Here is a 55,390-nt window from a genome sequence, read left to right as displayed (position 1 = left end):
GTCGCGGCCGCGGCGTGCGCCCACTCCAGGACGTTCAGCAGCTGAACAGGGCTCTCCACGAAGGCGAGCGTGGAGGGGGCGGATGCGTCGGCGGCTCGGTCGGCTCGGCCGGCTCGGGGGCTCATCGTCGTTGCGTCCGTGTCCGGTAACCCGTGGGCGCTCAGACCGCGACCCGCTCGGACCCGGCGTCCGCCGAACCCGACTCCGACTCCGACTCGGCGACGACGCCCGCGACGCGGCGGAGCTTCTTCATCGGGCCGAGCTCCGACTCGTAGACCTTCTTGACGCCGTCACCGAGGGAGGCCTCGATGGTGCGGATGTCGCGGACCAGGCGGGTCAGGCCCTGCGGCTCGACGGAGGCGGCCTGGTCGGAGCCCCACATGGCGCGGTCCAGAGTGATGTGGCGCTCGACGAAGGTGGCGCCGAGGGCGACCGCCGCGAGGGTGGTCTGGAGGCCGGTCTCGTGGCCGGAGTAGCCGATCGGGACGTTCGGGTACTCCTGCTGGAGGGTGTTGATGACGCGCAGGTTCAGCTCCTCGGCCTGCGCCGGGTACGTCGACGTGGCGTGGCACATCAGGATGTTGTCGCTGCCGAGGACCTCGACGGCGTGGCGGATCTGCTTCGGCGTCGACATGCCGGTGGACAGGATGATGGTGCGGCCGGTGGCGCGCAGGGCACGCAGCAGCTCGTCGTCCGTGAGGGAGGCGGAGGCGACCTTGTGGGCGGGCAGATCGAACTTCTCCAGGAAGGCGACGGCCTCGGTGTCCCACGGGGAGGCGAACCAGTCGATGTTCTTCGTCTTGCAGTACTCGTCGATCTGGCGGTACTCGTCCTCGCCGAACTCCACGCGGTGGCGGTAGTCGATGTACGTCATGCGGCCCCAGGGGGTGTCGCGCTCGATGTCCCACTGGTCGCGCGGGGTGCAGATCTCGGGGGTGCGCTTCTGGAACTTGACCGCGTCGCAGCCCGCCTCGGCGGCCACGTCGATCAGCTTGAACGCGTTCTCCAGGTCGCCGTTGTGGTTGATGCCGATCTCGCCGGTGATGTACACGGGCTGACCGGGACCGGCCGTCTTCGAACCGAACTGACGCAGACGGGAGTTGGCGCCGATGGAGGTGACGGGGGTGAGGGAGCTCATGACAGGAACTTTCCTTAACTGTGGAGGGAGTCGAGAGAGGGGCCGAGGATCCAGCTGGCGATCTCTCGGATCGCGCCTTCACCGCCGGGGACGGCGGTGACCGCGCGGGCTGCGCCGCGTACGACGTCGTGGGCGCTGGCGACCGCCACGGGCCAGCCCACGAGGGCGAAGCACGGGAGGTCGTTGACGTCGTTGCCGACGTAGAGCACGCGCTCGGGCGCGATGCCCTGTTCCTCGCACCACTGCTTCAGTGCGAGGTCTTTCCGGTCGATGCCGTGCAGGACCGGAAGCCTGAGCTTCTTGGCGCGCGCGGCGACGACCGGGTTCTGCTCCGTGGACAGGATCAGCATCCGCAGGCCGCTCTTGCGCAGGGCCGCGATGCCGAGGCCGTCTCCGCGGTGCACGGAGACGAACTCCCTTCCGTCGGAGTCGATCAGCACCCTGTCGTCGGTCTGGGTGCCGTCGAAGTCGAGGACGACCGCGTCGATGTCGGCGGCGGTCGGGAGAGCTTTCGCGTGGCCCGTGTCGAAGAGGGGGGCCAGCGCGCGGGCCCGCGCGAGGTCGTGCGGGTCGTCGACCTCCAGGACGCGGGCGGGGTCGGTGCGGACCGGCTCGGTGTGGCCGAAGAAGCGGTGCTTCTCGGTACGGAAGCCGGCCGCGTCCATCGCGTAGGCGGCGCCGGTCTCCAGGAGGTCCTGGGGGCGGTCCTGGCGGCGCGGGCGGAAGGACTTGTCGTGGTTGACGCCGTAGCCGCCGCGGGTGCGGGTGGAGTTGGCGAGGGTGGCGGTGCCGCCCACGGAGCCGGTGTGCCGCGCGGGCACGTCCGCGGTGCCGTCCGTGGCGTCGTCGGCCGCGTCGCGCCAGATGAAGCCGTGGAAGGGGGCGACCGTGACGGCCGTGTCCGCGCCGTTCTCCACGACGGCCGCGGCCACCCCGTCGACGTCCTCGGGGGTGAGGAAGGGGCTGGTGCACTGCACGAGCAGGACGACGTCGACGCGGGTGCCGTGCAGGGCCTCGTGGGCGTCCATCGCGTGCAGGACGGCGGCCTCGCTGGTCGCGGTGTCCCCGGCTATCGCGGCGGGACGCAGCACCACCTCGGCGCCGGCGGCGCGGGCGGTCTCGGCGATCACGTGGTCATCGGTGGAGACCACGACGTCCGTGACGAGCCGGGCGCCCAGACACGCGTGGACGGCCCGCACCACCAGCGGCACACCGCCGACCGGGGCGAGGTTCTTGGCGGGCACACCCTTGGAGCCGCCACGGGCGGGAATGACGGCGAGAACGCGGCGGGCCGACGTACTCGCCGGGCCGGGGTGGGACATGGGGGCTCCTGAGGGTGGGAGGTCGTGGGAGGTCACAGCTCGCCCATCCGGCGGATGACCGGGGCCACGCGCTGCACCCCGTGGCGGTAGGCCCCACGGGCGGCGCGGCGGACTATCTGGCGTACGGGGCCCGGGTCCTTGTCGGCCGCGGGGGCGCCCGGCAGCGGGGAGCCGTCGGGGGCGAGGTGGTGGCGGGCGAGGATGCCGGGGAGGTAGCCGCGGGCGGTGGTGAGGCTGTAGTACGGCTTCAGGGGCGGGATGCGGCCGGCCTCGGCGTCGGCGAGGAGGTCGGTGACCTTCCGCTTCGCCTCGTCGAAGGCCCGTTCGTACGCCCCGTCGGCCGCGACGCCCTGCCGGGCCAGCCACCGCTCGTCGGGCACGGGCAGGTGGCCCGCGTCCAGCTGGTCGAAGGAGGCGAGGCACCCGGAGCCGGTGAAGTGGTGGTTGCCGAGCGCCTCGCGCACCCCGAGGTCGGTGAGGACCGCGGTGGGGATACGGCGGTGCAGGGATTCCAGGGCCGCCGTGGAGCTGACGGTGACCAGGAGGTCGGTGCGGTCCAGGACCTCGCCCATGTGGCCGTAGACCAGGCGGCAGTTGTCGGGCAGGCCGCCGTCGAGGCGCTGCGCGAGCTTCTGGTAGGGCAGCTCCTCGATGTGCGTGGTGTGCTCGCCGGGCTTGCTGCGCAGCTTGAGCAGGACCTCGCGGTCGGGGTGCAGCCGGGCGTGCTCGGCGAGGCGCCGCAGCAGGTAGGTGCGGTGCGCGGCGCTCTCCGGGACGGACGGCTGGGCGGCGAAGACGACCGTGTACGGGTCGTGCTCGGCGTAGGGCGCGCCGCCGAGGAAGGGCAGCGCGGCCTCGGTGACCGACGAGGCGTCGGCGCCCACTCCTTCGTACACCGCGCGGAAACGTTCCGCGTCCTGCCGGGAGTTGGCGAGGACGACGTCCGCGCCGTGCCGCAGGAGGAGGCCGTCGGCGAGCTTCTCGTAGACGACGCCGACATAGCCGGTGACGACGACGGGACGCTTCTTCGCGGCGCCCGTGAGGCGGGCGTCCTCGGTGACGCGGGCGAGTCCGTGCAGCACCGCCTGGACCGCGCCGCCCACCAGGGCGAGCACGATCACGTCGGGCGCGTCCCGCTCCATCTCGCGCAGGAACTCGACGGCGGTGACCTCGCGCAGACGGTCCGCGCGCACCCCCACCTCTTCGAGCTGCCGGGGCGTGGGCGTGGCCCGGCCGCGGAGCAGGTACCCGCTGAGACGGTGACTGTCGGACTCGGGCCGACTGTCCGATACGATGCGGTTCGCGGTGAGAGCGCCCCATTTCCATCGCGTATCGGAATCGGCGAGTACGGCCACCCGCAGCGGGTTTCGGTTACTTGCTGGCACGTCTCAGACGCTAGGAAGCCATTTCGATTCGCGGCCCAACTCAGGTGCAACAAACGGTTAACAGCACGCCGACGAATGGCGAATCGGCCCCGGAAACGCTTTCCCGGCGACCCGGTTAACCGTTCCGCCACGCGTCGTTCACCTGGCATACCTCTGCGGGTCGACACGAATGACGGGCCGACACCTAACGTCACCCACGTGGTTAAGCTCTCCGTCATCGTGCCGTTCTACAACGTGCAGCAATACGCGCCCGACACCTTGAAGAGTCTGCGTGCGAACGCGCGCGACGACTTCGAATTCATTCTCGTCGACGACTGTTCGCGCGACGAGACTCCGGACATCCTGGAGCGTGCGGCGCGCGAGCTTCCCGGCGCCGTCCACCTCAGACATGAGAAGAACGGCGGGCTCGCGACCGCCCGCAACACGGGCCTCGACGCGGCGCGTGGCGAGTACCTCACCTTCCTGGACGGTGACGACTGGCTCGCGCCCGGTTATTACGAACAACTCCTCGCGCAGATCGAGAAGTTGGGATGTGACTTCGTACGCACCGACCATGTGCAGTGCACCGCGCGGGCCCGCACGGTCCACCGTGTCCCGCACGGCAGGCGCGGCGTCGTGATGAGCCCGCGCGAGGTGATACTCCCCGCCGACCGGTCGACGTCCGTCGACTACGCGTACGCGTGGGCCGGCATCTACCACCGTCGGCTCGCCGACGCGGGCCTGCTGCACTTCACCGACGGCCTGCGCACCGCGGAGGACCGGCCGTGGATCTGGCGGCTGCACCGCGAGGCGGAATCCTTCGCCGCGGTCGGTCTTCTCGGGGTGTTCTACCGCCGCGGGGTCGCCTCGTCGCTCACCCAGATCGGCGACGTGCGCCAGCTCGATTTCATCAAGGCATTCGACCAGGTGATCCGGGAAACCGCGGCCGACCGGGACGCGGACGAACTGCTGCCGAAAGCCGTGCGCACTTACTGCGCGATCATCTCCCACCACCTGGGATCCATCGAAAGGTTCGAGCCATCCGTGGCGCGCAAATTGAAGTCAATGAGTGCGGCCGCGCTGAAGCGCATGCCGCAGGGCGTGCTCGATGAGGCGCTCGACTCCATGGACCTCCAGCGGGCGACCCGCCTGCGCAGGCTGCGCCGCCGGCCGGTCTCGGCGGAGGTGGCCGCGTGATGGCCACGACTTCCGCCGGAGCCGGACGCACGCAGATCTTCCTGGCGTCCACGCTGTACGGCGCCGCGACGCTCGCCGCCGCCCTGGACACCGACCGCTTCGGCCCCGCCGACCGCCGCATACTCCTCGTCAGCAACAACGCGGCGACGCCGGAGACCACGACCGCGCTCGACGCGATGCCGGGCTTCGACCGGCTGCGCGGCCGGTTCGACGACGTACGCTCCTGGAACGAGGCCGTCTTCCCCTTCCACCCCGGCGGCTGGGCCCCGCGCGGCGACGACGTCGTGCTCTGGGAGCGGTACGTGCGGATGCTCTGGGACCTCGGTGACGACGACGTCGAGCTGGCCGTCGAGTCGATCCAGGTCAACCCCGCGCTGGCGCTCGCGCAGATCTTCACCGGCGCCCCCGTGGACGTCTACGCCGACGGCCTGATGAGCTACGGCCCCACCCGCAACAAGATCGACCCCCTGGTCGGCACGCGCGTGCGGCGCCTGCTCCACCTGGACCTGGTGCCGGGACTCACGCCGCTGCTGCTCACCGAGTTCGGTGTCGCGCCGGAGATCGTGCCGACGGACGCGTTCACGAAGGTGCTGGCGGAACTGGCCGACGGAGAGGCCGGGTTGACGGACGTGGAGCTGCCCGAAGCGCAGGCTCCCGCCCTCGTCCTCGGCCAGTACCTCTCCGCCCTGAACATCCTGACCGCCGAGGAAGAGGAGGAGCTGCACATCCGCATGGTGCGCGGCGCCGCCGAACTCGGCCACACCCACGTGGTGTTCAAGCCCCACCCCACGGCCCCCGCCCGCTGGTCGCGCGCCCTGGAGAAGGAGGCGCTGACCATCGGCGTCGAGCTGACCGTGCTCGACACCCCGGTGCTCGCCGAGGTGCTCTACCAGCGGATGCGGCCCGCGCTGGTCATCGGCTGCTTCTCCACCGCCTTGCTGACGGCGTCCGCGCTCTACGGCCTGCCCGTCGCCCGCACCGGCACGGACCTCCTCCTGGAGCGCCTCGCGCCCTACCAGAACAGCAACCGCGTCCCCGTCACGATCGTCGACGCGCTGCTGCCCGACCTGAACGACCGCACGGCGGTCACCGAGCGGCGCCCGGCCATGGGCACCGGCGAGCTGACCGGGCTCCTCAAGGCCGTCGGCTTCGCGATGCAGCCGCAGATCTATCCGCGCCTGCGCGCCGACGCCGAGCGCTACCTCGCCCGCAACCTCGGCCCGGACACCTGGCGCTACTTCAAGCGGCGCCGCCTGACCGCGCTCGCCCTGCCCGGCGCACTGCCCTCGCAGCTCGCCTTCATCCCGCGCAACGCGGCGGTGCGGCGCGTGGCGCGCCGGGCCCGTTCGGTGCAGCGCTCCATCAAGCGGACCGCGCTCGGATGACGGCCCCGGCACCGACGCTCCCGGACATAACACCGGGGGCGGGCACCGGCACGCCCCCGGCCACCATCGTCCCCGCGCGCGCGAAGCCCCGGCTGCGGGCGCTCGACGGACTGCGCCTGATCGCGGCGCTCATGGTCGCCGCCTACCATTACGGCGGCCGTGACGGCGAGATAAGCGAGGCCTGGGGCAGCTCGCCCAAGGCCCAGTTCCCCACCGCGCACGAATGGTTCGCGTACGGCTGTCTGGGCGTGCAGATCTTCTTCGTGATCAGCGGCTTCGTCATCTGCATGAGCGGCTGGGGCAGGCCCCTGCGCTCCTTCTTCGCGTCCCGGGCGTCCCGCCTGCTGCCCTCCTACTGGGCGGCGATCGTGCTGGTGACGGCGGTCTTCGCGCTGCCCGTCGTGGCGTACGACGCGGTCTCCCCCAGCGACGCCCTGGTGAACCTCACCATGCTCCAGCAGCCGCTGGGCGCGGACCGGGTGCTCGGCGTGTGCTGGACGCTCTGGGCCGAGCTGCGCTTCTACGCGCTGTTCGCGCTCTGCGTGGTGCTGCCGGGCGCGACCCGCGCGCGGGTGGTGCTGTTCTGCGCGGTGTGGACCCTGGCCGCGGCGATGGCCGAGGCCGCGGACGAGCCGCTGCTCGACGTGGTCCTCATGCCGGAGTACGCCCCCTTCTTCGTCGGCGGCATCGGCATCTACCTGATCCACCGCGACCGGCGCGACCTCACGGCGTGGGGCATCACGGGCGTGAGCTGGCTGATCGGGCAGCACTACGCGGTCTCCGGGCTGTGGCACGCGCCGGACCCCGACTTCTTCTCGTACCGCTCCTCGCTGGTGATCATCGCGATCGTCACGGCGGGCTTCGCGGCGGTGCTCCTGATCGCGCTCGGCCACCTCCACCGGGCGGACTGGCGCTGGCTGACCGTCGCCGGCGCCCTGACGTACCCCTTCTACCTGGTGCACGAGCACCTGGGCTGGGTGTCCGTCCAGGCCCTGCACCGGGGCCTCGGCCTGCCGTCGTACGCGACGTTCGGCCTGACGGTCGCCGCCATGCTGGCGCTCGCGTGGGTCCTGAACCGGTACGTGGAGGCACGGCTGACCCCGGCGATCCGCACCGGACTCGGCCGGGGCCTCACTCCCCGGAGGTGAGCAGCGTCGCCCCGACCCCCGCCACGACCGCGGCGAGCCCCGCCTCGAAGCCGCGGTCGTGGCCGCGGAACATCTCCTCGCCCGCCGCCGCGGCCAGCGGATACGCCGCGAGGCGCTCGGCGCGCGCCGCGAGGTCGTGGCCGCCCTCGTCGGGGCCCGTGGCCTGTTCCTCGATGACGTATCCGATCGTGTAGCCGTACACCGTGAACCAGGCGCGCGCGGCCGCGCCCGGCGTGAATCCCGCCGCGACGAGCGTCCGCAGGAAGGCTTCCAGGGGGGCCGCGTACGACAGGTCCGTGTAGTGGGTGCCGCTGAACACCTTGGCGCCGTCGCGGTAGCGCAGCAGATGGCCGCGCATCGTGCGCATGGCGTCCGTGAGCGCCTCGCGCCAGTCGGCGGCCGGCGCGGCCAGGAACTCCTCGCCCATGCGCCGCATCATCTCCGTCGCCATCTCGTCGAGCAGCGCCTGCTTGTCCTTGAAGTGCCAGTACAAGGCGGGTGCCTTCACGTCCAGACGCCGGGCGATGGCGCGCAGGGTCAGCCCTTCGAGACCGGTCTCGTTCAGCAGGTCGAGCGCGGTGCGCGCCACCCGGGCGCGGTCCAGCTTCGTCGTAGCCACCTTGACAATTTAACACCGTTAAGCGCACCCTCGGGCCATGGCACTTAACAGCGTTAAGGAGACCGGCGTGCTCGTCGTGGGCGCGGGCCCGAGCGGGCTCGCGCTCGCCTGCGATCTGGCCCGCCGCGGCGTCCGCGCCCTCGTCGCCGAGCGGGCGGCCGCCCTTTTCCCCGGCTCGCGCGGCAAGGGACTCCAGCCCCGCACCATGGAGGTCTTCGACGACCTCGGCGTCGTGGACGCGGTCCTCGCGGCGGGCGGCCCCGCGCCGGTCGGAATGGTGTGGCGGGGCGGCGAACGGCAGGGCGAGCACCGGCTGTTCGACCCGCCGGAGCCCACGGAGACCGCCCCGTACACCACGCCGTGGGTGATCCCCCAGTGGCGCACCCAGGAGATCCTCCTCGCACGCCTGCGCGAACTGGGCGGCGACGTCACGTTCGGCACGGCGGTGACGGGCCTGACGCAGGACGCGGACGGTGTCACCGCCGAGCTGTCGACGGGCGGGACGGTCCGCGCGGCGTACGCGGTGGCGGCCGACGGCGGCCGCTCCACCCTGCGCCGGGCCCTCGGCATCACCATGGCGGGCGAGAGCGTGGACCCCCATCCGATGCTGGTCGCCGATGTCCGCGTCCCCGACCTTGACCGCGACCACTGGCACATGTTCCCGGCCGCCGACGACAGCGGCCTGTACGCGGCGCTCTGCCCGCTGCCCGGCACCCAAGACTTCCAGCTGACCGCCCAGCTCCCGGCCGGAGCCACGCCCGACCTCTCCCTCGATGGCGTACGCGGCCTCGTCGCCGCCCGTACGCATCTGGGTGCCGACGACGTGACCGAGGTCCGCTGGTCCTCCGACTTCCGGCCGCGCGCGGCGCTGGCGGACCGCTTCCGCGAGGGGCGCGTCTTCCTGGCGGGCGACGCGGCGCACGTCCACTCGCCCGCGGGCGGCCAGGGCCTGAACACCAGTGTCCAGGACGCCTACAACCTGGGGTGGAAGCTGGGCGCGGTGCTGCGGCACGGGGCGCCCGACACCCTCCTGGACACGTACGAGGAGGAGCGGCTGCCCAACGCCGCGCGGATGCTCGGCCTGTCCACCCGCATCCACCGCGGCGAGGCCCGGCGCGGGGCGGCCACCCAGCAGCTCGGCATCGGCTACCGCGACGCGTCCCTGGCGGCGGAGACCCGCGAGCGCCTCGCGCGGGACGCGCTGCGGGCGGGCGACCGGGCGCCGGACGGGCCGTGCGGCGCCGGGACCCTGTTCGACGCGTTCCGGGGCCCGCACTTCACGCTGCTCGCGGTGGGCACGGACGCGGAACTGCCGCCGCCGGACGGCGCGTTGCTCCACGTCCACCGGATCCCGCCGTACGAGCCGTACGGCAAGGGCCTCTTCCTCGTCCGGCCGGACGGGTACGTGGGCTGGGCGGGCGAGGACGCGCGGGGCCCGGCGGAGTACCTCGCCTCGCTTGACCTCAAGCGGCCTTGAGGTCCTACCTTCGCAGCCATGACGACCTTCACGTACTCACACAGCGACGAGGACCTGCTCAACCAGCCCATCGGCTACTGGAGTTCGGCCGCGGGGGCGGCCGTGGTCACCCACATCCGCACCGCCCTCGCGGAACTCGGCCTCACCCAGCCCCAGTGGTGGATCCTCAACCAGCTCCTGGACGCGCCGCCGGAGGGCCGCGACGGCGCCGAGGTCGTGGCGGTCCTGCGGGGCTACCTCGAAACCGGCGAGAGCTCTCTGCGGCACAGCATCGGCGCGCTGCACGACCGCGGCCTGCTCACCGAGGACGCCGCGGGCCGCCTCGCCCTCACCGGCGAGGGCCGCGCGCTGCGGGACCGCGTGGCCGAGCGGCAGCGGAGCATCCTCGCGGAGATCCGTGAGGGCGTCACCGACGAGGAGTACGTCCGCACACTCAAGGTCCTCCAGCGGATGATCCACAACGTGGGCGGCTCGGCCTGGCACCACTGAGCGCGCCCGCGCCCGGCGGCCTCACACGCTGCTCAGACGCTACTGAGCGACAGCTTGACCGCGAAGCCGAGGAACAGCGCGCCCGCCGCCGATGTGGCCCCCGCCGAGAGCCGCTTGCGGCGGCGGAAGGCGGACGCGAGCCTGGTGCCGCTGAAGATCAGGGCCGTGAGGTAGAGGAAGCTCGCGGCCTGCGCGAAGGCGCCGAGCACCACGAAGGAGAGCGCCGGGTAGGCGTACCCGGGATCCACGAACTGCACGAAGAAGGCGATGAAGAACAGAATCGCCTTCGGGTTGAGCAGACTGATCACGAGCGCCCTGCGGAACGGCTGCTCCCCCGCGCCCTCACCCGCACCGCCCTCCGGACCGGCCTGCGCCGCCCGCTCGTGCCGCGCCCGCCACATCGCGACGGCGGCCCGCAGCATCCCGAACGCGAGCCAGCTCAGATACCCGGCACCGGCGTACTTCACGATCCCGAAGAGCACGGCGTTGGCCTGCAGCAGCGAGGCGACCCCGGCCGCCGACAGCGTCATCAGCACGGCGTCGCCGACCCAGACGCCGGCGGCGGCCGTATAACCGGCGCGCACGCCCCGACGCGCGGCCACGGAGAGTACGTACAGCGAGTTCGGCCCCGGCAGCAGAATGATGAGGACGAGGCCCGCGAGATAGGTCGGAAGATCGGTGACACCCAGCATGGGCGGGAGTCTCGCACAGGCGTACGGCACGGGGGAGGGGGGTTCCGGAGAACGCCTCAGAACGCGTCCACCGGAACGTACGCCCCCCACACCTCCCGCAGCGCCCCGCACACCTCGCCGACCGTGGCGCGGGCGCGCAGGGCGTCCTTCATGGGGTGGAGGACGTTGCTCTCCCCCGTGGCGGCCTCCTTCAGGGCGGTGAGGGCGGTGTCCACCGCGCTCCGGTCGCGGGTCGCGCGAAGTCGGGCGAGGCGCGCGGTCTGCTGGGCCTCGATGGCCGGGTCGACGCGCAGCGGCTCGTAGGGTTCCTCCTCGTCGATCCGGAAGCGGTTGACGCCGACGACCACGCGCTCGCCGCTCTCCGTCTCGCGCGCGATGCGGTAGGCGTTGCGCTCGATCTCGTTCTTCTGGAAGCCCCGTTCGATGGCGTGCACCGCGCCGCCCAGGTCCGCCACGCGCTCCATGAGCCGCAGGGCCGCCGCCTCCACGTCGTCCGTCATGCTCTCCACGACGTAGGACCCGGCGAAGGGATCGACCGTCGCCATCACGTCCGTCTCGTACGCGAGGACCTGCTGCGTGCGCAGGGCCAGGCGGGCCGACTTGTCGGTGGGGAGCGCGATCGCCTCGTCGAAGGAATTGGTGTGCAGCGACTGCGTGCCGCCGAGGACCGCGCCCAGGCCCTGCACGGCGACCCTGACGAGGTTCACCTCGGGCTGCTGCGCGGTGAGCTGGACGCCCGCCGTCTGCGTGTGGAAACGGAGCATCAGGGACTTGGGGTTCCGCGCGCCGAACTCCTCCCGCATGACGCGGGCCCAGATGCGCCGTGCGGCACGGAACTTGGCGACCTCCTCCAGGACCGTCGTACGCGCCACGAAGAAGAAGGACAGGCGCGGCGCGAAGTCGTCCACGTCCATGCCCGCCGCGATCGCCGTGCGGACGTACTCGATGCCGTCGGCGAGGGTGAAGGCGATCTCCTGCGCGGGTGAGGCCCCCGCCTCCGCCATGTGGTAGCCGGAGATCGAGATGGTGTTCCACCTCGGGATCTCCGTCTTGCAGTACTGGAAGATGTCCGCGGTCAGGCGCAGGGAGGGCTGGGGCGGGAAGATGTACGTTCCCCGCGCGATGTACTCCTTCAGGACGTCGTTCTGGATCGTGCCGGTGAGCCGGTCCCCGTCGACTCCCTGTTCCTCCGCGACCAGCTGGTACATGAGCAGCAGCGGCGCGGCGGGCGCGTTGATCGTCATCGACGTCGAGACCTTGTCCAGCGGGATGCCGTCGAAGAGGACCCGCATGTCCTCCATTGAGTCGATGGCTACGCCGACCTTGCCGACCTCGCCGTGCGCGAGGGGCGCGTCGGAGTCGTGGCCCATCTGGGTCGGCAGGTCGAAGGCGACGGACAGGCCGGTCGTGCCGTGTTCGATCAGCCGGCGGTAGCGGGCGTTGGACTCGACGGCCGTGCCGAAGCCCGCGTACTGGCGCATCGTCCAGGGTCGGCCCGTGTACATGGTGGGGTAGACGCCGCGGGTGAAGGGGTACGCGCCGGGGGCGCCGAGCTTCACTTCCGGGTCCCAGTCCGCCAGGGACTCGGGGCCGTACACGGGTTCGATGGGCAGTCCGGACTCCGACTCGTGTGTCATCCCTCCAGCTTGCGCCCGCCGCCAAGAGGCGTCACTCGCGGCAAACCGGGAAACACTTCCAAAAGTGTTGTCCACAGGCTCGGAGAGGTGTGATGGGCAAGGGCGTGATGTCGGTGGGGGCCGTGACGGTGCTTGCGCTGGTCGCGGGGTGCAAGTCGGTGGCGGTCACCACCGACGGGGCGGGGCCGGGCGAGCAGGAGCAGAGGAGCGCCGCCCCGGCGCCGGGCGCCCGCCGGGAGGTCCGCGTCGCCGCCGGGCACCCCGGCGGCGCGGACTCCCCCGACGGCGCAGGCTCACCCGCCCGCACCGGCGCCCCGCGGCACCCCCGCCCCGAAGGTCTTGATGCGGCAGGGTGACCGCAGCGACCAGGTGCGGACGCTCCAGGCGAGGCTGCGGCAGATCGGCTGGCTGTCGGCGAACCCCTCGGGGCTGTACGGCCCGTTGACGGTCAACGCGGTCAAGGGCTTCCAGGCCAGGCGGGGCCTGCCGGCCACCGGAGCGACGGACGCCGTCACCTGGCAGCGGCTGCTGGCCATGACGCGCGAGCCGACGCGGTACGAGCTGTACCCGGCCGGCGGGATGCCGCCGGCCGCGCCGGACAAGCGGTGCCTGACGGGCCGGGTCCTGTGCCTCGCGAAGAGCAGCCGGACGCTGACGTGGATGATCGACGGCAGGGCGGTGTCGACGATGGACGTGCGGTTCGGCTCGCAGTACACGCCGACGCGGGAGGGCACGTTCACCGTCTACTGGAAGGCCCGCCACCACGTCTCGACGCTGTACCACACGTCGATGCCGTACGCGATGTTCTTCAGCGGCGGCCAGGCGGTGCACTACTCCGCGGACTTCGCGGTCAGGGGTTACGCGGGCGGCTCGCACGGCTGTGTGAACGTCCGGGACGAGCAGAAGATCGCGAACCTCTTCGCGCAGGTGCGCACCGGCGACCGGGTCGTCATCTACAAGTGATCCACGAACATCCACGAGCGGTCGGAGGAAAAGCGGCGTGGGCGGGATCGGGGGAACGTATCCCGCCCACGCCGGTGGCACGGAGCCGAAGGTACGGGGGGAACCCCCGGCTCGTGCGCGGGCCGATGACCAGTCGGCTCACTTCTTACTGCGTCACGCCCTCAAAAAACGTCACACCCTGCGGCGAAATCTTTTCGGCACGGCTGCGACGGGGGTTACGGCAGGTGCGGCAGCGCGCTGTACGAACCGGTGGGCATCGGCTCGGGCAGGGCCGGCGGCGGGACGGGGGCGCCGCCCGTGTCACCGCCCGAGCCGCCGCCCTCCCCGCCGTCGTCACCGTCGCCGCCGTCGTCCCCGCCGCCGTTGCCGCCCTTGCCGCCGCCCTGGCCGCCGTCGTTGCCCTGGCCGCCGCCGTGGCCGCCGAGGACCCGGCCGCAGAACTCCTCCACGCGCCCGGCCCCCTTGGCGACCTCTTCGAGGCGGCGGCGCTGCTCGCCCCGGAGTTCACCGCTGCGGTAGTCGCGGCAGGCGGCGACCACCTTGCGGCGCCAGTCCTTGGCGCCGTCGCGGGGCGGTGTGCCCTCGTCGGCGGGCCGCCGCGTCGCGTCGTCGGGGTGGTCGCCGTCGGCCTCCGCCTCGGGGGGCGTACGGGTCTCGGGCTCACGCGTGGGCTCGGCGCCGGGCTCCGTGCTCCCGTCCGGCGGCGAGCCCTCGGGGCCCCCGGAGGTCTCGGGGCTCTCACCCGCGTCGCCCCTGTCGTCCGCCTCGTGCGAGGGGGACGCCCGCGGCACCTCCGGAGTGTCGACGGGCGACGCGGACGCGGCCGGTAAGCTCGTCGTCTTAGCTGAACGGCGAGGGCAGCACGCCCGCCCCGCGGCCACGGCGACGCCGTAAGCCATGCAGCCCGCGAGCGCCGCGGCGAGCCCGAAGCGCACCGGGCGGCCCCAGCGGCTCGGTTGCGGTAGTAAGCGGTCCTGCTCCTGCGTACGGTCTCGGCGGCGGCGGCCTCATGGGCGGGCGTCGCGTACGCGCCCGAGCGGGGCTGCTTGCGCGGAGGCCGCCCTGGCGGCCCGGAAAGCGGCCAGCGCGGCGGCCTCGCCGGGGAGTTCACCGGGGGCCGCGCCGGAGGCCCCGTCCGGTCCTGCGCGCGTCGCCGAACCGTCCGCGGCGGCCAGTGCGCCGAGCGCCTGGGCGAGCCGGTCGGCCTGTGCGCGTGCGTGAGGGTCGACGCCTTCGAGGGGCTCTCCGCGCAGCAAACGCTCCGCCGCGTCGCGGTCCAGCCACTTGTCCTGCTCGTCGGCCATCACATGTCCTTCTGCGTCCGCGTACGCGTTTGCGTCACACCGGCGGACGTCACCGCGCGGCCGCGCGGTTCTCTCTGAGGGGGTACGGCGCCGAGCGCCTCCGCGGGGTCGGCGGCGTCCGCGCCGAGCAGCTCGGCGAGCCGCTTCAGGCCGCGGTGCGCCGCCGTACGGACGGCTCCCGGGCGCTTGCCGAGGGTCTGGGCGGCGCTCTTGGCGTCGAGGCCCACCACGACTCTGAGCACCACGGCCTCGGCCTGGTCCTGGGGAAGCTTGGCTATCAGCGCCAGGGCCTCACCGGTGGCGAGGGACTCCATCGCCTCGACCGCGGTGTCGGCCTCGGCCGGTTTCCCGGTCAGCTCCGACTCGTCGCCGCCTATCGCGGGGCGGCGTCCCCGCATGCGTATGTGGTCGAGGGCGCGATTGCGCGCGATGCGCGCCGCCCAGCCCCGGAACCGGTCCGCGTCACCGCTGAACCGGTCCAGATCGCGCGCTATCTGAAGCCAGGCCTCGGAGGCGACGTCTTCCGCGTCCGGGTCGGCGACCAGCGTGCGTACGTATCCCAACAGGCGCGGATGCACAGCGCGGTACACAGTCCGGAACGCGGTCTCGTCCCCGTCCTGCGCCGCAAGCACCGCGGCGGTCAGCTCCGCGTCGTCCCCCAGCACTCTCTCAATCCTGCCACTCGGAGATCTGCGCCCGGCCCCGGCGCGAACCAGCACGCTACGGCCTTGTCCGGGCCTACGTCCATGTTTGTACAACGTGCAACTAGCGGGTGACAGAACGCGGTGTGACAGAAAACGCACGCACGGCGCTGAAGGTAGTACGGGCCGCACGCCGGTTCGTACCGTGCGTCGGCCGGGGCCTCTCCTGTGGGGGGTGGCGGCCCCGGCCGCGCACGTTCTCCCGAACATTCCCGCAGGCCGCGTCAGCGCCGCCGGTGTCAGCTGCCGTAAAGGGTGGGCAGGTCGACCAAGACGAGGTCGTCGCGCCGGTTCGCCAGGTCGACCAGGTCCGGGTAGAAGCCGTGCAGGGAGTACAGGGCCAGAGTGGTGGCAGCAGTGTCGTACCCCTGTTCTTGGAGCAAGGCACGGATGCGCTCCAGGCGTTCCAGGTCACCGGTCCCATGGCGGGCGGCCGTCGCCTTGGCCTCGCCCAGCAGCGCGATCCTCGCGCGGGGAGACTGCGGGCGCTCACCGGCAGCCAGGGCGATGACATCGACCTCGTGCTTGGTCCGGGCGGCCTGGTCGGCGACCTCGGTGGTACCGACCGGGCCGGGCAGTCCGCCGGGCAACAGGGTATGGGCGTACCGACGAGTGAAGTCGCGGGCCAGATCCTCGAAGTGCGGGCCGAGAATCTTGGAGTTGAAAGTCGGAGCAGCCTGCTGCCACACCTGCTCGGCGAAACCCTGCTCCACGGCGGCGGCCTGCGGGAGGGTGATGAGCTGGTTGAAGCGGATAACGGGGTCAGCAAGTGTGATGACGGGGTGCCTGGAGCGGAGGACGTCCTGTTCCCGCCGGATGTAGCCGGTGGATTCCAGTACTCCCAGCGGATGGGCGACGGCGTTGCGCGGGCGCTCCAAAGCGGCACCGATCTTGCTGGGGGTGGTGGCGCCTCGCGCGATGGCGGTGAGGATGTCGTAGTACAGCGTGTGCTGGGTGATCCTCGGGTCCTCGCGCAGCAGGTACTCGGTCTCGGTACGCGAGTACACCGCCCGCCCCGGATCGAGCAGCGTGCGGGCAAGCCAGGTGTCGAAGCCGTCGTCCGGATGCGGCCGGGCGGCCACCGGACGGTAGCCGGGGGCCCGCCCACAACCGCGTGCACCTTCAGCGCGGTCAGCGGGTCGGCGATCCGCCAAAAGGTCCGGCTGCCGCGGTAGTCGAAGGCACCCAGCCGCAGATCCACCACGGCACGTCCTCGCAGCGGCTTCGTCCCCGAGAGGAGTTCGTGCATGACGCTCATCGCGGAGCCGCACAGGATCGGACGCGGACCCGGCTCATCGCCGGGCCGGGCACCCCGCTGACGCTCGTCGTAGAGCTGTTGCAGCAGCCCCGGGATTTCAGGCGAGTGCTGGAGCAAGTACGGCAACTCGTCGATCACCAGGAGGGGGTGCGGCGAGCGGGCGGCCACATCGAGGGCACTGGACAGGACGTCACGCCAGTCGGTCAGCCGCAGACTCCCCGGCCGCAGGCCGGCGTGGGCGGCGACCGCGTCACTGAACCGCTGGATCGCAGGCAGCCGCCCCTCCTCCCGGACCGCTGTGACGTACAGGCCGCCGACCTGCTCGGACAGGGCCTGCAGAAGGTACGTCTTCCCATGCCGGCGCCGCCCCGACACGATGCCGAGCCGCATCGCGGGGTCGGGATCAGTGAGGAACTCCGCGAGCAGATCCCACTCCCGGTCCCGGTCGACGACGTCGTCCGGCTTGGTCAGCAGGCTCTTGATCGCTCGCCCCCCCTCTACGTCAACTCGGGTGCGCCCCATTTCGTCTAAGTGCACTTCGACGATTCGCGTCGCACTCGAGGTCGACTCTCACCTGTGCCCCTTCGCCCTCCCGCCGCTCCCGTCTTCGCTCCCCGCCGCTTCGGCGCCCTTGCCTCTGGGCTGGGCCTTGTTCTTGTGGCCGCCCTGGTTCTCGGAGTGCTTCGGGTGCTTGGGGTGCTGTGGGTGCTCGGGGTGCTGTGGGTGCGGGGGCTTGTTCGGGGGCTTCTGGTGCTTCTTCGGCCTGTCCTGGCCCGGCGGCTTCGGCTTGTCCTGGCCCGGCGGCTTCGGCCTGTCCTGGCCCGGCGGCTTCGGCCTGTCCTGGCCCGGTGGCTTCGGCTTCTGCGACTTCTTCGGCTTCTCGGGCGGCTTCGGCGGCTTCCGCGTGTCCTGCTCGCCGCTCGGGCCCGCCTCCGGCGGCGAGGACATGGTGTGGCCCGAAGCCGTGCCCGGGCCGCCGGGGGCGCGCGGGGACGACGGAGCCGGGCGGGGCCGCTCCCGCGGGGCGGGGTCGTCGATCACCGTGCCCACCGCCGCCAGCGACACTCCGCCGAGCAGGCCGTAAGCCAGCACCACGCCCCCGCCGCCCGCAGCGAGAACCGGGCGGGGCGGCGCTCCAGGGGCGCCAGTCGTCGCGGCGCCGGGTCCGCGCCCGGTGCGCCGGCGTCACGCGCCGCGACGAACGCCGCGACCGCCTCGCGCTGCGCGTCCGCGTCCATCGCTCCCGCCGCGTCGGCCCGCACGGCTTCGGCGAGGCGTTCGAGCGGGGAGGGACGGCCCGGCGCGTTCTCGGGGCCCATGGGCTTGTCTGCGTTCATCTCGACTCCCCCAGCGTGCCGGGACCGTCATCCGTCACACCGTCGAGGCCCAGCCGCTCGCCCAGCTTCTTCAACCCCCGGTACGCGGCCGTCCGCACCGCGCCCGGCCGCTTGCCGAGGACCCGCGCCGCCGCCGGACCGTCCAGACCGACGACCACCCGCAGCAACACCGCCTCCGCCTGATCGCGCGGCAGGGTCGCGACCAGCGCGAGCACCTGCTCGGTGGTGACCGCCTCCAGGGCGGCCGCCGACGTGCTGTGCGGACCCGGCAGTTCGAGCAGGTCCTGTTCCAGTGCGGCGGGGCGCGGCCGTGCCTTCTGGCGGCGCAGATGGTCGAAGGCCCGGTTCCGGGCGATGGTCGCGGTCCAGCCGCGGAAGCCCGCCCCGTCCCCCCGGAACCGCCCGAGGTCCCTGGCTATCTCCAGCCACGCCTCGGCGGCGACGTCCTCGGCACTCTCGCCGTCCGTGCCGACGAGGCCCCGCAGGTAGCCGACAAGCCCTGGCTGGACGAGCCGGTACGCGACCGCGAAGGCCGCCTCGTCGCCTTCCTGGGCGGCCGCGACGGCCCTGCCCAGCTCCTCGTCGTGCGCCCTCGCGCGACGAGGCTCCCCACCCTGGCCCAACGCTCTCCCATCCGGCCGAACGCGACACGCTTCGACGTGCCGATGCCCCCCACCGACCCCAGCGTCGCCGGGCGCGGAAATGTCACAGTGCGAGAGCGTACGGCCACCTGGCCCCGGGCGCCCGGCGATCCCGCCACCGGGCGGCTCACCGCCTCGGCCCACGAACCCTCAGAGCCCCCAACCCCCAGACCTCCGAACCCCCAGGCCTCCGAGCCCTCAGACCTCGAACAGCGACCCGCCCGAACCCCCGGCACCCAACTGGGACATGTCGACCGTCATCCCCGCGGCGGGAGCCACCGCGGCGACCGGCTCGTCGTAGTCGGACATCCGCATCGACATGGTCTGGTCGCCCGAGAACATGCCGCCGCTCTTCTTCGCCTCGACGCCGAGGATGTAGGGCTCCCCGGACGCCGCCACGTACACCGTGGTCTCCTCGCCGTCCTTCTTCTCGGAGAGCGGGGTGACGCCGGTGCCGTAGCGGTGGGTGGCGGGCAGGGCGGTGATGACCTCGTCCGGTTCCGGGGTGCCGATCTTCTCGGTGAGCTTGTCGAGGTCGCAGCTGTCCGCCGGCATGGCGCGCCCACGGGTCGCGGGGCCCGTCGGGATCTTCAGGTACTTGCCGCGCGCCAGCGCCGTCCGCTCACGGACGCGCTCCGCGAGCTCGGGGCCGCGCCGGGCCGCCATCTCGCGCATCTCCTCCAGCGCGCCGTCGGTGAACCGTACGTACGTCGCACCGCCCGCGATCATGATCAGGTCGCCGCGCTGCGTCGGTCCCGAGTCGAAGGTGCCCGTGCAGTTGCTCTCGCGGTCCATGTGCAGCGAGAGCTTCTGGCGGCCCTTCTTGGTGTTCATGTCGATGCCGATGCGCACCGTGTCGGCGGACCTGAGCAGTTCCATGCCCTTCAGGGCGAGCTTCCTGCCGCGTGCCTCGTCGGCGGAGGCGGGCCGCTCGTCGCCGTCGGCCGTGGTCTCGGCCCGGTCCACCTTCTCGAACGTGCCGCCGGAGTACGTCACTTCGCCGTCCGAGCCGCAGGAGGTGAGCGTGCCAACCGCCGTGCCCATCGCGAGACAGAGCGCGGCCGCCCGTGTCCACCGACCGCGCTTCGCCGGCCGGCCGTTCACGCGATGTGCCACCTGGTCATCCACCCGAGTCCCCACCCGTTCCGCCACATCACAACTGTCACATGGCCCGGCGCACGCGGGTGCCGCACCGTCACACCTCGGTCATGCGGGATACATCACGCAACAAAAGATCCGTCCGCGTACAACCCTTTGGCCCATCAGAATGTCGTACGAACTCGCTTGATTCACCTGAAATTCGCTAAGGGGTGGGGCACTTGAGCCCGCGCAAACCGCGTGAAAAGGCGCGTACCACACATGCGTACCGACCGCTGAGTCCAAAGCGCCGGGCATGGTTGACGATCGGCGCCGTCGTGCTGGGCGGCGCGGGGGCGGTGACGTACGCGGTGGCCGGACCGAACTCCGGGAACCAGCCCGGCACGGACCCGCGCGCCAAGCGGCCGGCAGGCGTGCACGATCTCGCGCTCAAGGCCGACGGGGCCGCGGGGCGGGGGCTGCCGCGCACGTCGACCGAGCGGTTCTCGCTGCTGGGCGTCTCGTGGAGCGACGCCACGCAGGAGCTTGCGGGCACCGCGCAGGTCCGCACGCGCGCCCTCGGCTCCGGGAAGTGGAGCGGCTGGCGCAGCCTGAAGCCGGCGCCACGGCTGCCGGAGAAGGCCGGGGCTGGCGTGCGTGCCGCCTCCGAGCCGCTCTGGGTGGGGCCCTCGGACGGTGTGGAGGTCCGGGTCACCGCGGCCGACGGGTCGCCGGACCGCGAGCTGCCGAAGGGCCTCGAGGTCAGCCTCGTGGACCCGGGCGTGACGGCCGCGGAGGCGAAGAACCCCGCGCTCGACGGCGGCGCGAACAGAGATGCGGGCACCGCCACCTCCCCGGACGGCACCGTGCCGCCCACGGCCCCCGAGGAGACCGTGCCCCCCACGGTCCCCGGTGAGCCGACAGACGCGCCGTCCTCGCCGTCCGCTCCGCCGTCGGCCTCCGGCGAGCCCGGGCCCCCGAGCGGCTCCCCGGCCCCCACCGGCCCCGCGACCGGTGCCCCCACGGACCCCGCCACCGGCACCCCCACAGGTCCCGCGACGGGCGCCCCCACCGGCCCCCCGTCCGGCTCCCCCTCGTCGACCCCGAAGCCCACCCCCACCAAGCCGACGCCGCCGCCGTCGACGGTCAACCGGCCGCCGGTCATCACCCGCGCCGCCTGGGGCGCCGACGAGTCGCTCGTGAAGGACCCGGCGGAGTACGGCGAGAAGGTCGAGGCGGTCTTCGTCCACCACACGGCCGGCACGAACGACTACAGCTGCGCCGAGTCCCCCGCGCTGATCCGCGCCCTGATGACGTACCAGGTGCGGACCGAGGGCATGAACGACCTCGGCTTCAACTTCCTCGTGGACAAGTGCGGCCGCGTCTTCGAGGGCCGCGCGGGCGGCGCCGACGTACCCGTGCGCGGCGAGCACACCGAAGGCTTCGACGGCGAGTCGACGGGCATCGCCGTCCTCGGTGACTTCGAGGGCGACGCGGCGGCCGGCTTGCCCGCGGGCAAGCCGTCCCGCGCCGCCCTGGAGTCGGTGGCGCGCGTGGCGGCCTGGAAGCTCGGCCAGTACGACGGCGACCCGTCCGGCGAGGTCACGCTGACCGCGTCCGCCGACACGGGCGTGTGGAAGAAGGGCGAGCAGGCCTCCCTGCCCACCATCTCCGGTCACCGCGACGCCTCCGCGACCCCTTGCCCCGGCAAGAACCTGTACGCCGAGCTCGACGAGGTCCGCCGCTACGCGGACAGCGCGGGCGCGAACTCCGCGGCCGCGACCGCCGACTTCAACCGCGACGGCATCACCGACCTGGTCGCCGGCACCCCGAAGGCGTCGAGCGGCCGCGGCCGGGTGACGGTCGTGCCCGGCGGCCTGGACGGCCCGGTGGGCGGCTCGAAGATCTCCCTGACGCAGACGAGCACCGGCGTCCCCGGCGTCTCCGAGGCCGGCGACGAGTGGGGATCGGCCACCGCGTGGGGCGACCTGAACGGCGACGGGCACGCGGACCTCGTCATCGGCGCCCCCGGCGAGGACGACTCCTCGGGCCACACCGACCGCGGCGCGGTCACCATGCTGTACGGCCCGTCCTTCACGTCCGGCACGGACATGCAGCTCTCGGACGACTTCAACTACGCCAAGGCCCGCTTCGGCTCGGCGGTCACCGTCGGCGACTTCAACGCCGACGGCAAGGCGGACGTCTTCGCGGCGGCGACCGGCACGGGCGGCTCGTGGGCCGCGCGCCTGGACGCCGACCGCGAGTCGGGCGGCAGCCTCACCCCGGGCGACACGGCCGTCGCGTACGCCGACGCCGCGTCCGGCGACTTCAACCGCGACGGCTACGCGGACGTGGCCCTCACCTACCGCGACCAGGCGGGCAAGGGCAAGGTCGCGTGGTTCAGGGGCGGCCGCTCGGGCCTGAGCCGGGTGGGCGTCCTGTCCGTGCCCGGCGGCCGTTCGGTCGCCGTGGGCGACGTCAACGGCAACGGCTACGACGACCTGGTCATCGGCCAGCCGTACACCTCCGAGTCCGGCGCGCACGCGGGCGGCCAGGTGACCGTGGTCCCCGGCACGTCGACCGGGTTCACCACGACGGGCATGAAGACGGTCCACCAGGCGACGAGCGGCGTGGTCGGCGCCGCCGAGTCGGGTGACGCCATGGGCTGGTCGGTCTCGGCGGGCGACTACGACCTCGACGGTTACGCGGACGTCCTCACGGGCGCCCCGGGCGAGGACATCACCCGCGCCGGCGTCGACCGCAAGGACGCCGGCACCTCCCTGCTCCTGAAGGGCTCCGCGTCCGGCCTCACCGGCACCGGCGCGCTGGCCTTCTCGCAGGACGAGCCCGACGTCCCCGGCTCCACGGAGACCGGCGACCGCCTCGGCTCCTCGGTCACGCTGGCCGACCTGTCCGGCTCCGGACGGGCGGACCTGGCCATCGGCGCCGAGGGCGAGGACGCGGGCGACGGCACGGTCCTCCAGCTGGACAGCGGCGCTTCCGGCGTACCCGGCGCGAGCGGCGTCTACTACACGCGTACGGTGCTTGGCACCCCGGCGGGGGCCCGCCTGGGCCAGGCGCTGACGCCGTAGCGACGCGGACACCGGCACCGGCACAGTGATGACGCCACGCGCCGTTCCTCCTGGCAGGGGGGCGGCGCGTGGCCGTTCGGCGGATGTCAGCGGGTGTCGCTGGGCACCCGGCAGTCCTCGGGCTGGTGCCTGCCCTCGGGCCAGCCGATGCCGACGAACCGCAACTTCTCGGTGCGCGGCTCCAGTTCGACCACGGCCACCGGCTTGTCGTAGGCGTTGCCCGCGTTGGTCAGACAGATCCAGCCGCTGGTCCCGCGGACCCGGTTGACCGCTTCGAGGCGCCGCCACATGTCGGAGACCCGTCCGAGGGGCGGCACCGTCCCCTCCGTCTGGGCGTTGGCGAGCAGCACGGCCTTGGCGACGGTGCGCACGCCGTCGTACACCAGCATGGTGCGGGAGTCGTCCAGGCTGGTCGGCCCGATCTCCCCGGCGCTCCCCTTCCCGATCAGCGCGCGCAGCTTGTTCAGTTCCTCCTGCGGTTCGGTGAAGTACGCCGGGCGGTCCTTGCGGTCCTTCTTCCCGCTCAGCAGCCTGTCCCAGGCCGCGGGGTGCCCGGGGGCCGCGTACTGCACCGCGATGACGGGTTCCTTCCCGCCGCCCCGCAGCCGCGCCCAGTCGTCGGGCTTCATGTAGCGCTCCAGGGTGGCCGCGCCCGAGCCGCTGATGATGGTGTACTTCTTCCCCCGGCACTGCACGTCGGCCAGCTTCAGGGCGAAGAGCCGCAGGTGGACGGGGCGGCCCGCGAAGTAGACGTAGCGCGCCGTGGACTGGCAGATGTTCTGGGCGATGAGGGTGAAGTCGTTGCCCGTGTCGCCCGGGGCGGTGATCGAGGGGGACTGGAACGTCTGGTCCTTGGGCCCCGGCGGGCCCTTCTCGTCGCGGCCGAACGCCTTGGCGAGCGAGTCGTTGTAGATGTCGTGCGGCCGCTCGTCCCGGACCAGGACGGTCTGCTCGTCCCTGAGTTCGCCGTGGAAGTTGGCCAGCGCGTCCGCCTGCTGGCGGTTGGTCGGGATGATGCGGGCGAGGCCGGGATAGGGAACGTCGCCTGTGCTCTTCTCCGGGTTGGCGAGCTCGTCCGCGCTGACGCGGCCGGCGAGGACGGGGATGCCCAGTTCGTCGGTCAGGCGCGCGATGGCCTTCTCCGTGGCGTCCAGGCTGAGGTTGAAGCCCGTGACGGCCCGGAGGTTGACGTGCTCGTCGCGCGACATGTCCGCCAACTGGTCGACCACCCGCCGCTGCTGGGCGTAGGCGTCGCCCGGGTTGGCGAGTACGAGACGCAGCAGCGGGGTGTTCTCCTCGCGGTTGGCCCGGTACTGGGCGAGGTAGGCGCCCTGGATCTCGCTGCGGAGCTGCTTGCGCTCGGCGGCGAGGTCCGGCTTGAGCGGCAGCATGAGGGCCACGGTGACGTGCGGCTTGTCGCCGACGAACTCCTCGTTCTCCTTCGCGATGGCCCGGGCCACCTTCTCGATCTCCGGCGTGCCGAAGGCGTAGCCGGTGCCGTTGACGCCGACGCACTCACCGTCGTGCTTCTCGACGCCGGTGGCGCAGCTCTCCGGTTCGCCGACCGGGGGCAGGAACACGTAGAGCAGCACGCCCGCGGCGGCGAGGCCGAGCAGCGTGAGGATCCTGCGCGTCCAGTTGGCTCCGAACGTGTTGTACAGCCAGTTCCCGAACTGTCTCAACGCTGCCTTCCCTCTGCCGGTGAAGCCACGTATCGCCTGGTCAGCCGAACCCGATGTGCTCCGTGCACCCGCACCGCCGCAACGGCTGCTTGTCCTGCGCCCGGTCTCCCCACTCCCGGGCCATGCGGACGAGCAGCGCGGCCCCCTCCGCCGCCCTGGCCACGTCCGCCCCTTCGGGGCCCTGGTCGCGCACCGCCTCGTCGGCGATCCGCGCCAGCTCCTCGCTGAGCCCCCGCAGCGGACCGCGCAGCGCGCCCGGCACGGTCTCGTCCAGCGGCTGCGTCCGGTCCTCGGTGAGCCACACCGCGTGCAGCAGCCGGTCGATCAGCCGCCGCCGGGTGTCGCCGTGGACGTGGACCTCACCCAGGGCGCGGGCGTACCGGTCGTCGTCCGCCCCGATCAGCGCGGCGTCCGCGATGGCGAGGAGCTCCTCGCACCACTCGGCGGTGGGGCGGGTGAGGAAGGTCCCGGCCAGATACCGCGTGACGAGGTCCGCGCCGTCGGAGGCGAGGAGGTGGTGCATCCGGTGCGCGCCCGCGGTCCTGAACAGCGCGTCGGGGTGGTCGTTCCCCAGGTCGCGGTAGTGGCCCTGGAGCAGCGCGTGGTCCGTGTGCCAGGCGGCGCCGCCGGGCCGCAGGAGGTGGAGCCGCCGCGTCAGGAGACGGCGCAGGCCGAGGTCGCCGATGAAGTGCCGGGGGCAGCGCGGCCAGCCGCTGTCCTCCAGGAGGTCGGCGATGAGGTACGCGGACAGGTGATCGTCCCGCCCCTCCTGCACCGCGCGCATCAGGGTCTGGGCGCACTCCGCGTCGTGCGCCACCGACAGGTGGGTGAGCAGGTCGAGCCAGTGGCCTCGGTGCTCGGGCGGCAGCTCCTCGGGGCGCTGGCAGGTGACGAGTTCGTCGATGAGTACGTCGGCCACGGGCCGGTCGGCCACCCGGCGCCCCTCGCCGTCGTCCCTCGCGGGGACCCGGGCGTCGAGGAGCGTCCAGTCGGTGCAGTCGGCGCGATCGTCGGTTGCCGGGAACGTCAGGGCGGCGGCCGCCTCCCCGAGCCGGGTCACGAACAGCGGCCTGCCGCCGCTCAGCCGGTGCACACCGCTGTGGATGCGCAGCCGGACGGCGGTGTCCGGCTGCTCCTGGTCCCCCCGCAGCCTGCTCAGCTCGGCCTTCTGCTGGTCGCGGGTGAGCACGGGCATGCGGACGAGCAGGACGCCGCGCCACAGCGGCGCGTGATCGGGCACTCCGCCCGGCGGACGGCTCCAGTCGGGCAGTGCTCCGGTGAACGGCTCCCATCCGGCCATCTCCGCCGGAGCGCCGCCCGCGCGGTGGAGGAAGCGGCCGCCGTCCGCACGCCGGGCGGTCGCGAGGACGACGAGCCGGTCGTGGTGGCCGCGCTCGCGGTCCTCCAGGACCGGTTTCAGCAGCCGTCTGCCCAGGTAGTTGTCCGCGTGGTCGAGGAGCAGGGCGGGCCGTCCCACCCGCGACAGACGCCCTCGTACGGAGCGGTAGGCGGCGTCGACGTCCTGCCGCAGCGCCCGGAAGAGGAAGCCTTCGGCGATCCGTCGCGCCTCCCCGCCCTGCTGGAAGTCACCGCCCAGCGACCGCAGCCCGGCCTGGGGGTTGCCGCCGGCGCCGGGGTAGTCGCCGTAGCACTCCGCGAGGGCGGCCTTGCCCTCCGACGAGAGGCGGGCGAACAGTCCGTCGAGGAGGGCGTTGATGAAGGGCCCCGCCAGCGGCGTGGTGACCAGGCCGCCCAGGAATCCGAGGTAGTTGTTGGCCGCCCCCATCAGCACGCCGTGCCAGAACGACCTGGGCGGCAGCAGGCCCTCCAGCCGCGCCACCTCGTCCACCAGGGGCGCCGCGTGGGCGAGCCGGTCGCTGGCCGCCACTGCCGCGAGGCCGGCGTACAGCCGCGGCACGGCGATCTTGCCGCCGTCCCCCGCCCACTCCCCGTACTGCGAGGCGATCTGGCGCAGCGCCTCGGTCACGTCCGAGCGGCTCGCGGGCCGCTGTTCGGCCTGCTCGCGGCAGTCGCTCAGACCGCAGTCGAGGTAGGCGGTGGGGACGCGCGGCCCGAAGCGGTCCCTCACGCACCGCAGGAGGCGCCCTTTGCCCATGCCCGGCCCGCCGACGAGCAGCACCACGGGCAGGTCAGGACCGTAGAGCAGCCCTCTCTTGCGCCCTGCCGCGGTCCTGCCGAGCAGCCGGGCGATCAAGCCGCCGTCGTCCAGCAGCTCGTCGAATCCGAGTTCATCAGACACGGGACTCTCCGTGGCATTGACGGCCGGGTCGCCGGTGATGGCTCGTCAGGTTAACCAAGGGGTTCGGGCTTTGGTAAGAGACCGCCCGAGAGGTTTGTCCTCGCGCTGGTGAATACGCGCCGAAGTGTTGTATAAACGGCCGGATTTCGGGATCGCCTGTTGTGTTGCGTCGCTCATGGGGTGGGGAAGTTGAACAACGAAAGCACGGCAGCAGATATCACGGTAGATATCGGGGAAGTCGTCGTTCCCGAGGACCCCGACGATCCGACCCTGGTCGGCGAGATCTCGGACCGCCGCGTGCTGGCCGTCGCCGCGGTGCTGTTCGCCGTCTGCGCCGGATTCATCGCGTACGGCTTCCTCGGCGCCGCCTGAGGTGAGCCGCACCCGGGCCACGTGCAGGGCGCCCGCCCCCGCGCGGCCTGAGCACCGTCAGCCGTCAGCCGCACCCCGCGCCCGCCGCGACACCACCGCCCGCAGCACCCGCCGCCCCTCCAGGGAGACGTCCAGCGCCTGCCGCAGGCCGCCCGCCGGGCCCGCGCCCTTGTTGGCCAGGAGCTCCAGGATCTGGATCTGGCGCCGCAGTTCGGCCTCGACCAGCGGTGTCATGCCGTCCGTGCGGCCCTCGCGGCGCGCCGACACGGGGCGGGCCCCGTCCCAGGGCGTGGTGTCCAGCAGGCGGTGGACCTGGAGGGCCGCGACGGAGCAGCCGTCCGCCCACTCCCGTACCGCCGGGCCCGAGTGCGCCGCGGGGACGGCGTCGAGCATGCGCCGGGCCAGCGCGGCGACCTCGTCCGACGGTCCGCCCGCGTCCGCCGGGGCGAGCGCAGACCGGGCCCCGGCCAGTGCCTCACCCCAGTCGCCGCCCTCCGCGAGCCGCGCCCACAGGGGGCGCAACAGGTCGTCGCCGCCGCCGAGCACCGGCACGCAGCGGTCGAGGCAGGCAAGCCCACTGGCCGCGAGGCCCCGGTCGTCGGCCTGCGCGATCAGCTCCACCAGGCTCATGCTGTACGTCTCCCGTCACGGACCCTGCGCTTCACCCTTACTGCGTGCGCTGCGCCGGGAACGTCACTGCCGTCACTGCGGCACGACACCGAGCCGGTCGAGGAAACGGAAGAAGAGCTCCTCCGCCGAGGGTTCGGCGTCGGCGTTCAGCACGTCGAGGAGCGCCCGGGCCCGCACCGTGCGGCCCGACTCGGCGGCCCAGGCGACCGCGCGTTCGGCGGCGTCGGGCGGCTCCAGGAAGTAGTCCTCCACGGTCAGTCCGCCGTCGCCGAGATAGCCGGCCATCGCGCGCCGCGCGAGGCAGGTCGTCCACGCCCCGCTCTCGGGCGCCGCCGCCTCGACGACCACGCAGTCGCTGTCCATCACGTACCCGAAGAGCGCGGGCGCGCCCGTCTGAAGCGCCAGCGCGTTCATGTTTCCGACGTCGCGCGCGCCGTCGCCGCCCGGCACCTCCCAGACCTGCCAGCCGTCGGCCCGCCGTTCGAGCAGGGCCAGGTCGTCCCGGACGCCCGCGACCGCCGGGAACCGGGCGAGCGGCTGCTCGCTCCTGCCCACGACGTAGTACCCCCAGTAGCCCATGACGCGTCCCCCGTCGCACTCCGTACCGTTCCGCCTGTTCTGCCCGCTCTCGGCCGAATACACCACAGGGGCGGGCGAGTTCGCCACCGGACAGGGGGAAGTCACCGAGCGGAGCGGAAGTCACGGGGCGGGGGAGGGCACCGCCTGCCGCGCGGGGTCCGGGCCGGTGCGGGCCTTGGTGTCCTGCATGCGCGTGAGCCGCAGCACGAAGACGATGGCGCACACGGCGGCCGCGATGTCCAGGGCGTCCGTGAACATCATGTTGGCGACGGCCGCCTTGATCTCGTCGGCCTCCTCGGCCTTCATGTACGACTGGGTCGCCCACCGCCCGGCGAAGAGGTTCGCCACCCACAGCGTCCACCAGACGTTGACGAGCCGGTGCGAGCCGCGCTCCGCCGCCGGGTCCGGCGGCATCACGCCGTGGGGCGGCACGGCGCGGGCGGCGCTCGCGTCCCAGATGTCGACGGCGATCCGCCGCGGGAACCAGAAGTTCACGACCGGCACGAACCAGCCCCACACCGTCCAGCCGCGCTTCTTGCGGTGGATGTGCGGCTCGAACACCTCGGCGTTCACCCGCACCCGGTGGAACCAGACGAGGAAGACGACGCAGGTGGCGAGCAGCGCGGCCGTCTGCGCGATCCCGGTGTTCGCGTACAGCGCGTCGGCGTTCTCCGCCTCCCGCTCGATGTCCGCCCCGTACTCCCCGCCGACCAGCTTTCCCAGCACGTCCTGCATGACGGTGCCGGCCCACAGCGAGTAGACGTCGGTGGCGATGACGACGCCGAGCAGCACCGCGGCGGCCCGGCCGAGCCCGACGGGCGAGCGCAGCCAGGCGGGGCGCCCCTCGGCCATGGCGTGACCGGGCGGCGGGGCGGCCTCGGCGGCCGCCTGGGCGCAGACGCCGCAGTACCCCTCCGACGTCATCGCCGTATTGAACTGACATGCCTTGCACAGCATCGCTGAGCGACCCCCCACGGGTGGTTCACGGACGTATCCAGGAAGCCGCCCGCCCGTGTCCCTCCCCAGGGCGCCGGGCGGCGGCTAACGGACCGTATCAGCGAGTTTCACGAATTCGCTCCAGGAAATAGTGGGCGTGCGCGGATCCCAGAGCTTCTGGACGGTGGCCCGCAGCGGCATGCGGATACCCCGCGCGACCTGCTCCTGGGTCTGGGAACGGGCCAGATCGCACCAGACCGCGAAGGAGCCGCCGAGGATCTGGTCGTCGTACTCCGCGCTCACCGGCCGCGTGCCGCGGATCACCCGGGGGGTCCAGCTCTCGTAGATCCGCTGCCCGGTCGGATAGCGGAATTCGTTGGGCTCCCCGAGGACGTAATAGAGATACTCGTCGTTGTAATTGACGAGGTCTCGCCCGGCCTTCAGATACTCCACGGGCTCGCGGGCGCCGATCTCCTTGCCCGTCCAGTACGCGACCTCCAGGTCGTCGGCGGCCTCGGCCCGCCCGCCCCGGAAGAAGCCGTCGTTCCACGCCTTGAGCTTCTTCTCGTACGGGCGCACGGTGTCGGCCCGGTCGTTGAGCCACCCCGTCGCCAGGTCCTGCACCCGGCCGTTCGGCCCGTACCGCTCGCGGGCTGCGGCGGCCAGCTGCGGGAAGGACGCCTCGGGGTTCTCGACCGTCAGGGCGCTGTACTCGTCGGCGCCGAGGTGCCAGTAGCGGCCGGGGAAGAGCTCGGCGTACTCCTTCAGGAGGTCGTCGACGATCCGCGCGGCCTTCGGCTCGGAGATGTCGACCGCGCCGCGCGCGACGGCGCCCCGGGCGTCCCGGAGCTGGAGCGAGGGGTGCGCCCGGATGACGGCGCCGAGGTGGCCCGGCGAGTCGATCTCCGGCACGACGGTGATGTGCCGGCTCGCGGCGAGCTTCAGGATGCCGCGCACCTGGGCCTTGGTGAGGTGGTCGGCGGAGACGATCTCGGGGTGCGAGTCCGACTCGATGCGGAAGGCCTGATCGTCGGAGAAGTGCAGGCCGAGCTGGTTGAACTTCAGGTCGCCCAGCTCGCGGATCCGGTCCTCGATCCACGCCACGTCGAAGTGCTTGCGGGCCATGTCCAGCATGAAACCCCGCTGCGGCTTGGCGGGCCGGTCCCGCACGACGCCCTCGGGGGCCGTCCGGCCTGCCGCCACCTCCTGCTTGAGGGTCCGGGTCCCGTAGAACACACCGGCCTCGTCGGGCGCGGTGATCCGCACCGTCCGCGCCCTCACGGACAGGGTGTACGACTCCGGGCCGGCGTCCGCCCCGGACGTGAGCGCCAGTTCCACGTCACCCGCGCGGGCGCGTCCCTCCCCGGCGTACCGGAGTTTCAGCTCGCCGGCGATCAGGCGGCCCTCGTCGGCCAGGTCCTCGTCCCGGACGTACACGCGGCCCTTGCCCTCGGCGGGGCGCCAGCCAGGGCCGCGGGCGGCGGTGTGCTCCCGCACGGCCGGGATGGTCGCCGGGGCCTTCGACAGGGGGTAGCTCTTGCTGGGGCTCGGCGCGCGCGAGGCGGCGGACTCCTTGTCCGACGGGGGCCGGGGCGGATCCGCCGGGCCGCTCCCGTCACTCCCGCCACCGCCGGGCCACAGCGCGACGGTCAGCGCGACCGCTCCCGCGACGACGGCGCCGCCCGCGGCGGCGACGGGCCCGCCTCACCGCCGCCCCGGGCCCCAGGCGCGCCCGCGTCCTGGCGGGATCACCGCCCGGCCCCGCGACAGGCCGTTCCCGCGCCACACCACAAGCACCAGAAGTCAGAGCCATTACGCCACGCTACGACGCACCCCCGGCGGGCGCCCGTCCACACGACGCGGCGAAACTCTCCCTTCCGGATGAAATTCGCTCATCCATCGGACGCCTCCTCCCCCGCCTCGCTACCGTTACGTCCCACACTGGCACCACCTGTACCACCGGCGCCGCCCCCACCGACGCCACGAGCACTGCCGGCACCGCCAGCGCCCACCGCACCGTCCTCCCGCTGTCGCCGCCCGTCCCAGCCGCCCCCTGCCCAGGAGCACCCGCTGTCCCCGCACCGTTCCTCCCGACTCCCCGGCGCCGGCGCCCCCGCCGCCGCCCCCGTCGTCACGCCGGAACGGCTGAACTCCGCCACGCCGGGCGCGGCCGAGGCCGCCCTCCTCACCTGCTGCGGAAGCCTGCGCTGGGCCCGCCGCGTCGCCGCCCACCGGCCCTATCCGGACCTCGACGCGCTGCTCGCCGCCTCCGACGAGGCGGCGTACGACCTCTCGCCCGCCGACCTCACCGAGGCCCTGGCCCGCGAACCCCTCGACCCGCCGGGCCCCCGGTGGGGAGCGCCCCGGGCCACGTACACCGCCGCGCACACCGCACTGCGCGCCGCCCAGGCCGCGTACGAGAGCCGCTTCGGTCACACGTTCGTGATCTGCCTCGACGACGTCGCCTCCGACGAGGCCCTGGACCATCTGCTCTCCGGCCTTCGGTCACGCCTCGGCAACGATCCGGAGGAGGAACGCGCCATCGCCGCGGACGAACTGCGGCTCCTGGCCCGCGGCCGCCTCACCCGCCTCACCCTGCGCCACACCGGCGCAAACACCGCCGATATCACCGCTGATGACGCCGCGGAGCCCACTCGTCCGCCCTCGCGCCCCGATAGCCCGTACGTGCCTGTTTGACTGCCTGTTTGATCACACCGGCGGCCCCGGCGCAGGGCTACCGACAACTCGTCGATACGATGACGGGCGGCCGGTGGACCGTACCCGGCCGGGCTCGTCCGACACCGAAGCCGGCCGGCCCCAACCCCCGCTCCCGGAGGAACTTCCGTGCCGGCTGGAACGCTGTACCGCGGCCGGGAAGGAATGTGGTCCTGGGTGGCTCATCGAGTCACCGGCGTCCTCATCTTCTTCTTCCTGTTCGTGCATGTGCTCGACACCGCTCTCGTCCGCGTCTCCCCGGAGGCGTACGACGACGTCGTCAGCACCTACAAGACGCCCCTCGTCGCACTCCTCGAGTACGGCCTGGTCGCCGCCATCCTCTTCCACGCGCTCAACGGCCTGCGCGTCATCGCCGTCGACTTCTGGTCGAAGGGACCCCGCTACCAGAAGCAGATGCTCTGGACCGTCGTCGGCATCTGGGTCGTCCTGATGGTCGGGGCGCTCTACCCCGTCCTCGGCCACGCCGTCCGCGAAGTCTTCGGGAGCTGACGCCAGACATGTCTGCTGACACCACGCTCGATAAGTCCGGAACGTCCGGGGCCTCCGGAGTCGGTCCCGTCGAGGGCGCCTCGCTCTACGACGTCGACCACCCGGCCCCGCTCATCGAGGCGCCCCGCAAGCGCACCTCCAAGACCCCGCGCTCGACCCGCGGCAACTTCGAGATGGCCGCATGGCTCTTCATGCGCCTGTCCGGAGTCGTCCTCGTCGTCCTCGTCCTCGGTCACCTGCTGATCCAGCTGGTGCTCGACGGCGGCGTCTCGAAGATCGGCTTCGCGTTCGTCGCCGGCCGCTGGGCCTCGCCGTTCTGGCAGGTCTGGGACCTGCTGATGCTGTGGCTCGCGATGCTGCACGGCGCCAACGGCCTGCGCACGGTCATCAACGACTACGCGGAGCGCCCGAACACGCGTCTGTGGCTCAAGGGCCTGCTGTACACCGCCACGGTGTTCACCATCCTTCTGGGCACGCTGGTGATCTTCACCTTCGACCCGAACATCCGCTAAAGCCGAGGCGACCCCAGTGAAGATTCACAAGTACGACACCGTCATCGTCGGCGCGGGCGGCGCCGGCATGCGCGCCGCCATCGAGGCGACGAAGCGCAGCCGCACCGCCGTGCTCACCAAGCTGTACCCCACCCGCTCCCACACGGGCGCCGCGCAGGGCGGCATGGCCGCCGCGCTCGCCAACGTGGAGGAGGACAACTGGGAGTGGCACACCTTCGACACGATCAAGGGCGGCGACTACCTGGTCGACCAGGACGCCGCCGAGATCCTGGCGAAGGAGGCCATCGACGCGGTCCTCGACCTGGAGAAGATGGGCCTGCCGTTCAACCGCACGCCGGACGGCACCATCGACCAGCGGCGCTTCGGCGGTCACACCCGTAACCACGGCGAGGCCGCCGTGCGCCGCTCCTGCTACGCCGCGGACCGCACCGGCCACATGATCCTCCAGACGCTGTACCAGAACTGCGTCAAGGAGGGTGTGGAGTTCTTCAACGAGTTCTACGTCCTCGACCAGATCATCGTCGAGGTGGACGGGGTCAAGAAGAGCGCGGGCGTCGTCGCGTACGAGCTGGCGACCGGCGAGATCCACGTCTTCCAGGCGAAGTCCGTGATCTACGCGTCCGGCGGCACCGGCAAGTTCTTCAAGGTGACCTCGAACGCGCACACGCTCACCGGTGACGGCCAGGCGGCCTGCTACCGGCGCGGGCTGCCGCTGGAGGACATGGAGTTCTTCCAGTTCCACCCGACCGGCATCTGGCGCATGGGCATCCTCCTCACGGAGGGCGCCCGCGGTGAGGGCGGCATCCTCCGCAACAAGGACGGCGAGCGCTTCATGGAGAAGTACGCGCCGGTCATGAAGGACCTCGCGTCCCGTGACGTCGTCTCGCGCTCCATCTACACGGAGATCCGTGAGGGCCGCGGCTGCGGTCCCGAGGGCGACCACGTCTACCTCGACCTCACGCACCTCCCGCCGGAGCAGCTGGACGCCAAGCTCCCGGACATCACGGAGTTCGCGCGCACGTACCTCGGCATCGAGCCCTACACGGACCCGATCCCGATCCAGCCGACCGCGCACTACGCCATGGGCGGCATCCCGACCAACGTCCAGGGTGAGGTCCTCGCCGACAACACCACGGTCGTCCCGGGCCTGTACGCCGCGGGCGAGGTCGCCTGTGTCTCGGTGCACGGCGCCAACCGCCTCGGCACCAACTCGCTCCTGGACATCAACGTCTTCGGCAAGCGCGCGGGCATCGCCGCCGCCGAGTACGCGGCGAAGGCCGACTTCGTCGAGCTGCCGGAGAACCCGGAGGAGCTGGTCGTCTCCCAGGTCGAGCGCCTGCGCGACGCCACGGGCACCGAGCGGGTCGCCGAGCTCCGCAAGGAGCTGCAGGAGACCATGGACGCCAACGTCATGGTGTTCCGCACGGAGCAGACGATCAAGACGGCGGTGGAGAAGATCGCGGAGCTCCGCGAGCGCTACCTCAACGTCTCGATCCAGGACAAGGGCAAGCGGTTCAACACCGACCTCCTGGAGGCCATCGAGCTGGGCAACCTGCTCGACCTCGCCGAGGTCATGGCGCAGTCCGCGCTGGCCCGCAAGGAGTCCCGCGGCGGTCACTACCGCGAGGACTTCCCGAACCGCGACGACGTCAACTTCATGCGCCACACCATGGCGTACCGCGAGGTCGGCGACGACGGCACGGAGACGATCCGTCTCGACTACAAGCCGGTCGTCCAGACCCGCTACCAGCCGATGGAGCGTAAGTACTGATGGCTACCCCGACCCTCGAGAAGGAAGACGCCAAGCCCGAGGCGGGCTTCGCCGACTCCCCGTACATCACGATCACCCTGCGCGTGCGCCGCTTCAACCCCGAGGTCTCGGCGGACGCCACGTGGGAAGACTTCCAGCTGGAGATCGACCCGAAGGAGCGTGTCCTCGACGCCCTCCACAAGGTCAAGTGGGACATGGACGGCACGCTGACGTTCCGTCGCTCCTGCGCGCACGGCATCTGCGGCTCGGACGCCATGCGGATCAACGGCAAGAACCGCCTCGCCTGCAAGACCCTGATCAAGGACATCAACCCGGGCAAGCCGATCACGGTCGAGCCCATCAAGGGTCTGACGGTCCTGAAGGACCTGGTCGTCGACATGGACCCGTTCTTCCAGGCGTACCGCGACGTGATGCCCTTCCTCGTCACGAAGGGCAACGAGCCGACGCGCGAGCGTCTGCAGTCCGCCGAGGACCGCGAGCGCTTCGACGACACGACGAAGTGCATCCTGTGCGCCGCGTGCACGTCCTCGTGCCCGGTGTTCTGGAACGACGGCCAGTACTTCGGCCCGGCCGCGATCGTCAACGCGCACCGCTTCATCTTCGACTCGCGTGACGAGGCGGGCGAGCAGCGCCTGGAGATCCTGAACGACAAGGACGGCGTGTGGCGTTGCCGCACGACGTTCAACTGCACGGACGCGTGCCCGCGTGGCATCGAGGTCACGAAGGCGATCCAGGAGGTCAAGCGTGCGCTGATCACGCGCCGCTACTGATCCCCGCGCGTCCTCGTACGCGTACGCCGTCATGGGCCCCGCTCCTGCGAAGGAGCGGGGCCCATGTGCGTGGCCGGCCGGACCGGCGATAGCGTCGTCGACGCGCACGCGCATCCCCCACCCCCACTGTCCCGTTCCCCCCACACACCCCAGGAGTTCACAAGTGAATCGCCCCATCCGGCTCGTGACGGCCGCGCTGACCGTGTCGGCGGCCCTGCTGTTGGCCGCGTGTGGTTCGGGAGGCGGCGAGGCCTCCGACAAGATCGAGGGCGCCGACAGCAACGGCGGCGGCAAGGCCTCCGCTTCGGCGCCAACGAGTACGAAGCCCAGCGGGGCGAAGCGGCCAAAGATCAAGCTGCCGGGGTCGTTCCGGGCCGACTTCGTGGGGTGGCACCACAGTGACCCCAAGAAGCAGGCCATCCTGGACGACGGCAAGGAGCGCCTCAGGGCCGAGTACGCGGCCATCATCGAAGGGAACCCGCAGGCGAAGCCGGTGGCCTTCTACACCTCGCAGCAGGCGCTGACGTCCTCCAGGGCATACATCCAGGGGTACGTGGGCAACAACCACACCTTGGTCGGCGAGGCCAGGGTGTTCAACCCCCAGGTATCGCTCTCCGACGCCGGGGGTGGCGTGCTCTTCTACTGCGTGGATGAGAGCAAGGGCTACACCGAGGACCGCGGCACCAAGAAGAGGACGGGTACGCCCGACGACGTGAACCCCGTCCTCCAGTACCGCACCACCCTGAAGGAGACGAAGCAGGGCGTCTGGAGCACCGTCTCGCTCGAGACGGAGCGGGGCGGGTGCGACAAGTGATGCCGTGGAGGAGGGCACTGCCGTTGCTCACCGCGACGGTTCTCGCGCTCGGCGCCTGTCCGACGGCGGCCCAAGCGTTCGGGGAGGACGCCGACCACCCGCCTGCGGGCCCGTCCGGCGGCGCCTCCGGCGACACCCTCACAGCCGGAGTCGGTACGCGCGTCACGGTCCGGCAGGTCAGCGGCCCCAAGGGCGGCTCGTCCGCGAAGCCCGTCGCACCGGTGGACCCGAATTGGAAGCCGCCCGCGTGCTGGTATGAGCCGGTGGCGACCCCCGAGCAGTTGAAGGCCAGTGTCGAGAGTCTCAAGAAGGGTGGCGACCTGGTCCATGTGACGCCTTCGCTCAGCTGGGGTGAGGAACTCATGGTGAACCACTACGAGAAGGGCGAGACCCAGTCGGACGGCGCCGAGGGATACAAGAACTTCAACATCGGCAAGAAAGGCAAGTTCTGGCGCGGGGTCATGAACCCCGACGTCAAGGACACCATTGAAGCCCGGCAGTGCGAGACGAACCTTTTCTGGCAGGACGCCGACACCGTCCCGGACATCGAGAACGCTCCCACGCCCAAGATCCTGGCCGAATACGCCTACAACAAGGTCAAGGTCCCCAAGACCGAGGTCGAGCTGAAGCCCGAGGGCAAGTCGACCGTGAACCTGCCCACTTGGGTGTGGCTGGACAAGGGCGAGTTCGAGCCCGTCAAGGTCCGCGCCGAGCTGCCCGGCACGGGGATCTGGGCGGAGACCACCGCCAAGCCGGTCGGCCTCCACCTGGAGCCCGGCACCTCGGACGCGGAGACCTTCCCCGCCGACGGTGACTGCCCGGCCGACGAGGACGGCGGCATCGGGACCCCGTACACGAAGGGTTCCGCCAAGGAGGACCCGCCGTGCGGCATCAAGTACCTGCGGGCCACCGGAGGGCAGTCGTACGAGATGAAGGCCTCGATCACCTGGGAGATCACCTGGGAGGGGACGGGCCGTGCCGGTGGCCGCCTGCCCAACGGCACCTTCGAGGGCACCCAGGACGTCACCGTCCAGGAGATCCAGTCGATCAACCGCTGAGCGGCCGTCGTCACGCGCCCCTCAATGCGGGCCAGATGGGGGCGCTCAGGGCGCCGTTCTCGCGCGCCTGCGCCCCCGTCGCCGCCACCGTCCTACGCTGACGGGATGTCAGACAACCAGTCGGTCGGCCTGTCCGTTGACCAGTTCACCGACCCGCCCGCGGGCCGCCGCGCCGACCCCGCCGCGGAGCTCCTCGGCTTCGACAACGTCCTGCTTCCCGTGGGCGACCTCGGCGAGGCCGTCGGGTTCTACGAGCGCGCCGGGTTCCCGGTCTCGTTCCGGCTCGACGAGATCGGGCTCGCCATCCTGAAGGTGGGCAAGGAGACCCCGGGCGTCCTGCTGCGCGTGGAGGACGGCATCGTGCCGCGTACGCCGCCGTGGCCCTCACCCCGCGTATGGCTGGAGGTCCCGGACGCCCGCGCCAAGGGCCGGGCCCTCGCCGACGCGGGGGTCGTGCTGCTCGCCGAGCCGTTCTCCGTCGCCACCGGCTGGACCGTGGAGATCGCCGACCCGTGGGGCAACGTCATCGGCTTCACGGACTACCTCAAGCGACCGGAGCTGGCGCGCAGCTCCTGAAGCGGCGGGCGGTCGGCGTCACCCCTCGCTCCCCCGCTCCGCCCCCGCGTCCCGCTCCGCCATCAGCATGATCCGGCGCAGCATGTCGGCCAGGAGCGCGCGCTCCCGCGCGGGGAGCGCGCCGAGCAGGCGCTCCTCCTCGTGGCCGAGGACCGCCATCGCGCCGCGCCACGTCGACCTGCCCGCCGCCGTCAGCTCCACGTCGACCCGGCGGCGGTCCTTCCGCGAGGGCGTACGGCGCACCAGGCCACGGCGCTCCAGGCCGTCCAGGCGGCCGGTGACGGAGGCCGGCGCGAGGTCCAGGTCCGCGGCCAGCTCCGAGGGGCTCGCGGCGCCCCCGCGGCCCGCCAGCTTGTGCAGGGTGTCGAACTCCTGGCGGTCCAGCTCGAAGTCGACGAGGGACTGTTCGCGTACGCGGCGCAGGTGGACGGTGAGCCTGCTCATGCGGGTGACCGCGCCCTCGATGTCCGGGTCGAGCGTGGGCAGCACCGGCAGCCACCGCTCGACGTGAGCGTCGGTCCAGTCCCGGTCCTGCTCCTGCCGCTTCTCCGTCATGTGCCGACCCTAACCCTCTTCCCTTCGGGGTCAGATATTTCGTTGACGAATAATTCGTAAGCGAAATACCGTCCCTGTATGCCGCTGCCGCTGTCCCGCCTCCGGGACCACCCGCTCCTCGGTAACCGTCCCTTCCGGCTGCTCTTCCTCGGCCGCACCCTCTCCCTCATCGGCGACGCCGTCATCCCCGCGGCCCTCGCCCTCGCCGTGCTCCGCGCCACCGGATCCAGCTCCGCCCTGGCCCTCGTCCTCGGCTGCGCGATGGGGCCCCGGCTGCTCCTGCTGCCGCTCGGCGGAGTCGTCGCGGACCGCTTCGACGCCCGTACCGTCGCCCTCGTCACCGACCTGGTGCGCTGCGGGGCACAGCTCTTCGTGGGCATGGAACTGCTGGGCGGCGAGCCCCGGTTGTGGCACATCGCCGCCGCGGAGGCCGTCGGCGGCGCCGCCTCCGCCTTCGCCATGCCGACCCTGCCGCGGCTGATCACCGGCGCGGTCGCCGAGAAGGACCGGCACGGCGCCAACTCCCTGTTCGGCGTCGTCAGGAGCGGCACCCAGCTCGCGGGGCCCGCACTCGCCGGGCTGCTGATCGCCTCGGCGGGCCCCGGCTGGGCCTTCGTCCTGGACGCCGTCTCCTTCGCCGTCAGCGCCTGCCTGCTCTCGGCCGTCCGCATCCGCCACGAGGCGCCCGCGGGGCCGCGCCGCTCGCTGCGCAAGGATCTCGTCGAGGGCTGGCAGGAGGTGCGCCGCCGGGACTGGTACTGGACGAGCCTGGTCGCCCACGCCGCCTGGAACGGCGCCGCCGCCGTCCTCATGACCCTCGGTCCTGCCCTCGCCGTGGAGGAGTTGGGCGGCGAGGAGGTGTGGATCGGCATCCTCCAGGCGGGCGCGGTCGGGCTGCTGCTCGGCTCCCTGCTCGCCGGACGGGCCCGGCCGAAGCGGCCGGTCCTGATGGCCAACCTGGGCCTGGCGACGTACGCCCTGCCGCTCGCGCTGCTCGCCGCCCAGGCCCCCGCGTCCGCCGTCATCGCCGCCTACGGCCTCGCGCAGGCCGGGCTCGGCTTCCTCAGCCCCGTCTGGGCGACGTCGGTGCAGGCGGCGATACCGTCCGGCGTGCTGGCCCGCGTCACGTCGTACGACTGGCTGCTCTCGATGGCCGCGATGCCGCTCGGTTACGTCCTGGCGCCGCTCATGGCGAACGCCTGGGGCGCCGGCCCGCCGCTGTGGATCGCCGCGGCCGTCGTGGGCGTGGCCTGCGCGGGGACGGCGGCGGTGCCGGGCGTCCGCCGGTTCACGCTGCCCGTCAGCACGGCCGAGCCGGAACGGGGGCCGGGCGGCCTCCCGCCGGCCGCCGAGAAGGTCATCCCCCTCAAGCCTCCCGCGAGGCCAGCTCCACCACCGTGATGTCCGACGGCGCCCCCACGCGCACCGGCGGCCCCCACGCGCCCGCGCCCCGGCTCACGTAGAGCTGCGTGTCGCCGTACCGCTCCAGGCCCGCGAGCGTGGGGTTGGCGAGGTCCGCCACGAGGTTGCCCGGCCACAGTTGGCCGCCGTGGGTGTGACCGGAGAGTTGCAGGTCGACGCCGTGCTTCACGGCGTCGTGGATGACCACCGGCTGGTGCGCGAGGAGCACCGAGGCCCGTGAGCGGTCCCGGTCGCCGAGGGCCCTGGCGAAGTCGGGGCCCTCGCCCTCGTCCTCGCCCGCCACGTCGTCGACACCGGCGAGGTCGAAGCCGGGCAGCTCCGTACGGGCGTTCCGCAGCGGGTGCAGGCCGAGTTCGCGTACGTGGTCGACCCACTGCTCGGCCCCGGAGAAGTACTCGTGGTTGCCCGTGACGAAGTACGCGCCGTGCCGCGACCGCAGCCCGGCGAGCGGGGCGGCGGCCGGGCCGAGGTCCTCGACGCTGCCGTCCACCAAGTCGCCCACCACGGCGATCAGATCGGGCTGCGTGGCGTTGACGGTGTCGACCACGCGCTGCGTGAAGCCGCGCCCGAGGATCGGCCCGAGGTGGACGTCGCTGACGACGGCGATCCGGAACCCGTGCGCCCCGCGCGGCAGTTTGGCGAGCGGCACGGTGACCCGCTTCACCTTGGGCCCACTGAGCACGCCGTACGTCCCGTACCCGACGGTTCCCACGGCGGCGGCGGCAACGGCGCCCCCGACGACCCGGGACACGAAGAGGCGGCGGGAGGGAGTGGGGGTGAGGGTGGGGGTGACGGGGGCGGCGGGGGCGGCCTCTACGGAGACGGGCTTTTCGGAACCGGCCTCTACGGAGACGGGCTCCTTGGGCGCGGCCTCTACGGAGGCGCGCTCCCCGAACTCGCCCTCTACGGAGTGCCCCGTCTCCCTCCCGGACCGCGTCCGGCCGATCCACCACCCCAGCAGCGGCCGCACCAACTCCCCCACCAGCAACGCCAGCAGCAGGTAGAGCGAGAGGGCCAGCCACAGATAGCCGGGCCAGGCGAGGATCCGCTGGAGCGGGAAGGGCGCACCGGCCCGTCCGGCCACGAGCGCGGTGAACATCAGCAGCGGCCCGGCCACGAAGACCACCGTGCCGGCGCGCCGGGCGCGCCCCGGCCCGGCCGTCGTGTCGCGCACGAGCCGGCGCCACGCGTACCAGTGGAGGGCGGCGAAGGCCGCGAGCACGGCCAGGCCCACGAGGACCCCGAGAACGGCCATGGCTATGACGTACGGCGCAGAGCGCGGATTCCACGGAACCCGATGGTCCCTACCACCGTCCCCAAGACAAAGGAGACAACGGCGAGCGTCAGGTGCACCCAGAAGTACCCGGTCGGGTCGCCCGCGTCGTCGAAGGCGAGCCCGCTGCCGTCCTTCCACAGGTTCTTGACGAAAGTGATCCAGATGAACCAGCTCCACACCCCGAAGGCGAGCAGGAACCAGGAGACTGGGCGGCTGAGCTTCATGCGTTCAGTATCGCGAGGCCTTCCCGCGGGCCCCCGCCGGGGTGGGGCCGACGGAACACAGCACACCTCGGCGGTGGATCCCACAACCGCGCCCTGTACGTTCTCGTCCGTGTCTGCCACCAGAAGAGCCGCCTTGCTGCTCGCTTCCGCGACCGTGCTGACCCTCTCGGCCACCGCCCCCGCTTTCGCGGACGGCAAGCCGGGTGACGACGACCAGCCGAAGCCGCCCGCCTCGATGTCGACCGTAGGCGGCGCCCTGCTCGGCAAGCCCGGCACCCAGGTGAAGCTCAAGGCGGACGCGCCGGTGCTGCCCAAGGACCTCACGGCGCGCTCCTGGATCGTCTCGGACGCGGAGTCCGGCGAGGTCCTCGCCGCGCACAACGCGCACTGGCGGCTGCCGCCCGCGAGCACGCTCAAGATGCTCTTCGCGGACACGGTCCTGCCGAAGTTCCCCAAGACGCAGAAGCACAAGGTCGCACCCTCCGACCTGGAGGGCATCGGCGCGGGCAGCAGCATGGTCGGCATCAAGGAGAACGAGACGTACTCCGTCCACGACCTGTGGCTCGGCGTCTTCCTGCGCTCCGGCAACGACGCGGTGCACGTCCTGTCCGCGATGAACGACGGCGTCGCACAGACCGTCAAGGACATGCAGAAGCACGCCGAGGAGCTCCAGGCCCTCGACACCCATGTCGTCTCGCCGGACGGTTACGACGCCAAGAACCAGGTCTCCTCGGCGTACGACCTGACGCTGTTCGCCCGCTCCGGGCTTCAGAAGAAGGACTTCAGGGAGTACTGCGCGACGGCCACCGCCCAGTTCCCCGGAGAGACGAAGAAGATCAAGAAGGGCAAGGACAAGGGCAAGACGAAGCGCGGGTCCTTCGCGATCCAGAACACCAACCGGCTGCTCACCGGTGACCTCGGCCTCAGCCCCTACAAGGGCATCGCGGGCGTCAAGAACGGCAGCACCACGAACGCGGGAAACACCTTCACCGGTGTAGCCGAGCGCGACGGCAAGGTCCTCCTTGTCACCGTCATGAACCCCTCCTCCGGAGAGGCCCACGCGGTCTACAAGGAGACCGAACGGCTCTTCGACTGGGGCTTCAAGGCCGCGGGCAAGGTCGAGCCGGTGGGAGAGCTGGTCGCGCCGAAGGGTGCCACGGGCGCCGGCAAGGGCGCACCGGGCGGTGACGGCAAGAACAGCGCCGCCGCGAACATGACGCACTCCGCCGACGGGGGGTCGGGCGGCGGCATGGGCACCGCGCTGGCCATCGCGGGCGGCGTGGTCGTGGTGCTCGCCGGGGGCGTGTTCCTCGTCAGGCGCCGGATGCCGCTGCCCGGTCAGGCCGGCCGGGGTCCGGGTCAGGACTGACGTCGGCGCGGTCCGCTGCTCGTGACGCCTTCTGCGTCGCCGTCCAGGCGGCGCAGAACAGCAGCAGCTTCGCCGTGAAGTTGATCCACAGGAGCAGCGCGACGGGCACGCCGAAGGCGCCGTACATGCTCTTCGCGGCGACGCCCTTCATGTAGCCGCCGAGCAGCAGCTTGAGCAGCTCGAAGCCGGCCGCGCCGATCAGTCCCGCGGTGATGAGGTCGCGGCGGTGCGGCTGGACGCCGGGCAGCAGGGTGAGGACGTAGAGCAGCAGCAGGAAGTCCGCGAGGACGGCGATCGCGAAGGCGGCCGCTTGGAGCAGGACCGCGCCCCAGCCCGTCTCTTCGATGCCGAGGAGGTCGGCGGTGCGGCCGACGGCGGACGAGGCGAGCGCGGAGGCGGCGAACGAGGCGAGGCCCGCGCCACCGAGCCCGATGAGCACCCCGGCGTCCTTGACCTTGCGCAGGACGGGGTTCTCCTCCTCGTCCGCCAGCTCCCAGACGGCCCGCAGGCACTCCCTCATCGAGCCGACCCAGCCGATGCCGGTGAAGAGCAGCAGGGCGCCCGCGACGAGGCCGACGGTGCCCGCGTTGGCGACCAGGGCGTCCAGGTTCAGCTGGTCGGAGATGCCCGGGACCTGCTCGGCGAGTTTGTTCTCCAGGGTGTTCTGCTGCTTCTTGGAGAGCGTCGCCGCGGCGATCGCGGCGGCGACGGTGATCAGTGGGAAGAGCGCCAGGAAGCTGATGAACGTCATCGCGGCCGCGAGGCGCGTCCAGTGGACCAGGTCGAGCCGTTCATACGCGCGCCACGCGTGCGTGCGCATGCCCTTCTCGACGAGCGGCCCGATGCCGGGCAATTTCTTCAGCCAGTCCATGTCGCCTCCGTCGCCTCCCTGCCTGCCGTCCTGTCAGTCGTGCCCGAAGTCCCGCCCGACACGCGGAATACCAGGGTCCGGGTTCCCCAGAACCGTAGAACGGTGGCGAGGGCCATGCCGATCCCGGCGCCCGACACGGTGTCCGCGTGCTGCGAGGTGAAGCCGAGCCCGTAGTGGGACACGGCGATGCACAGCAGTTGGACGAGGGCGCCGGCGATGTTGACGGCGAAGAACACCGCGTACTGGCGCAGCCGTGAGACTCCTGCCGCCTTGCGCCGGTAGGTGCCGAGCGCGTTGCCCGCGTACGCCACGGAGCAGCCCGCTACGAAGGAGAGCGATTTGGCGGTCAGCGGGTCGAGTCCCACGGGCCCGCGCAGCCAGATGAAGAGGCCGAGGTCGGCGGCGTACGCGCAGATCCCGGCGGCGGCGAAGCCGAGCAGCTCGGGCCCGAGCGACCGCAGCCGCGCGCGTAGGGAATTCCAACTCACCGGCGTCCGCTCCCGCCCGGTCCTGGTCGGAGAATCAAACTCACCAGTTCGCGACCGCGAGCCCGTACATGGCGACCCACACCAGGCCGATCACGGCGAGTGCCCTGTCCCGCAGGACGACGTCCTCGGGCTCGCCCGCAGTGCCCCGGTCGGCGAAGACGGCGTAGCGCAGGATCGCCAGGATGAACGCCGTCATGGAGAGCTGCCGCCACGGCAGGACGCTGCCGCTGGCCGCGCTGCCGCCCTCTTCCATGGCCCACAGGCAGTACGCGAGGACCGCGACCCCGGCGGCCAGCTGCCATACGAAGCGCAGGTAGCCGGTGGTGTATTCGGTGAGCAACGCGCGCGTGGCGCCCAGTTTCCCGGAGCTCCCCGACATCTGGACGGCTTCGGAGTAGCGCTTGGCGGAGACCATGAAGAGCGCGCCGAAGCCGGTGGTGATCAGGAACCAGCGCGAGAGCGGGATGTCGAGCGCGATGCCGCCGATCATGGCGCGCATCAGGAAGCCGGTCGTGACGATCGTCAGATCGACGACGAGGACGTGCTTGAGGCTGACGCAGTAGGCGAGTTGCATGCAGACGTACGCGGCCAGGAGCGCGGCCGTCAGCGGGGTGCACAGGAGGGCGGCGGCCGTGGGCGCGAGAACCGCGAGGAGCCCTCCCACGACGTAGGCGACCGGTACCGGCACCTGCCCGGCCGCGACCGGCCTGCGGCACTTGGTGGGGTGGGCGCGGTCGGCGTCCGCGTCCCGCGCGTCGTTGATCAGGTAGACGGCGGAGGCGGCGGCCGTGAACAGCCCGAAGACGATCGCCAGTTGCACGGCGGCGTGGCGCGAGAAGAGCTCGCCGGCCGCCGCGGGGGCCGCGACGACCAGGACGTTCTTCACCCACTGGCGCGGGCGCGCGGTCTTCAGGAGGCCGAGCGGCAGGCCGATGGCGCCCGGGCGTGACGACTGGGGCGGCCGGGGCCGCTCCAGGACGGTGGAGATGCGTTCAGGCATCGACGCGGGCCCCTTTCATCCAGGCGGCTCCCGCGCGCGCGGTGAGCGCGCCGAGCGCCGCGCCCGCGGCGACGTCCGAGGGGTAGTGGACGCCGACGACCATCCGGGAGACGCACATCGCGGCGGCCAGCGGCGGCACGAGCCGGGCGCCGGGCGCAGCGCGCCGTACGCGACGGTGGCCGCGGCGGCCGAAGTGGCGTGCGAGCTGGGGAAGGAGTGCCGCCCGCGGTGCGCACGAGCGGTTCGGCGCTCCCCGTGCCGCCGGGGCGTGGGCGGCGGACGATCCGCTTGACGCCCATGCTGGCCAGGTGGGCGGCGGCGGTCAGCGCGGTGCCGCGCAGCCAGGCGCCGCGCCGCTCGCGGTCCGCGGCGGCGCCCACGAGCCCCGCCGCGATCCAGAGGGCGGCGTGCTCACCGCTCCAGGAGAGGACGCGCGCGGCGGTCGCCACGCGCGGGTCGGTGCCGCAGTCGCGCAGGGCCGACAGCAACCTGTGGTCCATGTCGTACATGTGGCCTCTTTTTCGAAGACATTCGAAGACGTTCGACGTTCGAGAGCTGGGCACCTCGACTCGTCTAGCCAACCTGCCAACCTGCCAATAATTCCGGCAATGTTGAATGACACTCCCTCAATCACCCATTTCGGTGAGAGTACGGATGATCCGTAGCGAAGCACCCTTCACGGGGCGTTACGGTCATTTCCATGCCTGTCGACACCCCCACCCCGCCCCCGACCGAAGCCGTGTCCGTCTCCGGCTGGGGCCGCACCGCCCCGACCACCGCCCTGCTGGTGAGGCCCCGCACACCGGAGGAGGCCGCGGCTGCCGTGCGCGACTGCGGCGAGCGCGGGGGCATCGCCAGAGGCCTCGGCCGGGCGTACGGCGACGCGGCGCAGAACGCGGGCGGCGCGGTCTTCGACATGACGGGCATGGACCGGGTGCGCACCATCGACGCCGAGGCGGGCGTGGTCGTCTGCGACGCGGGGGTCTCCCTGCACCGCCTGATGGAAGTCCTGCTCCCCCTCGGCTGGTTCGTGCCGGTGACCCCAGGGACCCGCTATGTGACGGTCGGCGGAGCCATCGGCGCCGACATCCACGGCAAGAACCACCACGTCTCGGGGTCCTTCTCCCGCCACGTGCTCGCGATGGACCTGCTCACCGCGGACGGCACCATCCGCACCGTCGCGCCCGGCACCCCGCTCTTCGACGCCACGGCGGGCGGCATGGGCCTGACCGGCGTCATCCTGTCGGCGACCATCCAACTCCAGCCGGTCGAGACATCCTTGATGAGCGTCGACACGGAACGCGCGACGGACCTCGACGACTTGATGGCCCGCCTGACCGCCACCGACCACCGCTATCGCTACTCCGTGGCCTGGATCGACCTCCTCGCGCGCGGCACCGCCATGGGCCGCTCGGTCCTGACCCGCGGCGACCACGCCCCCCTGGACGCGCTTCCGGCACGGGCACGCGCGCGTAGAGCCCCCCTTGCCTTCCGCCCGGGACAGCTCCCCGCCGCGCCCTCCTTCGTGCCCGAGGGGCTGCTCGGCAAGACCTCGGTGGGCCTCTTCAACGAGCTCTGGTACCGCAAGGCGCCCCGCTCGCGCACCGGTGAGCTCCAGAAGATCTCCGCCTTCTTCCACCCGCTGGACGGCGTCCCGCACTGGAACCGCGTCTACGGCCGCGGCGGCTTCGTGCAGTACCAATTCGTCGTCGGGTACGGCAAGGAGGAGGCTCTGCGCCGCGTCGTACGACGCATCTCCGAGCGCGGCTGCCCGTCCTTCCTCGCCGTACTGAAGCGCTTCGGAGAGGGCGATCCGGGCTGGCTGTCGTTCCCGATGCCCGGCTGGACGCTCGCCCTCGACATCCCGGCCAACCTGCCGGGGCTCAGCGCCTTCCTCGACGAACTCGACGAGGAGGTGGCCGCCGCCGACGGGCGCGTCTACCTCGCCAAGGACTCGCGGCTGCGGCCCGAGATGCTCGCCGCCATGTACCCCCGGCTGGGCGACTTCCGCGCGCTGCGGGCCGATCTCGACCCGCGCGGCGTGTTCCGCTCGGACCTCTCCCGCCGCCTCGCCCTCTAGGAGACCGGACCTCATGAAAGACGCCTTCGGCACCCCCCAGTCCCTGCTCGTCCTCGGCGGCACCTCCGAGATCGGGCTCGCCACCGCGCGCCGCCTCGTCGCCCGCCGCACCCGTACGGTGTGGCTGGCCGGACGGCCGTCCCCCGCCCTGGAGAAGGCCGCCTCCGGGCTGCGCGACATGGGTGCGGACGTGCGCACCGTCGCCTTCGACGCGCTCGACTCCGAGGCCCACGAGGAGAGCCTCGGCAAGATCTTCGCCGAGGGCGACATCGACATGGTGCTGCTCGCCTTCGGCATCCTCGGCGACCAGGCGCGCGACGAGGACGACCCCCTGGCCGCGGTCCGCGTCGCCCAGACCAACTACACCGGGGCGGTCTCCGCGGGTCTGATCTGCGCGCGGGCACTCCAGTCCCAGGGGCACGGCTCCCTGGTGGTGCTCTCCTCTGTGGCGGGCGAGCGGGCACGCCGCTCGAACTTCATCTACGGCTCCAGCAAGGCCGGCCTCGACACCTTCTCCCAGGGCCTCGGCGACGCGCTGTACGGCACCGGGGTGCATGTGATGGTGGTCCGCCCCGGCTTCGTGCGCTCGAAGATGACGGCGGGCCTGGAGGAGGCCCCCATGGCGACCACTCCGGAGGCGGTGGCGGAGGCCATCGAGACCGGCCTGCGGCGCCGCTCGGAGACGGTGTGGGTGCCCGGAGCGCTGCGGGTGGTCATGGCGGCGCTGCGGCACGTGCCGAGGCAGGTGTTCCGGCGGCTGCCGATCTGAGGGCGGCTGCCGCCCGCGCGGTGAGCGGCCGACCCCGGTCAGTGCGCGGGCAGCGTGCCCCGGGCAGCCGGGGAGGGCGTCTGCGGGGGCACCATAGGGCCGCCGCCGAAGTCGAAGTCGCGCAGCTTGCGCCAGACGCCGTCGGAACCCTGCTCGTACAGGGCGAAGCCGGTGCAGGACCACTCGGCCTCGTACTCCGAAAGCTCCTCGTACGCCCGGTCCATGGCCTCCTCGGCGATGCCGTGCGCCACGGTGACATGCGGGTGGTAGGGGAACTGCAGTTCGCGCGCCATCGGCCCCGACGCGTCCCGCACCTGCTCCTGCAACCAGGAGCAGGCCGCCGCGCCCGACACCACCTGTACGTAGACGACGGGCGACAGCGGGCGGAAGGTGCCCGTCCCGGACAGACGCATCGGGAAGGAGCGGCCGGCCGCCGCGACCGAGAGGAGATGCGCCTCGACCGCGGGCAGCGCGGAAGCCTCCACTTCGGTAGGAGGCAGCAGGGTGACGTGGGTGGGGATGCCGTGCGCCGCGGGGTCCCCGAAGCCCGCGCGCCGCTCTTGGAGCAGGCTGCCGTGTGGCTCCGGGACCGCGATCGAGACGCCGATCGTTACGGTCCCCACGTCGTACTCCTGTCGTCGTGTCGATGGGCGGGTGCGCAGCCCTCCGGGCAGCGCGGTGCGCTTGTCGTGCTCGGTCCGGTGCAGCTCAGTGCTTGGCGGGCAGGAAGCCCACCTTGTCGTACGCCTGCGCGAGGGTCTCGGCGGCGACGGCACGCGCCTTCTCCGCGCCCTTGGCCAGGATCGAGTCGAGCGTCTCCGGGTCGTCCAGGTACTCCTGGGTGCGGTTTCGGAACGGGGTCACGAACTCGACCATGACCTCGGCGAGGTCGGTCTTCAGCGCACCGTAGCCCTTGCCGGTGTACTTCTGCTCCAGTTCGGCGATACCGGTGCCGGTGAGCGTGGAGTAGATGCTGAGGAGATTGCTGATGCCGGGCTTGTCGGCCACGTGGTAGCGGATGACCGTGTCCGTGTCGGTGACGGCGCTCTTGACCTTCTTGGCGGTGGCCTTGGGCTCGTCGAGGAGGTTGATGAGCCCCTTCGGCGTGGACGCCGACTTGCTCATCTTGATCGACGGGTCCTGAAGGTCGTAGATCTTCGCCGTCTCCTTGAGGATGTACGCCGACGGCACCGTGAACGTCTCCCCGAAGCGGCCGTTGAAACGCTCGGCGAGGTCACGGGTGAGCTCGACGTGCTGGCGCTGGTCCTCGCCGACCGGGACCTCGTTGGCCTGGTACAGCAGGATGTCCGCGACCTGGAGGACGGGGTACGTGAACAGGCCGACCGAGGCGCGGTCGGCGCCCTGCTTGGCGGCCTTGTCCTTGAACTGCGTCATGCGGGAGGCCTCGCCGAAGCCGGTGAGGCAGTTCATGACCCAGGCCAGCTGGGCGTGCTCGGGCACGTGGCTCTGGACGAAGAGCGTGCAGCGCTCCGGGTCGAGCCCGGCGGCGAGCAGCTGGGCGGCGGCGAGCCGGGTGTTGGCGCGCAGCTCGGCGGGGTCCTGCGGGACGGTGATCGCGTGCAGGTCGACCACCATGTAGAAGGCGTCGTGGGACTCCTGCAACGCCACCCACTGGCGGACGGCGCCGAGGTAGTTGCCGAGGTGGAACGAGCCGGCGGTGGGCTGGATTCCGGAGAGCACACGAGGTCGTTCAGAGGCCATGCCGCCCATTCTCTCAGGTGAGTCTCATAGCTCGGAAACAGGCTGGGGACGGGTGGGAGCCGATCACACCCGTCCGGTGTATCAAGAGTGTGAGGACACAGGGTGGCCGATGAGACGAGGAACACAGTGCCGAGGACCGAGCCGTCGAAGGCTTCTGGCACAAGGCCGAGGACCCGGCCGCGCTGCGCGCGCTGCTGAAGAGGATCGACGTGCTCGGCAAGGCCTCGGCCGACGGCAGGGCCGGGATACCGCCGCCGACGTGGTCGCGGCCGGATGGGCAGATCCCGCCGACACGCGCGGCCGACCGGGCGGAAGGTACGGCGGGAGACGCGGCGGAAGGACCGGGGGCCGACGGCGGCATGGGCTGGCGGTGGGCGATACCGGGCGCGGCCGGCGGTGTGGTGGCGGGGGCCGCCGGGGTGCTGCTGCTCCGGCGCCGGGAGCCTCGGGTCGCGGACCCGGGCCCCCGGCAGGAGATCGTGGACGTCCAGGAGGTGTCCTGGCGCCGGGAGGGAGGGGCGGGCGTCAGTCCGTCGGCAGGCCCGGGGCCGGGTGGGCGGACATCAGCTCGGCGACCTCGGCCCTGATCTTCGTCAGGGCGGCCTCGTCACCGGTGCCCGCGGCGGCGACACCGCGGTCGATCCAGTCGGCGACGGTCGCCATGTGCTCGGTGCCCAGACCGCGGGAGGTGAGGGACGGGGTGCCGATGCGGACGCCCGAGGGGTCGAACGGCTTCCTCGGGTCGAACGGCACGGTGTTGTAGTTGACGACGATCCCGGCCCGATCGAGGGCCTTGGCGGCGACCTTGCCCGGGACGTCCTTGGGGGTGAGGTCCATCAGGATCAGGTGGTTGTCGGTGCCGCCCGAGACCAGGTCGAAGCCGCGGGCGAGCAGGGCCTCGGCGAGGGCCTTGGCGTTGTCGACGACCGCGTGGGCGTAGTCGCGGAAGGAGGGGCGGGACGCCTCGTGGAGGGCGACCGCGATGGCCGCGGTGGTCTGGTTGTGCGGGCCGCCCTGGAGGCCGGGGAAGACCGCCTTGTCGATGGCCTTGGCGTGCTCCTCGCGGGACATGAGCATGGCGCCGCGCGGGCCGCGCAGGGTCTTGTGGGTCGTCGTGGAGATCACGTCGGCGTGCGGCACCGGTGACGGGTGGGCGCCGCCCGCGATCAGGCCGGCGATGTGCGCGATGTCGGCGACCAGCACGGATCCTGCCTCGCGGGCGATCTCGGCGAAGGCGGCGAAGTCGATGGTGCGAGGGAGGGCGGTGCCACCGCAGAAGATCAGCTTGGGGCGTTCCTTCAGGGCGAGGTCGCGGACCTCGTCGAAGTCGATGAGCCCGGTGTCCTGGCGGACGCCGTACTGCACGCCGCGGAACCACTTGCCGGTGGCGGAGACGCCCCAGCCGTGGGTGAGGTGGCCGCCCATGGGCAGGGCCATGCCCATCACGGTGTCGCCGGGCTCGGCGAAGGCGAGGTAGACGGCGAGGTTGGCGGGGGAGCCGGAGTAGGGCTGGACGTTGGCGTGCTCGACGCCGAAGACGGCCTTGGCGCGGGCGACCGCCAGGAGCTCGACGGGGTCGATGTTCTGCTGGCCCTCGTAGTAGCGGCGGCCCGGGTAGCCCTCGCTGTACTTGTTCTGAAGGACGGTGCCGGAGGCTTCGAGGACGGCGGAGGAGACGTAGTTCTCGCTGGGGATCAGCCGCAGCGTGTCGGCCTGGAGCTGCTCCTCGGCGCCGACGAGGGCGGCGAGTTCCGGGTCCTCGGCGGCGAGGGCGGGGTGATGCTGAGCGGAAGAGGAAGGGAGAGTCATGGCGTCCTCCGGGGCGAGCGGTGAGTGTCCGGTCGTGGTCCCGGGGTGCCCAGGCGGGCGGCACCTCGAAGGTTCTGCCTCGCACGGCTTCCTCGGGGTTCATTCCCCGTGCGCCAGTCGCCGTGCTGTTGGAGCCACCATAGCTGGCACGCCGTTACGGCAGGTTTCTTCGTCCGCGATGCGAGCGACGATGGAACGATAGGACCGCGCACTCGGAACACCAGGCAGAACGTGCACCACCCGGCAGAACTTGGACCACCCGGCCGCCACCATCGCGCCGCGCCGCAGGACGAACGGAGACCCCGTGTCGACTATGCCAACCCCCTTCGCGTCACCTTCCGCAGGTTCGTCAGCACCCTCATCGGGGACGATCGGCGGCTCGGCCACCAGTTCGGCCGCCGGCTCGGCCACCGGCTCGGCCACCGAGAAGTTCATCGCGTCGGCCGAGGCGCACAGCGCGCACAATTACCACCCGCTGCCCATCGTGGTCGCCTCGGCCGAGGGCGCCTGGATGACCGATGTCGAGGGGCGCCGCTACCTCGACATGCTCGCCGGGTACTCCGCGCTCAACTTCGGGCACGGCAACCGCCGCCTGATCGAGGCCGCCAAGGCGCAGCTGGACCGCGTGACGCTGACCTCGCGGGCCTTCCACCACGACCGTTTCGCCGAGTTCTGTACGCGCCTGGCCGAGCTGTGCGGCAAGGAGATGGTGCTGCCGATGAACACGGGCGCGGAGGCCGTCGAGACGGCCGTGAAGACCGCGCGCAAGTGGGGGTACCGGGTCAAGGGCGTGCCGGACGGGCGGGCGAAGATCGTCGTCGCGGCCGAGAACTTCCACGGCCGGACCACGACCATCGTCAGCTTCTCCACGGACGAGGAGGCGCGGGCGGACTTCGGGCCGTACACGCCGGGGTTCGAGATCGTGCCGTACGGGGATCTGGCGGCGCTGCGGGCCGCGGTCACCGACGAGACGGTGGCGGTGCTCCTGGAGCCGATCCAGGGCGAGGCAGGGGTGCTGGTGCCGCCCCCCGGGTATCTGGCGGGGGTCAGGGAGCTGACCCGCGAGCGCGGGGTGCTCTTCATGGCGGACGAGATCCAGTCGGGGCTCGGCCGGACGGGCCGGACGTTCGCGTGTGAGCACGAGGGCGTGGTGCCGGACGTGTACCTGCTGGGCAAGGCGCTCGGGGGCGGGGTCGTGCCGGTGTCGGCGGTGGTCGCGGACGCCGATGTCCTCGGGGTGTTCAAGCCGGGTGAGCACGGGTCGACGTTCGGCGGCAACCCCCTCGCCTGTGCCGTGGGCCTTGAGGTGGTCGACATGCTCTCGACGGGCGAGTTCCAGCAGCGGGCGACGGAGCTGGGCGACCATCTGCACGCCGAGCTGGGCCTGCTGACCGGGGCCGGCAAGGTGACGGAGGTGCGTGGGCGCGGGCTGTGGGCGGGCGTCGACATCGCCCCGTCGCACGGCACGGGCCGGGAGGTGTCCGAGAAGCTGATGGAGCGCGGGGTGCTGGTCAAGGACACGCACGGCGCGACGATCCGTATCGCTCCCCCGCTGGTGATCAGCAAGGAGGATCTGGACTGGGGGCTCGACCAGCTGCGGGCGGTCCTGAGCTGACGGGGGCGGGGCTCCGCCCCGCCGGCCAGGCTGCCGACCGGCTCGGACCCTTCCGGCTCGGGTCAGAGGATCACGTGGGGGAGGAACCGCGCGTACTCGTCCGTGATCAGGCCCGAGGACTCCCTGATGCCGAGCCCGGCCGCCTCGTCCTCGACGACCCAGGCGCCGAGGACGACCCGGTTGCCGTCGAAGTCCGGCAGGGGGGCCAATTCCTGGTAGCAGCAGGGCTGTTCGGGCCGGACAGGGGCGGAGTCCGGTTCGTGCACCGTGACGCCGGCGCCCTCGCGGCCGAGGAGGGGCTTGGCGACGTAGCCGCGCGTGGTGGCCAGTTCGCGGGGGCCGTCCAGGTAGGCGGGGAGCAGGTTCGGGTGGCCCGGGTACAGCTCCCAGAGGACGGCGAGGAGGGCCTTGTTGGAGAGGAGCATCTTCCAGGCGGGTTCGATCCACAGCGTCGAGCCGGTCCCGCCGCCGTTGTCGAGGGTCTCCAGGACGTGCGGCGCGAAGCGGTCCGTGGTCAGCCATTCCCACGGGTAGAGCTTGAAGCAGGAGCGTATGAAGCGGAGCTTCTTGTCGACGAAGCGGCGCGAGAGGCGGTCCCAGCCGATGTCCTCCATGGAGATGGAGTCCGTGGCGAGACCCGCCTGTTGGGCCGTCTCGCGCAGATAGGCGACGGTCATCAGGTCCTCGCCGAGTTCGTCGGCGGCGGAGTGCGCGAAGTAGAGGGGGCCGCCGGGCGGCAGCAGGTCGGCCTGTTTCCGCCAGGCGTCGACGAGGCGTTCGTGGAGGGAGTTCCACTGGTCGGCGCCCGGGAAGCGCTCCTCCATCCAGAACCACTGCGGGCTCGCGGCCTCGACGAGGGAGGTGGGGGTGTCGGCGTTGTACTCCAGCATCTTGGCCGGGCCCGTGCCGTCGTAGCGCAGGTCGAAGCGGCCGTAGAGGGAGGGGAGTTCGGCGCGGCGGTGCCAGGCCTCGGTGACGGCGTCCGCCACGCGCGGGTCCGTGATGCCGAGGTCGGCCAGGCGGTCGTGATCGACGAGGTGCGCGGCGGCGGCCAGGCACATCGCGTGGAGTTCCTCGACGATTTCCTCCAGTGCCTCGACCTCGGGGAGCGAGAAGACGTAGTAGGCGCTCTCGTCCCAGTAGGGGCGCAGGGTGTCGTCGGGGTAGCGGGTGAGGGGGTAGACGAGTCCCTGGTCCTCGACGGTCCGCTGCCAGCCGGGGCGGGGTTCGATGGTGCGGCGTTCCATGGTGTGCGGAGTCCCTGCCGGTCAGCCGCCGCCGCTGCCGCTGCCACCGCTGCCGTCGCCCGAGCAGCCGAAGCCGTCGCGGTCCACGGCCTCGCTGCGGCTGAAGGTGCCTAGGTCGGCGTAGCGGCCGTCGACCTCGGCGTCGTAGTACCAGGCGGGGTCGATGCGGCCCGGGGTCCTGCCGGTGCCGTAGGAGCCGGTGTTCGACTTGCGGCCCTTGCCCGTGGAGGACCCGGCGGTCGTCTTGCAGTGCTTGTCACTGACGATCTTGTAGCCGAGGAAGCCGTCGTAGCTGTCCCGGTCCACGCAGCGGCGGTCCGGTTCCGAGCCGCAGGAGGTCAGGGCCGCCGCGAGGACGCCCATGCCGCCGAGCACGACCGTGCTGGACCGCAGGCGGCGCGGCTTCGTCTGTTTCATCCGTGCCGGCTGCGGTTGTTCGGTTCGCTGCGGCGGCTGCCGGTCTGCTTGTCCGGTCGGCGGCTGGTGCTCGGGCGTCCGTATCTGTTGCTGGGCCGTGGGCGTCTGTGGCTGGGCCGTCGGCGGCTGTTGCTCAACCATCCGTTCTGCTCCCCCGTGGAAGTTGGTGCGTGTGATCGGCGGTCAGCCTAGTGGCCTGCGTCTCTGCGGCCTCTTTGGCCTCCCTCGACCATCCCCTGCGGGCGCGTCGTGGTTGCTCGCGCCGTTCCCCGCGCCCCTGACGGGGGCGCACCCCCGCCCGGCCGAGCCGCACCGCCGAGGCCCGGCACGCGCCCCGCCCCTCCCCGGCCTACTTCCCCAGCAGTTCGAACAGGCTGGAGAAGCCCTGGTCGCCATGGCCCTCGGTTATGCGGCGGGTCATCAGGGTCTTGACCTCCCGCATCCGTACCGACTCCACGCCGACGGACTCCCGGTGGCTGATCAGGTCGTCCATCAGGGCG

Annotated in this window: 53 protein-coding genes, 3 pseudogenes and 1 riboswitch (2 of these 57 running past the window's edge); of the genes and pseudogenes, 22 read left to right on the top strand and 34 right to left on the bottom strand. The window is 72.0% G+C overall.

The features are described 5' to 3' along the window. The 4 genes in view from KKZ08_RS23695 to KKZ08_RS23680 are tightly spaced (at most 41 nt apart) and all read right to left on the bottom strand, a layout consistent with a single transcriptional unit that may run on beyond the window. Positions 1 to 125: the start of a hypothetical protein gene (locus KKZ08_RS23695; RefSeq protein ID WP_223776360.1), read on the bottom strand. 1,009 nt of this gene lie to the left of the window's left edge; 125 of the gene's 1,134 nt are visible here — the first part of the coding sequence; the start codon lies at positions 123 to 125; its stop codon lies beyond the left edge, outside the window. 35 nt (positions 126 to 160) lie between these two features. Then, positions 161 to 1,111, bottom strand: coding sequence for an N-acetylneuraminate synthase family protein (locus KKZ08_RS23690; protein WP_223779156.1), 951 nt, complete (start codon positions 1,109 to 1,111; stop codon positions 161 to 163). Between the two features lie 41 nt (positions 1,112 to 1,152). After that, the gene (locus tag KKZ08_RS23685; protein WP_223776359.1) at positions 1,153 to 2,460 is read right to left on the bottom strand and encodes an N-acylneuraminate cytidylyltransferase; all 1,308 of its coding nucleotides are present in this window, start codon (positions 2,458 to 2,460) and stop codon (positions 1,153 to 1,155) included. 32 nt (positions 2,461 to 2,492) lie between these two features. Next, positions 2,493 to 3,845, bottom strand: a complete 1,353-nt coding sequence (locus KKZ08_RS23680) for a DUF6716 putative glycosyltransferase (RefSeq protein ID WP_223776358.1) — start codon at positions 3,843 to 3,845, stop codon at positions 2,493 to 2,495. Between the two features lie 198 nt (positions 3,846 to 4,043). Here KKZ08_RS23680 and KKZ08_RS23675 point away from each other — a divergent pair, with 198 nt between their 5' ends. From KKZ08_RS23675 to KKZ08_RS23665, 3 genes are read left to right on the top strand one after another with little or no spacing between them, the layout of a single operon-like run. After that, complete coding sequence (locus KKZ08_RS23675; RefSeq protein WP_223776357.1) at positions 4,044 to 5,021, top strand: glycosyltransferase family 2 protein; 978 nt, start codon at positions 4,044 to 4,046, stop codon at positions 5,019 to 5,021. Beyond that, the gene (locus KKZ08_RS23670; protein ID WP_223776356.1) at positions 5,021 to 6,406 is read left to right on the top strand and encodes an alpha-2,8-polysialyltransferase family protein; all 1,386 of its coding nucleotides are present in this window, start codon (positions 5,021 to 5,023) and stop codon (positions 6,404 to 6,406) included. Before KKZ08_RS23675 ends, KKZ08_RS23670 begins: the two co-directional genes overlap by 1 nt. Further along, positions 6,403 to 7,554, top strand: coding sequence for an acyltransferase (locus KKZ08_RS23665; protein ID WP_223776355.1), 1,152 nt, complete (start codon positions 6,403 to 6,405; stop codon positions 7,552 to 7,554). Before KKZ08_RS23670 ends, KKZ08_RS23665 begins: the two co-directional genes overlap by 4 nt. Here KKZ08_RS23665 and KKZ08_RS23660 read toward each other — a convergent pair. Beyond that, positions 7,538 to 8,173, bottom strand: coding sequence for a TetR/AcrR family transcriptional regulator C-terminal domain-containing protein (locus tag KKZ08_RS23660; protein ID WP_223776354.1), 636 nt, complete (start codon positions 8,171 to 8,173; stop codon positions 7,538 to 7,540). The genes KKZ08_RS23665 and KKZ08_RS23660 overlap by 17 nt on opposite strands. Positions 8,174 to 8,210: 37 nt before the next feature. Between KKZ08_RS23660 and KKZ08_RS23655 the strand changes: the two genes are divergently transcribed. Continuing rightward, positions 8,211 to 9,650, top strand: coding sequence for an FAD-dependent monooxygenase (locus KKZ08_RS23655; RefSeq protein WP_223776353.1), 1,440 nt, complete (start codon positions 8,211 to 8,213; stop codon positions 9,648 to 9,650). An 18-nt stretch (positions 9,651 to 9,668) separates the two neighbouring features. Continuing rightward, positions 9,669 to 10,139, top strand: coding sequence for a MarR family winged helix-turn-helix transcriptional regulator (locus KKZ08_RS23650; protein WP_223776352.1), 471 nt, complete (start codon positions 9,669 to 9,671; stop codon positions 10,137 to 10,139). 32 nt (positions 10,140 to 10,171) lie between these two features. Here KKZ08_RS23650 and leuE read toward each other — a convergent pair whose 3' ends face one another. Both leuE and KKZ08_RS23640 read right to left on the bottom strand, forming a co-directional pair. Next, positions 10,172 to 10,831 (bottom strand): leucine efflux protein LeuE, encoded by a 660-nt coding sequence (gene leuE / locus KKZ08_RS23645; protein WP_223776351.1) that lies wholly within the window; start codon positions 10,829 to 10,831, stop codon positions 10,172 to 10,174. A 56-nt stretch (positions 10,832 to 10,887) separates the two neighbouring features. Then, positions 10,888 to 12,468: a methylmalonyl-CoA mutase family protein gene (locus KKZ08_RS23640; protein ID WP_223776350.1), complete on the bottom strand. Its 1,581-nt coding sequence runs from the start codon at positions 12,466 to 12,468 to the stop codon at positions 10,888 to 10,890. Positions 12,469 to 12,560: 92 nt separating this feature from the next. Between KKZ08_RS23640 and KKZ08_RS23635 the strand changes: the two genes are divergently transcribed. Then, on the top strand, positions 12,561 to 12,824 hold the full coding sequence (locus KKZ08_RS23635; protein ID WP_223776349.1) for a hypothetical protein: 264 nt from the start codon (positions 12,561 to 12,563) through the stop codon (positions 12,822 to 12,824). A 10-nt stretch (positions 12,825 to 12,834) separates the two neighbouring features. Next, positions 12,835 to 13,431 (top strand): annotated as a pseudogene (locus KKZ08_RS23630) (L,D-transpeptidase family protein); the annotation flags it as partial. 215 nt (positions 13,432 to 13,646) lie between these two features. On the opposite strand, the gene KKZ08_RS23625 reads toward KKZ08_RS23630, so the two are convergent. From KKZ08_RS23625 to KKZ08_RS23590, 8 genes and pseudogenes are all read right to left on the bottom strand, one after another. Then, positions 13,647 to 14,222 carry a hypothetical protein gene (locus KKZ08_RS23625; protein ID WP_223776348.1) on the bottom strand — a complete coding sequence of 192 codons (576 nt, stop codon included), beginning with the start codon at positions 14,220 to 14,222 and terminating at the stop codon, positions 13,647 to 13,649. Positions 14,223 to 14,438: 216 nt separating this feature from the next. Further along, positions 14,439 to 14,735: a hypothetical protein gene (locus KKZ08_RS23620; protein WP_223776347.1), complete on the bottom strand. Its 297-nt coding sequence runs from the start codon at positions 14,733 to 14,735 to the stop codon at positions 14,439 to 14,441. After that, a complete protein-coding gene (locus tag KKZ08_RS23615; protein ID WP_223776346.1) occupies positions 14,735 to 15,400 on the bottom strand; it encodes an RNA polymerase sigma factor in 666 nt (221 codons plus the stop codon). The genes KKZ08_RS23620 and KKZ08_RS23615 overlap by 1 nt, the downstream gene beginning before the upstream one ends. Positions 15,401 to 15,675: 275 nt before the next feature. Further along, positions 15,676 to 17,216: pseudogene (locus KKZ08_RS23610) on the bottom strand (ATP-binding protein). 48 nt (positions 17,217 to 17,264) lie between these two features. Next, on the bottom strand, positions 17,265 to 17,786 hold the full coding sequence (locus tag KKZ08_RS23605; RefSeq protein WP_223776345.1) for a hypothetical protein: 522 nt from the start codon (positions 17,784 to 17,786) through the stop codon (positions 17,265 to 17,267). Beyond that, positions 17,732 to 18,031 (bottom strand): hypothetical protein, encoded by a 300-nt coding sequence (locus KKZ08_RS23600; RefSeq protein WP_223776344.1) that lies wholly within the window; start codon positions 18,029 to 18,031, stop codon positions 17,732 to 17,734. The genes KKZ08_RS23605 and KKZ08_RS23600 overlap by 55 nt, the downstream gene beginning before the upstream one ends. Further along, positions 18,028 to 18,654, bottom strand: coding sequence for an RNA polymerase sigma factor (locus KKZ08_RS23595; protein WP_223776343.1), 627 nt, complete (start codon positions 18,652 to 18,654; stop codon positions 18,028 to 18,030). The genes KKZ08_RS23600 and KKZ08_RS23595 overlap by 4 nt, the downstream gene beginning before the upstream one ends. 216 nt (positions 18,655 to 18,870) lie before the next feature. Continuing rightward, positions 18,871 to 19,716: a hypothetical protein gene (locus tag KKZ08_RS23590; protein WP_223776342.1), complete on the bottom strand. Its 846-nt coding sequence runs from the start codon at positions 19,714 to 19,716 to the stop codon at positions 18,871 to 18,873. A 353-nt stretch (positions 19,717 to 20,069) separates the two neighbouring features. Between KKZ08_RS23590 and KKZ08_RS23585 the strand changes: the two genes are divergently transcribed. Continuing rightward, positions 20,070 to 22,841, top strand: a complete 2,772-nt coding sequence (locus tag KKZ08_RS23585; protein WP_223776341.1) for an FG-GAP-like repeat-containing protein — start codon at positions 20,070 to 20,072, stop codon at positions 22,839 to 22,841. A gap of 86 nt (positions 22,842 to 22,927) precedes the next feature. Here the strand turns inward: KKZ08_RS23585 and KKZ08_RS23580 are convergent, their stop codons facing one another. Both KKZ08_RS23580 and KKZ08_RS23575 read right to left on the bottom strand, forming a co-directional pair. After that, positions 22,928 to 24,523 carry an amino acid ABC transporter substrate-binding protein gene (locus tag KKZ08_RS23580; RefSeq protein WP_223776340.1) on the bottom strand — a complete coding sequence of 532 codons (1,596 nt, stop codon included), beginning with the start codon at positions 24,521 to 24,523 and terminating at the stop codon, positions 22,928 to 22,930. Between the two features lie 40 nt (positions 24,524 to 24,563). Continuing rightward, complete coding sequence (locus KKZ08_RS23575) at positions 24,564 to 26,783, bottom strand: hypothetical protein (protein ID WP_223776339.1); 2,220 nt, start codon at positions 26,781 to 26,783, stop codon at positions 24,564 to 24,566. A 189-nt stretch (positions 26,784 to 26,972) separates the two neighbouring features. Between KKZ08_RS23575 and KKZ08_RS23570 the strand changes: the two genes are divergently transcribed. After that, on the top strand, positions 26,973 to 27,155 hold the full coding sequence (locus tag KKZ08_RS23570; RefSeq protein WP_223776338.1) for a hypothetical protein: 183 nt from the start codon (positions 26,973 to 26,975) through the stop codon (positions 27,153 to 27,155). A gap of 57 nt (positions 27,156 to 27,212) precedes the next feature. Here the strand turns inward: KKZ08_RS23570 and KKZ08_RS23565 are convergent, their stop codons facing one another. The 4 genes from KKZ08_RS23565 to KKZ08_RS23550 all read right to left on the bottom strand — a co-directional run bounded on the left by KKZ08_RS23565 (position 27,213) and on the right by KKZ08_RS23550 (position 30,953). After that, positions 27,213 to 27,785: a hypothetical protein gene (locus KKZ08_RS23565; RefSeq protein ID WP_223776337.1), complete on the bottom strand. Its 573-nt coding sequence runs from the start codon at positions 27,783 to 27,785 to the stop codon at positions 27,213 to 27,215. 72 nt (positions 27,786 to 27,857) lie between these two features. Continuing rightward, positions 27,858 to 28,364, bottom strand: coding sequence for a hypothetical protein (locus KKZ08_RS23560; protein ID WP_223776336.1), 507 nt, complete (start codon positions 28,362 to 28,364; stop codon positions 27,858 to 27,860). Between the two features lie 120 nt (positions 28,365 to 28,484). After that, positions 28,485 to 29,288, bottom strand: coding sequence for a DUF4328 domain-containing protein (locus KKZ08_RS23555; RefSeq protein ID WP_223776335.1), 804 nt, complete (start codon positions 29,286 to 29,288; stop codon positions 28,485 to 28,487). A 117-nt stretch (positions 29,289 to 29,405) separates the two neighbouring features. Beyond that, positions 29,406 to 30,953 (bottom strand): glycoside hydrolase family 20 protein, encoded by a 1,548-nt coding sequence (locus tag KKZ08_RS23550; RefSeq protein WP_223779155.1) that lies wholly within the window; start codon positions 30,951 to 30,953, stop codon positions 29,406 to 29,408. 492 nt (positions 30,954 to 31,445) lie between these two features. On the opposite strand from KKZ08_RS23550, the gene KKZ08_RS23545 reads away from it, so the two are divergent. The 8 genes from KKZ08_RS23545 to KKZ08_RS23510 all read left to right on the top strand — a co-directional run bounded on the left by KKZ08_RS23545 (position 31,446) and on the right by KKZ08_RS23510 (position 38,026). Then, complete coding sequence (locus KKZ08_RS23545; protein ID WP_223779154.1) at positions 31,446 to 31,997, top strand: 2-oxo-4-hydroxy-4-carboxy-5-ureidoimidazoline decarboxylase; 552 nt, start codon at positions 31,446 to 31,448, stop codon at positions 31,995 to 31,997. Between the two features lie 147 nt (positions 31,998 to 32,144). Next, the gene (gene sdhC, locus KKZ08_RS23540) at positions 32,145 to 32,525 is read left to right on the top strand and encodes a succinate dehydrogenase, cytochrome b556 subunit (RefSeq protein ID WP_076684883.1); all 381 of its coding nucleotides are present in this window, start codon (positions 32,145 to 32,147) and stop codon (positions 32,523 to 32,525) included. An 8-nt stretch (positions 32,526 to 32,533) separates the two neighbouring features. Next, complete coding sequence (locus tag KKZ08_RS23535) at positions 32,534 to 33,037, top strand: succinate dehydrogenase hydrophobic membrane anchor subunit (protein ID WP_223776334.1); 504 nt, start codon at positions 32,534 to 32,536, stop codon at positions 33,035 to 33,037. A gap of 16 nt (positions 33,038 to 33,053) precedes the next feature. Beyond that, the gene (sdhA, locus tag KKZ08_RS23530) at positions 33,054 to 34,808 is read left to right on the top strand and encodes a succinate dehydrogenase flavoprotein subunit (protein WP_223776333.1); all 1,755 of its coding nucleotides are present in this window, start codon (positions 33,054 to 33,056) and stop codon (positions 34,806 to 34,808) included. Next, positions 34,808 to 35,578 carry a succinate dehydrogenase iron-sulfur subunit gene (locus KKZ08_RS23525; protein ID WP_223776332.1) on the top strand — a complete coding sequence of 257 codons (771 nt, stop codon included), beginning with the start codon at positions 34,808 to 34,810 and terminating at the stop codon, positions 35,576 to 35,578. The genes sdhA and KKZ08_RS23525 overlap by 1 nt, the downstream gene beginning before the upstream one ends. Before the next feature lie 163 nt (positions 35,579 to 35,741). Further along, the gene (locus tag KKZ08_RS23520; RefSeq protein WP_223776331.1) at positions 35,742 to 36,392 is read left to right on the top strand and encodes a hypothetical protein; all 651 of its coding nucleotides are present in this window, start codon (positions 35,742 to 35,744) and stop codon (positions 36,390 to 36,392) included. Positions 36,393 to 36,415: 23 nt separating this feature from the next. Next, on the top strand, positions 36,416 to 37,450 hold the full coding sequence (locus KKZ08_RS23515; protein WP_223776330.1) for a hypothetical protein: 1,035 nt from the start codon (positions 36,416 to 36,418) through the stop codon (positions 37,448 to 37,450). A 105-nt stretch (positions 37,451 to 37,555) separates the two neighbouring features. Beyond that, complete coding sequence (locus tag KKZ08_RS23510) at positions 37,556 to 38,026, top strand: VOC family protein (RefSeq protein ID WP_223776329.1); 471 nt, start codon at positions 37,556 to 37,558, stop codon at positions 38,024 to 38,026. An 18-nt stretch (positions 38,027 to 38,044) separates the two neighbouring features. Here KKZ08_RS23510 and KKZ08_RS23505 read toward each other — a convergent pair whose 3' ends face one another. After that, entirely contained in the window at positions 38,045 to 38,581 is a 537-nt protein-coding gene (locus KKZ08_RS23505; RefSeq protein WP_223776328.1) for a MarR family transcriptional regulator, read from the bottom strand. 78 nt (positions 38,582 to 38,659) lie between these two features. Between KKZ08_RS23505 and KKZ08_RS23500 the strand changes: the two genes are divergently transcribed. Then, the gene (locus tag KKZ08_RS23500) at positions 38,660 to 39,982 is read left to right on the top strand and encodes an MFS transporter (RefSeq protein WP_223776327.1); all 1,323 of its coding nucleotides are present in this window, start codon (positions 38,660 to 38,662) and stop codon (positions 39,980 to 39,982) included. Here the strand turns inward: KKZ08_RS23500 and KKZ08_RS23495 are convergent. Next, positions 39,948 to 41,258: a metallophosphoesterase gene (locus KKZ08_RS23495; RefSeq protein ID WP_223776326.1), complete on the bottom strand. Its 1,311-nt coding sequence runs from the start codon at positions 41,256 to 41,258 to the stop codon at positions 39,948 to 39,950. The two genes, KKZ08_RS23500 and KKZ08_RS23495, sit on opposite strands and share 35 nt — an antisense overlap. 2 nt (positions 41,259 to 41,260) lie before the next feature. Further along, entirely contained in the window at positions 41,261 to 41,503 is a 243-nt protein-coding gene (locus KKZ08_RS23490; protein ID WP_125514575.1) for a hypothetical protein, read from the bottom strand. On the opposite strand from KKZ08_RS23490, the gene KKZ08_RS23485 reads away from it, so the two are divergent. After that, the gene (locus KKZ08_RS23485) at positions 41,442 to 42,872 is read left to right on the top strand and encodes a DUF5136 domain-containing protein (RefSeq protein ID WP_223776325.1); all 1,431 of its coding nucleotides are present in this window, start codon (positions 41,442 to 41,444) and stop codon (positions 42,870 to 42,872) included. The two genes, KKZ08_RS23490 and KKZ08_RS23485, sit on opposite strands and share 62 nt — an antisense overlap. Here KKZ08_RS23485 and KKZ08_RS23480 read toward each other — a convergent pair. The 4 genes and pseudogenes from KKZ08_RS23480 to KKZ08_RS23465 all read right to left on the bottom strand — a co-directional run bounded on the left by KKZ08_RS23480 (position 42,817) and on the right by KKZ08_RS23465 (position 45,740). Next, complete coding sequence (locus tag KKZ08_RS23480) at positions 42,817 to 43,743, bottom strand: YihY/virulence factor BrkB family protein (protein WP_223776324.1); 927 nt, start codon at positions 43,741 to 43,743, stop codon at positions 42,817 to 42,819. The two genes, KKZ08_RS23485 and KKZ08_RS23480, sit on opposite strands and share 56 nt — an antisense overlap. Beyond that, entirely contained in the window at positions 43,731 to 44,231 is a 501-nt protein-coding gene (locus KKZ08_RS23475) for a GtrA family protein (protein WP_223776323.1), read from the bottom strand. Before KKZ08_RS23475 ends, KKZ08_RS23480 begins: the two co-directional genes overlap by 13 nt. Positions 44,232 to 44,271: 40 nt before the next feature. Next, a complete protein-coding gene (locus KKZ08_RS23470) occupies positions 44,272 to 45,231 on the bottom strand; it encodes a decaprenyl-phosphate phosphoribosyltransferase (RefSeq protein ID WP_223776322.1) in 960 nt (319 codons plus the stop codon). Further along, positions 45,224 to 45,740: pseudogene (locus tag KKZ08_RS23465) on the bottom strand (phosphatase PAP2 family protein). The gene KKZ08_RS23470 and the pseudogene KKZ08_RS23465 overlap by 8 nt, the downstream one beginning before the upstream one ends. A gap of 191 nt (positions 45,741 to 45,931) precedes the next feature. On the opposite strand from KKZ08_RS23465, the gene KKZ08_RS23460 reads away from it, so the two are divergent. Then, on the top strand, positions 45,932 to 47,311 hold the full coding sequence (locus tag KKZ08_RS23460) for an FAD-binding oxidoreductase (RefSeq protein ID WP_223776321.1): 1,380 nt from the start codon (positions 45,932 to 45,934) through the stop codon (positions 47,309 to 47,311). A gap of 13 nt (positions 47,312 to 47,324) precedes the next feature. Beyond that, the gene (locus tag KKZ08_RS23455; RefSeq protein WP_223776320.1) at positions 47,325 to 48,080 is read left to right on the top strand and encodes a decaprenylphospho-beta-D-erythro-pentofuranosid-2-ulose 2-reductase; all 756 of its coding nucleotides are present in this window, start codon (positions 47,325 to 47,327) and stop codon (positions 48,078 to 48,080) included. Positions 48,081 to 48,118: 38 nt separating this feature from the next. Here the strand turns inward: KKZ08_RS23455 and KKZ08_RS23450 are convergent, their stop codons facing one another. From KKZ08_RS23450 to glyA, 3 genes are all read right to left on the bottom strand, one after another. Beyond that, a complete protein-coding gene (locus KKZ08_RS23450; RefSeq protein ID WP_223776319.1) occupies positions 48,119 to 48,703 on the bottom strand; it encodes a 2'-5' RNA ligase family protein in 585 nt (194 codons plus the stop codon). A gap of 85 nt (positions 48,704 to 48,788) precedes the next feature. Further along, positions 48,789 to 49,802 (bottom strand): tryptophan--tRNA ligase, encoded by a 1,014-nt coding sequence (gene trpS, locus KKZ08_RS23445; RefSeq protein ID WP_223776318.1) that lies wholly within the window; start codon positions 49,800 to 49,802, stop codon positions 48,789 to 48,791. 525 nt (positions 49,803 to 50,327) lie between these two features. Continuing rightward, complete coding sequence (gene glyA / locus KKZ08_RS23440; protein ID WP_223776317.1) at positions 50,328 to 51,611, bottom strand: serine hydroxymethyltransferase; 1,284 nt, start codon at positions 51,609 to 51,611, stop codon at positions 50,328 to 50,330. Between the two features lie 40 nt (positions 51,612 to 51,651). Beyond that, a riboswitch (ZMP/ZTP riboswitch) is annotated at positions 51,652 to 51,742 on the bottom strand. A gap of 173 nt (positions 51,743 to 51,915) precedes the next feature. Between glyA and rocD the strand changes: the two genes are divergently transcribed. Further along, positions 51,916 to 53,226 carry an ornithine--oxo-acid transaminase gene (rocD, locus tag KKZ08_RS23435; protein ID WP_223776316.1) on the top strand — a complete coding sequence of 437 codons (1,311 nt, stop codon included), beginning with the start codon at positions 51,916 to 51,918 and terminating at the stop codon, positions 53,224 to 53,226. Positions 53,227 to 53,288: 62 nt separating this feature from the next. On the opposite strand, the gene KKZ08_RS23430 is transcribed toward rocD, so the two are convergent. The 3 genes from KKZ08_RS23430 to KKZ08_RS23420 all read right to left on the bottom strand — a co-directional run. Continuing rightward, positions 53,289 to 54,473 (bottom strand): glutathionylspermidine synthase family protein, encoded by a 1,185-nt coding sequence (locus tag KKZ08_RS23430; protein WP_223776315.1) that lies wholly within the window; start codon positions 54,471 to 54,473, stop codon positions 53,289 to 53,291. 21 nt (positions 54,474 to 54,494) lie between these two features. Next, a complete protein-coding gene (locus KKZ08_RS23425; protein ID WP_223776314.1) occupies positions 54,495 to 54,890 on the bottom strand; it encodes a hypothetical protein in 396 nt (131 codons plus the stop codon). Positions 54,891 to 55,239: 349 nt separating this feature from the next. Then, positions 55,240 to 55,390, bottom strand: the 3' portion of a protein-coding gene (locus KKZ08_RS23420; RefSeq protein WP_223776313.1) for an NAD(P)-binding domain-containing protein. Its footprint extends 740 nt past the window's final position; the window shows 151 of its 891 coding nt (coding positions 741-891); its start codon lies beyond the right edge, outside the window; the stop codon is at positions 55,240 to 55,242.

Source organism: Streptomyces sp. 135, from assembly GCF_020026305.1.
GTDB lineage: Bacteria > Actinomycetota > Actinomycetes > Streptomycetales > Streptomycetaceae > Streptomyces.
Note: the sequence above shows the minus strand (reverse complement) of the source record. Positions and strands in the feature narration are given on the sequence as shown.

Excerpts from the sequence above, each read along its gene's own strand:
- KKZ08_RS23460 (WP_223776321.1), top strand. The coding sequence starts at position 45,932 with ATGCCTGTCGACACCCCCACCCCGCCCCCGACCGAAGCCGTGTCCGTC.
- KKZ08_RS23685 (WP_223776359.1), bottom strand. The coding sequence starts at position 2,460 with ATGTCCCACCCCGGCCCGGCGAGTACGTCGGCCCGCCGCGTTCTCGCC.
- KKZ08_RS23640 (WP_223776350.1), bottom strand. The coding sequence starts at position 12,468 with ATGACACACGAGTCGGAGTCCGGACTGCCCATCGAACCCGTGTACGGC.
- KKZ08_RS23490 (WP_125514575.1), bottom strand. The coding sequence starts at position 41,503 with ATGAAGCTCAGCCGCCCAGTCTCCTGGTTCCTGCTCGCCTTCGGGGTG.
- KKZ08_RS23525 (WP_223776332.1), top strand. The coding sequence starts at position 34,808 with ATGGCTACCCCGACCCTCGAGAAGGAAGACGCCAAGCCCGAGGCGGGC.
- KKZ08_RS23600 (WP_223776344.1), bottom strand. The coding sequence starts at position 18,031 with ATGAACGCAGACAAGCCCATGGGCCCCGAGAACGCGCCGGGCCGTCCC.
- KKZ08_RS23670 (WP_223776356.1), top strand. The coding sequence starts at position 5,021 with ATGGCCACGACTTCCGCCGGAGCCGGACGCACGCAGATCTTCCTGGCG.
- KKZ08_RS23535 (WP_223776334.1), top strand. The coding sequence starts at position 32,534 with ATGTCTGCTGACACCACGCTCGATAAGTCCGGAACGTCCGGGGCCTCC.
- KKZ08_RS23425 (WP_223776314.1), bottom strand. The coding sequence starts at position 54,890 with ATGAAACAGACGAAGCCGCGCCGCCTGCGGTCCAGCACGGTCGTGCTC.
- leuE (WP_223776351.1), bottom strand. The coding sequence starts at position 10,831 with ATGCTGGGTGTCACCGATCTTCCGACCTATCTCGCGGGCCTCGTCCTC.
- KKZ08_RS23510 (WP_223776329.1), top strand. The coding sequence starts at position 37,556 with ATGTCAGACAACCAGTCGGTCGGCCTGTCCGTTGACCAGTTCACCGAC.
- KKZ08_RS23635 (WP_223776349.1), top strand. The coding sequence starts at position 12,561 with ATGGGCAAGGGCGTGATGTCGGTGGGGGCCGTGACGGTGCTTGCGCTG.
- trpS (WP_223776318.1), bottom strand. The coding sequence starts at position 49,802 with ATGGCCTCTGAACGACCTCGTGTGCTCTCCGGAATCCAGCCCACCGCC.
- KKZ08_RS23480 (WP_223776324.1), bottom strand. The coding sequence starts at position 43,743 with ATGGACTGGCTGAAGAAATTGCCCGGCATCGGGCCGCTCGTCGAGAAG.
- KKZ08_RS23455 (WP_223776320.1), top strand. The coding sequence starts at position 47,325 with ATGAAAGACGCCTTCGGCACCCCCCAGTCCCTGCTCGTCCTCGGCGGC.
- KKZ08_RS23495 (WP_223776326.1), bottom strand. The coding sequence starts at position 41,258 with ATGGCCGTTCTCGGGGTCCTCGTGGGCCTGGCCGTGCTCGCGGCCTTC.
- glyA (WP_223776317.1), bottom strand. The coding sequence starts at position 51,611 with ATGACTCTCCCTTCCTCTTCCGCTCAGCATCACCCCGCCCTCGCCGCC.
- KKZ08_RS23590 (WP_223776342.1), bottom strand. The coding sequence starts at position 19,716 with ATGGGCACGGCGGTTGGCACGCTCACCTCCTGCGGCTCGGACGGCGAA.
- KKZ08_RS23620 (WP_223776347.1), bottom strand. The coding sequence starts at position 14,735 with ATGGCCGACGAGCAGGACAAGTGGCTGGACCGCGACGCGGCGGAGCGT.
- KKZ08_RS23505 (WP_223776328.1), bottom strand. The coding sequence starts at position 38,581 with ATGACGGAGAAGCGGCAGGAGCAGGACCGGGACTGGACCGACGCTCAC.
- KKZ08_RS23665 (WP_223776355.1), top strand. The coding sequence starts at position 6,403 with ATGACGGCCCCGGCACCGACGCTCCCGGACATAACACCGGGGGCGGGC.
- KKZ08_RS23560 (WP_223776336.1), bottom strand. The coding sequence starts at position 28,364 with ATGGGCTACTGGGGGTACTACGTCGTGGGCAGGAGCGAGCAGCCGCTC.
- KKZ08_RS23650 (WP_223776352.1), top strand. The coding sequence starts at position 9,669 with ATGACGACCTTCACGTACTCACACAGCGACGAGGACCTGCTCAACCAG.
- KKZ08_RS23485 (WP_223776325.1), top strand. The coding sequence starts at position 41,442 with ATGAACCAGCTCCACACCCCGAAGGCGAGCAGGAACCAGGAGACTGGG.
- KKZ08_RS23555 (WP_223776335.1), bottom strand. The coding sequence starts at position 29,288 with ATGACGTCGGAGGGGTACTGCGGCGTCTGCGCCCAGGCGGCCGCCGAG.
- KKZ08_RS23655 (WP_223776353.1), top strand. The coding sequence starts at position 8,211 with ATGGCACTTAACAGCGTTAAGGAGACCGGCGTGCTCGTCGTGGGCGCG.
- KKZ08_RS23565 (WP_223776337.1), bottom strand. The coding sequence starts at position 27,785 with ATGAGCCTGGTGGAGCTGATCGCGCAGGCCGACGACCGGGGCCTCGCG.
- KKZ08_RS23500 (WP_223776327.1), top strand. The coding sequence starts at position 38,660 with ATGCCGCTGCCGCTGTCCCGCCTCCGGGACCACCCGCTCCTCGGTAAC.
- KKZ08_RS23430 (WP_223776315.1), bottom strand. The coding sequence starts at position 54,473 with ATGGAACGCCGCACCATCGAACCCCGCCCCGGCTGGCAGCGGACCGTC.
- KKZ08_RS23470 (WP_223776322.1), bottom strand. The coding sequence starts at position 45,231 with ATGCCTGAACGCATCTCCACCGTCCTGGAGCGGCCCCGGCCGCCCCAG.